Below are 46,509 nucleotides of genomic sequence, written 5' to 3' on the forward strand. Positions count from 1 at the left end.
CCTCGGCTATGATGCCAGCTACCGTTCAAGCTGGTCATCCAACCCGTCGCCGTCGATCTATACCAACGTCGATGGCTATTCGATCCACAACTTCCGCGCAGGCTTCCGCACCGATCGCTTCGATGTATTCGGCTGGGTGCGCAACGCATTCGACCAGAACTACATCGAACTCCTGCTGGCTGGCACCGGCGGCAACACCGGCCTTGTCGCGGGCCAGGTCGGCGATCCACGCACCTTCGGCGGAACGATCAAGTTCTCGTTCTAAGCCGACAGCGGGCGGCAAGTGGCATAACCTACCGCTTAGCCGCCCTTACGTGCCTGTCAGACCGTACCATTCGAACCATTCCGCATAAGGGTGGCACTGCGCTGCAACCACGGTGCGGCCAGAGGTCGGTCCGCCGTCCCACGACGTAATGCGCAGTTCCACCGCACTGCGATCCGCGCTCCATTCCATACCGATCCTTGCGAGCGGCCGCGATGGCGTGGCTGCTGCAGCGGCAAAGACAAGCGCTGCGTCAACCGCAGCGCGTTCCACGTCGGACATGTATTGCAGAACCATCGAATGCATCACCACGCGGCGTGTGCCCTCACGCTGCGGGCATGCCATCTGCCGCGCAAGCCAATGGCTGGCATGGCCGGTATCAACTTGCGGGGGATAGTCACGCGCAATGCCGATGGCAGCGCGCAGTCGTTCGCTACGGTCGCGCTCTCCTGCCCAGATATAGGCATGCAGCCGCTCACAATCGCGGTTATCGCTTATATCAAGCGGGCTCAGATCAACGCCCACGGCGCGTTCCACCACCAGCGGAGCGCATGGCGGGACCCGCCCTTGCCAACGTGGCGCAATTTGCACTGCGCTATGTTCATCGCCGCTTATCATGCTTCCAAAATGACAGCCATAGCGGGCAAGATTAAGATTAAGACCGGCGCTGGTACCAAGTTCCAGAAGTTCGCACGGGTGCGGCGCAAGAGCGTTGAGTTCAAGCAATGCCGCAACGAACCCTGCGACGCGCGCAACTTCGTTGGTTTGCGTAGGGCCTGCCATCCATTGAAGCAGATCGAAAGTATTTCGCTCCAGCACATCGATCAGCGCAGCATCTAGCCGCGCCACTTCAGGAAAGTCTCCCCCTTCGGCCGCGCGGTAGATATGTTGCAAGCCAGCGTGGCGGCCAGAGCGTGCCAATGCATGCAAGCCGGCATTGATGCGAAAGATCACGCCTGCGCCCGCAAGATCGCCCGGCCAGCCTTCAATACAGGCGCGCATGCGTGGTGCGCATGGCAGCACGCGGGCCAGGCTTTCCAGCACGGCGGCAACAATTGTTTTGCCAAAAGCCCGCGCCTTTGCCGCCTCGATCCGCAACTGCGCCTCGGCCCGGCCTTCTGCTTCAGCCGCAAGACCAAGGCCGGGAAAAGCCGGTGAACGCCCTGCTGAAGACACAGTTAAGGAAACATCGGGCGTTGTGACAGGTGAGGACACAAGCAGAGGTGCAGGCATAAACAGGGAGTGACTTTCACAGGGATAAACCGGGAACACGACCGTGAAAATCATTCGTAAGCGCACATGCCAAATAGCGCGCCAATGAAGCCTAAGGGAAATTCCCTATGATAGCGACAAGGTGATGAAAATCGCCGTAAAATTGGGTAATTTTACATATAGGTAAACAAGATGTGGGTTAAGCCCCGCGCTCTATTGGTGATGTTCGAAGCCTTAAAACAAGGTTCCGAACATGAGGACATCAATGCGTAAAACTTCACTTCTTGCCGCTACCTTGCTTGCTACTACAATGCATCACACTGCATCGGCCGCTGAAGAAGCGCCTGCACCGCAAAGCGGCACATCCGATGCCGGAGCACCAGCAACACCGGCAAAGAAGGCATTCAGCACAGGCGTGGCCAAGGGGCGCGACTTGCTTGACACCGCAATTTCGGCCAGCGTGATCGACGAGGCGGATTTGGCCAAGCTATCAGTCAGTTCGGTTGCAGGCATCATTCAGAACATCCCAGGCATCCGTGCCGAAACGTCCGATGTTGACGGCTTTTCTGCAATCACGGTTCGCGGGCTTCCGCTCTCGGCGGACGGTTCAAAATTTCTGCAATTGCAGGAAGATGGCCTTCCCGTAATGGAATTTGGCGATGTCCATTTCGCCTCGTCCGACCAGTTCCTGCGCGCTGACCTTACGCTTTCACAAGTACAAGCCATCCGTGGCGGTTCGGCATCGACTTTTGCCTCGAATTCGCCGGGAGGTGTGATCAATTTCATTTCGCGCACCGGTGAAACCGAGGCCGGGCTGGTGCAGGTTTCAAGCGGGATCGGCCACGATCTGAAACGGCTCGACTTTGCTTACGGCAGCCCGTTGGGCGATGGCTGGCGCTTTCACGTTGGCGGCTTCTACCGTCAGGGCGAAGGCCCGCGCCGGATCGGTTTCGACGGCTTCCGCGGAGGCCAGATCAAGGGCAACGTCACCAAGCAATTCGCCGATGGCTATATTCGTGTCTACGCCAAGTACATGGACGACAGGCAGCCAAACTATTCGCTGTTCCCGATTGCATTGACCGGCACAAACGATGCCCCAATCGTCAGCGATCTGCCGGGCAACGACATTCGCCGCGATGCCTATGAATCGCCATTGACCGCGCAGTATCTGGGCGTTGACCAGAACAACAACCCGACAACATTCGATGGCCGCAATGGCCTGCGCGGGATCAACCGTTCGGTCGGTCTGGAAGCGCAGTTCGATGTCGCAGGGTTTACCGTCAGCAACCGCTTCCGCTTTGCCGATATCAGCGGCGAATACAACGAAACCATCCCGATGGTGACAGCCCCGGCTCCGGTCGTCGCCGGATTGTTTGGTGGCCCCGGCGCTACCCTTTCCTATGCGGGCGGGCCATCTGCTGGCCAAGCGATCAACGATGGCCGTCTGCTGGCCTTTTCAATCCGCGTGAACGCCCGTTTGAACAAGATGGACAACGTAACCAACGACTTGCGCGCCAGCCGCGTATGGGCCGTGGGCGATGGCAAGTTGACGACGACCGCCGGACTTTACAACGCCGCACAATCAATCGACATGTATTGGAACTTTGCCAATTCGATCAACGATCTGGCAGGCGGCGGGCGCAATGCGCCGGTTAACCTGACAAGCGCTGGCGGCACGCCCCTAACCGATGGCGGGATGTATGCCTATGGCTTTGGCTTTGCCATTCCGTTGCCAACCTACCACACGCGCTATGACTTGCAGTACAACATCCTGGCACCGTACGGCTCGGTCAATTATCAGATTGGTAAACTGGCGGTGGGCGCAAGCATTCGCTGGGATCGTGGCAGCGTTTCAGGCAACCTTCTGTCCGCCAGCTATGGCGGGGGCCGCGTCGGCGAAACCGCGCTCGACCTCAACCGTGATGGCGAAACGTCTGTTGCCGAAACCAAGGTAGCAATCCTACCACTGGGCCAGCCTGCCAATGTCGACTACGATTATGACTACGTGTCCTATTCGGCAGGCGTGAATTACCGTATCGCAGAGCCACTTTCGGTCTTTGCCCGTTACAGCCGTGGCGGCCGCGCCAATGCCGAGCGCATTCTGGGTGCTGGGTCGCTTAATCCTGCAACGGGCGCGTTGGTCGATCCATCGACGGCCTTCGGGATCGTCAAGCAGGCTGAAGCCGGAGTGAAATTCCGCATGGATGGTCTGACCGCCTATGTGACCGGCTTTTGGGCATCGACGGGTGAACGCAACTTCCAGATCGGCGCCGATGCCAACGGGCAGGTCGTAGTAATCGAAATTGACCGGACCTACAGCGCCAAGGGCGTCGAGTTCGAAGGTGAACTTCGCGAAGGTCCCTTCGCCCTCACACTGGGTGCGACATGGACCAAGGCGCAAATCGACAAGGACCGCAGTGATCCGACGCTGAATGGCAACCGTCCACGCCACATTCCGACCTTCTCGTTCCAGGCACGCCCGCAAGTGGATCTTGGCCAGTTCACGCTGGGCACGGTCCTGAACGGCACGACCAGCAGCTATGCGCAGGATAGCAATATCCTGAAACAGCCGGGTTATGTGCTGGTCAGCCCGTTCTTGCAGTATCGCCCGGTTGAACGGGTGACGGTTGGCGTCAACGCCTTCAACGTGTTTGACAAGTTGGCCATCGTGCAACTCGCGTCGGCAGCAATCCCGGCGGGCGGGCTTACCAATGCGCAAGTCATGAACGGCCGCACGGTCACTGCTTCGCTGCGCTATTCTTTCTGATCCCCTTGTGGCCCGTCTCCTTCCCCCCGGGGGACGGGTCGCTCTACCCAATTCTAGGACACCCAATCTGTGTTTGATCGCATGAACATCCCACGCAGGCTTGGCCTTTCGTTCGTGGCGCTCAATGTCACCGCAGCGGTGATGATGATCGTGTTTGGCATAAGCCTCGCGATGATCTCCAGCGTCTCTTCGCGCAATTCTGAAAGCCAGGCGGTCTTGGCCGATGTGCTGACGCTGGAAACGGCCTTGTTGCGTCAAAACAGCCAGATGCGCGGGTTCCTCGTGACAGGAGATCAGAGCTATCTGAAATCCTATTATGAAGGCCGCGATGATTACGACAAAACCTCGGCTGCACTTGAAACCCGGTTAACCGACCCGGCCCTGCAGGAATTGGTGCGCGAATCGCGCGCCGAGACGCTGAAATGGCGAGAAAACTGGGGTGATAAATATATCGAAGTAGTACGTTCAGGCCAACGCGATGCCGCGCAACAGGCTATACGCGATGCCGGCAAAGCGGTGCTGGTCAGCGATGCGGTCCTGCCGCTGCGCACAGTACGCGATGCCCAGCACGAAGCCATCACCGCAGAAACCGCGCGGCAGGAAAATGCGATGATGTTCGCATGGATCGCGCTTGGTATCGGCGCGGCCCTGCTGATCGGCATGGCTTTGGTCCTGTCGCGCAAGCTTTCGCACTCCATCGCGACGCCGATTGCCGACCTTACCCGGACTATGTCCGCGCTGGCCAAAGGCCAGAACGAAACCGTCATCCCCGGCACCAACCGCAGCGACGAACTCGGCTCTATGGCGCAGGCGGTCATGGTATTCCGCGATGCTGCAATGCGATGGCCAAGATCGGTGCAAACCTGCACGCGGTTGCCAATGCCGATCTTTCGGTGCGCCTGACCGACGTTCCGCCCGCATTCCAGAGCGTGGCGCACGATTTCAACGAAGCCATGGAGCGATTGTGTCAGGCGATGGGTCTCGTGCAGGACAGCATTCTGGCCATCAACCTGACCTCTGGCGAAATCCAGCAGGCCACGACCGACCTTGCCAATCGCAGCGAGCAGCAGGCTGCCAGCCTCCAGTCATCTTCATCGGCGATGGATCATCTGACCACGCAGATCGAAGATTACGCCAAGATCGCCGCCGAAGTGAGCGGATCGATGGTTCAGGCACGCGGAGAGGCTGAAAGCGGTGGCATGGTCGTCAGCAAGGCCATTGAAGCGATGGACAATGTAGCGCGGGCCAGCGCCGAGATTTCCGATATCACCACAATGATTGACGGCATCGCCTTCCAGACCAACCTTCTGGCGCTTAACGCTGGCGTGGAAGCGGCACGCGCCGGTGAAGCGGGCAAGGGCTTTGCCGTCGTGGCATCCGAAGTGCGCGCGCTTGCCTTGCGCGCCACCGAGGCGGCCAATGCGATCAAGCAGCGCGTGGAAGCGGTGAGCAGCCATGTCCGTTCAGGCGTGTCGCTGGTCAACGAAACCGGCTCTGCGCTACAGACGATCATCAGCCGCGTGGGTACTGTGACAGCCTCGATCTCGACCATCGCCGAGACGGCAGGCGAGCAAAGCGTAGCGCTGCGCAAGATCAATCTGGCCATCGGCGCAATGGACCAGATGACCCAGCAGAACGCCGCGATGGTGGAAGAAACCAACGCTGCAACCAAGAACCTGACGCAGGAAGCTGGCCAGCTTTCCAGCGCCTTTGCCAGCTTCAGGATCGGCGGCGAACGTCCACAGGCCACGTTCAATGCGCCTGCGCGCCGTGCCCCCATTGCAACGCCCATTTCGGCAAAAAGTGCAGCACCAATACCACGCCCTGCGCCGGTTCGCGCGGCTCCGGTCAGCGGGAACCTTGCGCTTGATAATGACTGGTCAGAGTTCTGACCGGTCATTATCTGAGAAGCGGCTGCTGTTTACTGGCAATGGCCGCAATCTCTTTATGAGGGCGTAATCGCGCACGGTTACCGGCGCAAAACCGGCACAATCGGTAACCGCCCTGCTTGCCTAGCGCGGATCAAGACGGCATAGCCCGCGCATGCATGATATCCGCCTGATCCGCGAAAACCCCGAAGCCTTTGACACAGCCCTTGCCTTGCGCGGGGTTGATCCGGTGGCACAAACCATCCTCGCCATCGACGCCCAGCGCCGCGACATTGCGACGCGGATGCAAGAAGTGCAGGCACGGCGCAACGAAGCCTCAAAGGCTATCGGTGCAGCCATGGGCAAAGGTGACAAGGACGCGGCAGAGGCACTGAAGGCCGAAGTCGCAACGCTGAAAACCGAATTGCCCGCGCTTGAGGAAGACGAACGCCGCCTGACCGCTGAACAGAATGCAGCGCTGGCAGCGTGGCCGAACTTGCCCGCCGCCGGTGTGCCGCAAGGTGCCGATGAAGCTGACAACGTCGAGGTTAGCCGCTGGGGAACCCCGCGCGAGTTTGCTTTTGCCCCCAAGGAGCACGCTGATCTTGGCCCGGCACTTGGCCTTGATTTTGAAACTGGCGCCTTGATTTCAGGCGCGCGCTTCACCTTTCTGAAGGGCGGCATGGCCCGCCTGCACCGCGCGCTGGCGCAATTCATGCTCGACCGGCAGACCGGCGAAAACGGCTATCTTGAATGCATCCCGCCGCTTTTGGTGAAAGACGAAGCGGTGTTCGGCACGGGCCAATTGCCCAAATTTGCCGAGGATTTGTTCAAGACCACCGATGGCCGCTGGATGATTCCCACTGCCGAGGTAAGCCTGACCAACGCGGTGCAAGGCCAGATCCTTGCCGATGCCGCCCTGCCCTTGCGGATGACGGCGCTGACGCCGTGCTTCCGTTCCGAGGCGGGCTCTGCCGGGCGCGATACGCGTGGCTTTATCCGCCAGCACCAGTTTGAAAAGGTTGAACTTGTCTCGATCGTGCGGCCCGAGGAATCCGAGGCCGAACATGAGCGGATGACGCAATGCGCCGAAGGCGTGTTACAAGCGCTGGGCCTGCCCTATCGCAAGGTGTTGCTGTGCACGGGCGACATGGGCTTCACCGCGCGCAAGACTTATGATCTCGAAGTTTGGCTGCCCGGACAAGCAGCCTATCGCGAAATCTCATCGTGTTCCAACTGCGGTGACTTTCAGGCACGACGGATGAACACCCGCTATCGCCCGGATGGTGCCAAAAGCACCGAATTCGTTCATACTCTTAACGGTTCGGGGCTTGCCGTGGGCCGCACACTGGTGGCAGTTCTGGAAAACTACCAGCAAGAGGACGGATCGGTGGACGTACCAGAAGTGCTGCATGCCTACATGGGCGGCCTGACCCGCTTGGCCCCTCCGTCTTGACGGGGCGGCTCGTCGCAGCTTTGTTGCTTGTGTTGGCCGCGCCGCTGGCCGCAGAGCAAAGCGCGCGCGGGCCTATTGTGGCGTGGAGCTACACGGTTGAACCTGGCGATACATTTGCCTCCATCGCGCGGCGATGGGGCGTTGAAATGGCAGACCTCGGCGCAGCCAACGGCATTCCCAGCCCCTATCTCATTCGCGTCGGGCAAGTGTTGCGCCGTCCCGAACCTGTCACCCAACGTGCTGTCCCCGTGGCAAAGCCCACGCCGCGCGCTGCACCCTCCCCCCGGCCAGCGCCATCGCCCCGCCCGCCATTGGCCCCGCGTGAATCTGATGCACCGCGCATGCAATGGCCGACCGAGGGGGCTATCGTCTCACGTTTTGGTGATTTGCGCGGGGGCATCCCGTCAAACGGCATCGACCTTGCCGCGCTTTACGGCACCAAAGTGCGCGCTGCAGCGGCAGGCACGGTGATTTACGCCGGAAATGAACCAGAACGCTTTGGCCAATTGATCCTGATCGATCACGGCAACGGCTTTGTCACCGCCTATGCCTATCTAGGCTCGATGACGGTAAAGGAAGGCCAGGTGGTCACCGCGCGCGAACGCATTGCACTGGTTGGCAAAAGTGGCGAGGTCAAGCGGCCGACTGTCCACTTTGAACTGCGCCGCAACAACGTGCCGCGCAACCCGGAACTCTATTTGCCGTCGCGATTGTAATGCGGCTGGATCTGCACGGGCTGCGGCGCAAGGGCGCAAGCGGGCGTGATCCGGTAAACGTGCTGCGCCGCGCCTTGAAAGTGCCGGTCTGGGCTGACCTAAGCCTCAGACTGGGCGCGGCCTTCGCGCTCATCATGTTTGTTGTCATGGTCCATTGGTTTGATCGTGATGGCCTTAATGACACGCATGATGGCGCCATCAGCTTTCTCGACGTTGTCTATTTCACGATGATTTCGATCACCACGACAGGGTTTGGTGATATCGCCCCCGTCAGTGACCGTGCCCGCCTGATCGAAGCGGTAATCGTCACACCGATCCGCATTGCCGTTCTCTTCATCTTTGTCGGCACAGCCTACAATTTCATAATCAAGCGAAGCTGGGAAAGGTGGCGCATGGCGCAGATTCAACAGAACCTGACCGATCACATCGTTGTGCTGGGCTTTGGCGTTTCCGGCTCGGAAGCTGTCGCGGAATTGATCGCGCGTGGCACCGATCCGGGGCGGATCGTCGTGCTTGACCCGAATGAGGGCCGCCTTGCCATTGCCGCCGCATTGGGCTGCAGCGTAATGGCCGCTGATGCCACGCGCGATGCCACGCTGCTGGATGTCCGCATCGGCAGCGCTTGCGCCGTGCTCATCTCGGCCGGCCGCGATGATACATCGATCCTGATAACGCTGACCGCCCGCCATCTTGCCCCCGGCGTGCCGATCAGCACCGTGGTGCGCGCTGTCGATAACGAAGGGCTGGCACGGCAGGCAGGGGCCAGCACGGTGATCAATCCCGTGCGCTTTACCGGATTATTGATGGCAGGTTCAGCGCATGGCACGCACGTGGCGGATTATCTGACCGACCTTGCCTCTATCGAAGGGCGCGTCCAACTGGTTGAGCGCGATGTGCAGGTTGACGAAATCGGCAAGTCGCTCGCCGCACTCAGCAGCAGCGGGCGCGGTTTGCGTATCTATCGCAAGGGCAAGGCCATCGGCTTTTGGGATGATGCCGCGCGTGAATTGCAAGCTGGCGATGTCATCGTCGAAATCGTGCCGACGCAAACCTAACCAACCAGCAAAAACGCCAAGCCCATCGCGAGATAGGCCACCAGCCAATAGCCGCCATCAATCAGCGCCAACCGTGCACTGCACCGTTGCTGGGTATAACTGATCCACAAGGACGGGATCACAAAGGCCACGGCAAGGCCGCCTGACATCATGAAATAGAGCCACCACTTCACCGCAAGCGTGTCAGTCCCGACGCGGGCAAACATGTGACCCATCATCGTGGACGACACGAACAGCAATGCCGCCGTGATTACTGCTGTGCGCGCAGGCGAACGGCGAATGCCAAGATTACCCGGCCCTACTTCTTCAAGCCGCGCACGGCCAAACATCGGACCATACCACGCCGCCGATACGACCAGTGCAGCGATAACAGCAATCAAGACGGCAAGCCAGTTGACCGGACCCATAGTGTTCTTTCTTCCGCGCCCCGCAGAACAACTTGCTACGCGCGTGAACGCCGCTTGGCAATCGCCGGAGACCACACCTCAGGCTGTACGTGACGCGAGGGCAATTTTGCCTTATGGGCCGCCGGATTATGGCAACTCAACTTCCCCCGCGCGAAATCCCCGATGCCCCCAAAGTCGGCATGGTCAGCCTCGGCTGTCCCAAGGCCCTCGTTGATTCGGAACGGATTCTTACCCGGCTGCGCGCCGATGGCTATGCGATGAGTGCGGATTACGCGGGCGCCGATGTGGTGCTGGTCAACACTTGCGGTTTCCTTGATTCTGCCAAGGAAGAAAGCCTTGCCGCGATTGGTGAAGCCATCGCCGAAAACGGTCGCGTCATTGTGACCGGCTGCATGGGCAACGAAGCGGACGCCATCCGCGCGCGCTTCCCGCAAGTGCTGGCGGTGACGGGCGCGCACCAGTACGAAGCAGTCGTTGAGGCCGTGCACGAAGCCGCCCCGCCCAGCATGGGGCCATACATCGACCTGATTCCCCAGGCCGAACCCGGCGATGTGAAGCTGACCCCGCGCCATTACAGCTATCTCAAGATTTCCGAAGGCTGCAATCACGCCTGCGCGTTCTGCATCATTCCGTCACTGCGCGGCAAACTGGCCAGCCGCGATACGTCGGCCTATGGCGTCGATGTGCGGCATGAAGAGCGCATGTGGAAGGGCAATCCCGTCCGCACGCATATGACCGATCTGGCGCGCGAACTGGGCAAATTGCGCACGCCTGAAGGCGAAACACCTTGGGTCCGCTTGCACTACGTCTACCCCTACCCCCATGTAGATGCGGTGATTCCGTTGATGGCCGAAGGGCTTGTCACGCCCTATCTGGACATCCCGTTCCAGCACGCCAGCCCGAATGTGCTGCGCGCAATGAAGCGCCCCGCGAATGAGGCCAAAGTGCTTGACCGGATCAAATCATGGCGCGCCATCTGCCCCGACATCGCAATCCGCTCCAGCTTCGTCGTCGGCTTCCCCGGTGAAACGCAGGCCGATTTTGAGTATCTGCTGGAATGGCTGGAAGAAGCGCAATTGGACCGCGTCGGCGCCTTCCGGTTTGAACCTGTCGCCGGTGCCGCCGCCAACGATCTGCCCGATCAGGTGCCCGAAGCGATCAAGGAAGAGCGTTATGCCCGCCTGATGGAAAAGACCGAGGCAATCAGCGCGGCCAAACTGGCGGCAAAAATCGGACGCACCATTCCGGTCATCATCGATGAAGTGGGCGAACCTGATGAAGATGGCGACATCGGCGCAACCGCGCGGTCACAGGCCGATGCGCCCGAAATCGACGGTGCGGTTTACTTGCGCGATGTGCCGGCAAGCTTGAAAGCCGGTGACTTCGCGCAAGTGTTGATCGAAGATGCCGATGCGCATGACCTTTACGGCGTACTCGTAAACTAGGCCATTTCGCGGCAGGATGCGGCCAACAGGGATTCGCGCAACTTGTCCAACTCGGACGGGTCAAAACCGCTCATGTCCGCAACGCCTTCAATGGCATCTTCGCCAAAGCATTGCGCCAGCATGATCGTCTTGCCCTTCAAACGCTTGCCCAGTTCGATTGACCAGAATGTGCGCACGGTGGGCGATGATGGATCGGATGGATCTTCATCAACCACCATTGCCAAGCGGTTTGACCGCATCCGCACGAATGCGCCGACCGGATAGACGCCGATGGTTTCAACCAGCTTTTCAAGCAGCGCCGCATCAAACTTTTCAGGCTGGGCGCGCAAGATGCGGATGGCCTCTGCCGGATCGAGCCCTGCACCGGCCGCTGACGCCGATGCCAGCGTGTCATACGCATCGCAAATCGCGGCCATCCGGCTCAGCCTGGCAATAGCCTGACCTGACAAGCCCTGGGGATAGCCGCTGCCATCCAGTCGTTCATGGTGCTGCAATACGGCATTCACCACAGGTTCGGGAATGTCTCCGGCTGCCTTGAGGAACGAACAGCCCAGCAAAACGTGCTGGTCTTTCAGCTCTGCTGGCAATTGGGCATAGTCAGAGCCGACTGCCGAAAGATCGACCGGCAATTGCCCCACGCCAATATCCATCAATAGCCCGGTCATGCCGGCATCGCGGATATCAAGCGGATCAAACTTCATATGACGCGCCATCGCGATCATCAGCGCGCTGACGGCAAGCGAATGGCGGTAGATAAATTCGCTGCCGTTCTGGCAGCGCAGCAGGCCATTGAACGCATAAAGGTTGCGCTGCACCGACGCGTAAATCGCATCGATTACCGGTTCAACATCCTTTGCATTCACAGTCTTGCCAAGCCGTGCCTCAAGGAACGTCTTGTTCACCACCCGCAGCGCATCGCCCATGGTGCGTTTTGCCCGGCCAAATTCGCGCGCCATCGGCATCACGGTTGGCGGCCGGACAAATGTCGGGCGGGCGATGGGCGCGGGCTGCACCGCAACCGGCGCACTTGCTGCTCTGGCCAAAGTGCGTTGCTGCCGTTCCACCACGTCATTGCCGCGCGATATATCGATGATCACCCCGTCCACGTCGCTTTCGCGCAGCGACGCCAGCATATCTGGATCATCGAGAAGGAACTTGCTCTTCCAAAAGGGATGACTGAACCAGCTGCCCTCCAGTTTATGGATGAACATGCCGAGTTCGACGTCGCTGGTTGATACGCGCTTGAGCATGGCCTGCCTGTAAAAATTGTACGGCCTTACTCTTTAGTTAGCGCTGGTATCACTTGTTAAGCAAAGCCCATCCGTACAATTGCTTAGAACGCAGCCAAAGACCTGCCATTAAGAATAGGATCGAACATTCCGGCAGCAGCTCCAGAACGCACACCAGCTAGGCATGAACAGGCTTCAGCCTCCAATGGCTGACGCCCCATTCCTTGCCGCCGCTGTTGCCAAACAAGCCCGCCGTGGCGAGGTAGAACAAGCGCCACCGCCGCATCCACAGCGCCGTATCTGTGCCGTAGACAGCACGCAAAACCGGTTCAATTTCGGCCACATTGGCATCAAACAACGCCAGCCAGTCCAGCGCGGTCCGTTCATAATGCGTGCCCTCCCACCGCCATTCCTCTTCCACTTCGAAAAGGTCGGCAAATTCGCGGATCAAGGCTTGGCTGGGCATGATCCCGCCGGTAAAAAAGTACTGCGCGATCCAGCTGGATTTGTCCGCCGTATCAAAGCGGTAGGGATAGCGGGCATGGCTGAACACATGCAAAAACATGTGGCCATCAGGCCTTATCCAGCCACGCATCCGGCCCAGCAATTCGCGCCAATTGGCCATATGCTCAAACATTTCGACCGATACGACGCGATCAAACCGGCCTTGGGGTTGAAATTCGTTCATATCTGCGGTGATCACTGTCAGGTTATGCAAACCGCGCGCTGCTGCCTTGGCGCGGATATGGTCGCCTTGCGGGCGTGAATTGGACACTGCGGTAATCCGCGCGTCGGGATAACGTGCCGCCATGAACAGGCTCAGCGAACCCCAGCCGCAACCCAGTTCCAGAATGTCCTGCCCATCGGCCAGCGCGGCATGCTCTACCGTCGCCTCAAGCGCCGACAGTTCTGCCTGTTCCAGCGTTTCGGTGCCGGTGGGATAAAGACAGCACGAATACTTGGCGTTCGGCCCAAGGCTTAATTCAAAGAATCGCGGCGGCAATTCATAGTGCTGTTCGTTGGCTGCATCGGTATGTTCAGCCACGGCACGGCGCGCCATCCATGCGGCAAAACCTGCATCTGATGGCTGTTCACGCCGCAGCGCAGCCAAGCGCTGGTTGCACATAAACGTCACGCCTGCCCGCGTAAGGGCATCGGGCAGCGGCAAACGCTCAACCAGCGCTGTGGCAAGACTTAGAAAGCTCATAAATCTGATCTAGCGATAAGCCCGTGACATGTGTCAAGCTGCTCTCTCGGGAGCGGTCTACAAAGTCTATCCGAACGGTAGGAACGCACAGGCCATGTTGGCCGGGCGGAAGGGGATCGTGTGTTGATGAGCGGCGAGCGCGCGCTTGATATTGCCGTGGTGGGAAGCGGAATTTCCGGTCTTTCTGCCGCGTGGTTGCTGGCAAAGGGCCACCGCATCACGCTGTTTGAAGCCGCAGACCGGCTTGGCGGGCACAGCAACACGGTTGAGGCGCAAGGCGTTCCGGTCGATACCGGATTCATCGTATTCAACGAACGCACGTACCCCAACCTCACCGCATTACTTCGCCATCTGGACGTGCCGACGCGCGAAACGATCATGAGTTTTGCAGTTTCGCTGGATCATGGGAAACTTGAATATTCCGGCGATCTGCGCGGTCTGTTCGCGCAAAAGCGCAACCTTGTATCCCCGCGCTTCTGGTCCATGCTGCGCGATCTGGTCCGGTTCTATAAATCCGCCCCGCGCGATCTGCCGGGACTTGGCCAACAAGGCCTCGGCGCATACCTTGATGGCCTTGGCTGCGGGCCAGCGTTTCGCGATGATCACCTTTATCCGATGGCTGCTGCAATCTGGTCCACGCCGGTTGCCGATATTCCGCATCACCCCGCCGCGGCCTTCATCCGCTTCTTCGAAAACCACGGACTCCTCCAGTTCCGCGAACGTCCGGTGTGGAGCACTGTTTCTGGCGGCAGCCGAGAATACGTAAAGCGCATCAGCGCGCCTTTTGCCGATGGTATCCGCTTGTCCTCGCCCGTGCGCAAAGTCCGGCGCTTGCCCGATGGTGTCGAGCTTGACGCAGGGCGCGGGTGGGAACGGTTTGATCATGTGGTCATCGCCGCCCATGCCGATCAGGCCCTGGCAATGCTCACCGATGCCGATGCGGAGGAACGCGAATTGCTGGGCGCATTCCCTTATCGCCGCAACGAGGCCGTGCTCCATTCCGACCCTGCATTGATGCCACGCCGCCGCAAGGTGTGGTCGGCATGGAATTATGCAGCGGAACGCGCGGCCTCGCAGCATCAGCTTTCGGTAACGTACTGGATGAACCGGCTACAGCACTTACCGCCGCAGAAGGACCTGTTCGTCACGCTGAACCCGTTGGTCGCCCCCGATCCCGCGCTGGTCCATCGCCGCGAATTTTATGATCACCCCGTCTTCGATGCCGCAGCAGGCCTTGCCCAGCCGCGCTTGTGGTCCTTGCAAGGGCGGCGGCGGACGTGGTTTTGCGGCGCTTGGTTTGGCGCAGGCTTCCACGAAGATGGCTTGCAGGCAGGCCTTGCCGTGGCCGAGCAGTTGGGCGGGCTGCGCCGTCCGTGGCAAGTCGCGGAGGAATCCGGCCGCATCCATGTAACCCATCACGCGCGCACTCTGGAAATGGCGTGAACGGGGCGGGCGCGCTCTATCGGGGCCATGTGCTCCACCGGCGCTTGCGCCCGCGCGCCCACACCTTGCGTTATCGCGTGCTGCATGTGCTGGTCGACATTGACCGGCTTGATCAGTTGGCAAAGTCTTTGCGCTTGTTCGCGCACAACCGCTTCAGCCTTTTCGCCTTCCATGATCGTGATTACGGCGCGGGCGACAGCACCCCATTGCGCGCTCATGTTGAAAGCTTGTTAGAAGGTGCAGGCATTGTGCCCGATGGCGGGACGATCCACCTGCTGACGATGCCGCGCGTACTCGGCTATGCGTTCAACCCGCTCAGCACATGGTTTTGCCACAGCCGCGACGGCGCCTTGCGCGCCATCATCTATGAAGTGTCAAACACGTTCGGAGAACGGCACAACTATGTCATGGCGGTAGGGCCTGATGCACAAGAGGTCCGCCATACCAGCGCCAAACGCTTCCACGTTTCACCGTTCCTGCCGATGGACATGAACTACGCCTTCCGCGTCGTGCCACCGGGAAAGCGTTTGGCGATTGGCATCATGGTGTCCGATGGCCATGGCCCGGTCCTGTCTGCCATTCACACTGCCCGCCGCGAAGACCTGACCGATGCCACGCTGCTGCGCGCCGCCCTCGCCTTCCCGCTGGTCACGCTCAAGGTAACCGCAGGCATTCACTGGGAAGCGCTGAAATTATGGCTCAAACGCGTGCCGTTGTTCCGCAAACCACCCCCGCCCGCAGCGCATTTCACCAGCGGAGCATAGCTTTTACAGCCAACCGATACTGCGGAACCGCAACCACAACCCACCACAAATCGTCGTGATCACGCCCAACACTGCAAAGTAGCCGTAACGCCAGCGCAGTTCAGGCAAGTACTCAAAGTTCATACCATAAATCCCGGCAATCGCTGTGGGCACGGCAAGGATTGCCGCCCAGGCAGCCAAAGCTCGCGTCATCTCGCCCTGCCGGTGCTGCTCCAGCAGGCTTGCGGTTTCCACGATCGCGGCCAGCGTCTCTTTCAAACTGCGCATCCGCGCCATCGCCCGCCGGACGTGGTCCAGCACATCACGGAACCAGATGCGCGCCCCCGGATCAATGCAGGGCAGGTCCGCTATCACCAACCGCTCCACCATTTCCTCCATCGGCCCGATCACCCGTTCAAACCGGCGCAACTGGCGGCGCAGGCGGAAAATGCGGCGGATCACCGATTGTTCGGGAAACACGTCAATCGCGGCCTCTTCCATCTGTTGCGCCACGTTATCGAGGGAATCGAGCAACGGCAGATATCCATCGACGATGAAATCCAGCACCGCATGCAGCACATAATCCGGCCCTTCAGCCAGACGGTCAGCCTTTGTCTCCAAGGCTTGCCGCAAGCTGGTGTGCGCCCGCAGGCTGCCGAACCGGACGCTGATCAAGTACCCCGGCCCGACAAAGAAGGCAGTTTGCCCGTAAGCAATATCTTCGCCAAGCTTCAGGTCGGCGGTCCGCGCTACAATAAACAGCGTCTTTCCATAGACTTCGACTTTGGGCAATTGGCGCGGGTTCAACGCATCTTCCACGGCCAGCGGGTGCAAGCCATATTGCTGGCGCACCAGTTCCATCTCGGCCACGGACGGTTCGTACAGCCCGACCCAGTCATATGTGTCCAGCGGCAATTCCGGCACCGGCTTGCCATCAATGACAAGCGACGCTTGTTGGGCGGTTCCCTGGGTGTAACGGCGTGCTGCGATAAGGCTCATCATGCTCTAGTGGCAAAGACCAAACAGACTCGCAATCACGCAAAGACATGCTAACATCACTGTAAATAAAAACGGGAGAGAAGATTTGGGCGTCCAGCAGCCGGTCACCGCCACGCCAGACGTTGACGTTCTCATCGTTGGTGCCGGGATTTCCGGGATCGGCATGGCCGCGCATATGAAAATGCTCTGCCCCGATCACAGCTTTGCCATTGTCGAACGCCGGGCGCAAATTGGCGGCACGTGGGACTTGTTCCGCTACCCCGGCGTGCGTTCCGATTCCGACATGCACACGCTGGGCTTTGAATTTGAGCCATGGCGGCACGAAAAATCCATCGCCGACGGCCCTGCCATTCTCGATTACCTGAACCGCATTGTCGATGAACGCGATATCCGCCGCCACATCCGCTTTGACAGCAAGGTCATCAGCGCCGATTTCGACAGCGCATCAGCCATGTGGATCGCATCGCTTGAAAGCGCCGATGGCCAACGCTCGCGCGTCACTGCGCGCTGGCTCTACCTCGGATCGGGCTATTACGATTACGACAAGCCGTTCGAAGCCGAATTTGCCGGGCGCGAAGACTTCAAGGGCGAGGTCATCCACCCCCAGTTCTGGCCCGAAAACTTCGATTACACCGGAAAGCGCGTTGTCGTCATCGGATCGGGCGCAACGGCGGTGACTATTGTCCCATCAATGGCAGACAAGGCCGCGCATGTGACGATGCTGCAACGCACGCCCACATGGTACGGCATCCGCCCCGCCAAAGACGCCATCGCCAACTTCCTGCGCAAGATCCTGCCCGAAGAGCTGGCCTACAAAATCACGCGCTTCAAGAACGTGCGCATCCAGAACATGGTGTTCAAACGCGCGCGAACCAAACCGCAGCAGGTCAAAGATTTCCTGACCAAACGCATCAAGCAAGCGCTGGGTGACAAGTACGATGCCAAGACTTTCACCCCACCCTACGATCCGTGGGACCAGCGCTTGTGCCTCGTGCCCGATGGCGATCTGTTCACCGCCATCAACGCTGGCAAGGCCAGCATCGTCACGGACCATATCGATCGGTTCGACGCCACCGGCATAAAGCTGAGATCGGGCAAGCACCTTGATGCCGATGTGATCATCACCGCGACCGGCCTCAAAATGGTAATGGCGGGCAAGATCGCACTCAGCGCCGATGGCAGCCCGCTCGATTTCGCGGATCATTATTACTACAAGGGCGCGATGTTCTCGAACGTGCCCAATCTGGCGGCAGTGTTCGGCTATCTCAACGCTTCGTGGACCTTGCGCGCCGATATCAACGCGCGGTTTATCTGCGACATTCTGAACAAGATGAAGGCCGATGGCACGCAGATCGCCGTGCCCAAACTCGCGCCCAACCATCACCTTGATGAAGATAATATCTACGACTTTTCATCGGGTTATATCGAACGCGCGCGCCACCTCCTGCCCAAGAGCGCCACCGATATGCGCTGGCGGCTCAATCAGGACTACATCCGTGACAAGGCATGGATGCAAAGCGACCCGCTGGACGACGGCGTGCTGCAATTCGGCCAGCCGCGCACAGCCGCTCGCCCGAAGGAGCAGTTCGAAACTGCGCAATAGCGCTTTTGCCAAGGCATGCCTTGCTCTAAGCTATGCCCCATGACCGATAACACCCGCATCTGGACCGCCGCTTTGATCGTGGTTGGTGACGAAATCCTGTCCGGCCGCACGCAGGACAAAAACATCGCCCAAGTCGCCTCGTGGCTTGGCATACAGGGTATCCGCCTGCGCGAAGTGCGCGTGGTGCCCGATGTGATGGACGCTATTGTCGAGGCGGTAAACACGCTGCGCGCCCGCAATGATTACCTGTTCACCACCGGCGGCATCGGCCCCACGCATGATGACATCACGGTTGATGCGGTGGCACAAGCGCTCGGCGTAGACGTTGTCATCCACCCCAAGGCGCGGGCAATCCTTGAAAGCTATTACGAAACACGCGGCGGGTTGAACGATGCCCGCTTGCGCATGGCGCGAGTGCCGGAAGGCGCGGACTTGATCGAAAACCGGGTATCGGGCGCTCCCGGCATCAAGGCCGGCAACGTCTATCTGATGGCAGGCGTGCCCGGCATTACCGCGCAAATGCTCGATGGCTTGACCGGCCAATTGGAAGGCGGTTTGCCCCTGCTTTCCACCACGGTCGGCTGCTGGGTGGCCGAAAGCGAGATTGCCGATCTGCTGCGTGAAACCGAAAAGGCCTTCGATGAATGCCAGATCGGCAGCTACCCCTTCTTCCGCGAAGGCCGGACCGGCGCAAATTTCGTCATCCGCTCGGTCAGCGATGAATACCTGAAAGCTTGCGCTCACGCACTGGAAGAAGGCCTCACCGCAATTGGCCGCTTGCCCGTGACCGGCGGGATCTGATCCTATGCTCGCCCGTCGCCTGGTCCTGCTCGCTCCACTGGCCGTCCTGCTGATTGGTGCAGCCCCAGTAAAGAAGCGCCCGCCTGCACCTCGCGCGGCAGTGCCTGCCTATACCAAGCCGTCGACAGCGCCGCTGCCGGACAAAGTGCGGATTGCCCTGACGACAGACCTTGGCCCGATCGTGGTGGAAGTTGATGTGAAACGCGCCCCTGCCAGCGCCACCAACTTCGTGCGCTATGCCGAAACAAAGCGCTTTGACGGCACGGTGTTCTATCGCGCCATGCACCTCAAATGGGGTGAACAGCCCAACGGCCTGATACAGGCGGGCACGCGCAACGATCCCAAGCGCAATCTGCCGCCTGTGCCACATGAACCGACCAACATCACCGGTATCTCGCACAAAGCGGGCACGCTTTCGATGGCGCGCTATGCCCCCGGCACCGCAACGGGCGACTTTTCGATCATGGTATCGGACCAACCCGGCCTTGATGCCCAGCCTGATTCGGCTGATCCCGAAGCCAAGGCAGGCTATGCCGCATTCGGCCAGGTGATCGAAGGCATGGACGTGGTCAAAGCCATCTTTGCCGCACCCATTTCCGAAACCGAAGGCGAAGGCTTCATGCGGGGACAGATGCTGGCCCAGCCGGTAAAGATCATCACGGCGCGCCGCCTGCCCGACGCAGTGCCACTCCCCACCCCCTGATGCGCGGGATTATCCTTTTGGCGATGGTGGGCCTGTCAGGCTGCAGCAACACCAATTTGCCGCGCTTTGAATCTGTGCTGGCGGCCAATGACAGCGCCACTGCCGCGCTTGCCCAGTGGTGCGAAGCCCGTAACATCGCGCAACCATCGGTCATCCGCGCTCTGGCGGACCGGGCTGCAAAGTTCACCCCGACACCTGCGGTACTGGCTACCTTGGGCGTGCCCGATGCAACCCATGTCGCCTATCGCCACGTCCGCCTGGCTTGCGGCAATACGGTGCTGTCAGTTGCTCACAATTGGTACGTCCCCGCGCGGTTGACGCCGGATATGAACCACACGCTCGAAACCACGGACACACCGTTTGGCAAAGTGGTCACCTCGCTCGGCTTCCGGCGCGAAAGGCTGGCGGCGCAACGCGGGCGGACAAACGAATGTCCCAAAGGCACCGTGCTTTCCCATCGCGCCGTGCTGCGCATTGCAGATGGCAGCGCGATCAGCCTCGTTATTGAATGCTACACCCGCGCGAACCTCAAGGCCGCGGGTTAACCGTCCAGTCCATCGCCGCTTCGGCATAATGCTCAAGCTCGCGCCAGTGCCGGTCCCAGCCGGGGCCGCGTTTTTCGGGCGGAATCACCGCTTCCACTTGCAGGCGGGCAATCGTTACAGGGTTTTGCGGCGCTTCGTTTTCGGTCATGCCCTGTCCCTAGACTGCTGCAACCAATATCGGGAGCACAAAAAACAGGCCGGGAAGGTTTCCCCTCCCGGCCCGCTTTTCAAAACTCAAGTGGCTTAATCAGCCGCCCTGAACTTGCGAAACGTCAACCTTCAGGCCGGGGCCCATCGATGACGAAAGGCCGATCTTGCGCAGGTACTTGCCCTTGGCGCCAGCTGGCTTTGCCTTGACGATGGCATCAACGAACGCGTCGAAGTTGGCGCGCAGTGCATCGTCCGAGAACGAAAGCTTGCCAATGCCGCCATGAATGATGCCGGCCTTTTCAACGCGGAATTCGATCTGGCCGCTCTTGGCTGCCTTGACCGCATCGGCGACGTTTGGCGTCACGGTGCCCAGCTTCGGGTTTGGCATCAGGCCCTTAGGACCCAGAACCTTACCCAGACGGCCAACAATGCCCATCATGTCTGGCGTTGCGATCACGCGGCCGTAATCAAGGTTACCGGCCTGCATGTCTTCCAGCAGATCTTCGGCACCGACCTTGTCAGCACCGGCAGCAAGCGCTGCTTCGGCCTTGTCGCCACGGGCGAACACGGCAACCTTGACGTCCTTGCCCGTGCCCGAAGGCAGGGTCACCATGCCGCGAACCATCTGGTCAGCGTGGCGTGGATCAACACCAAGGTTCAGCGAAACTTCAAGGCTCTCGTCGAACTTGGCGCTCTTGAGGTCCTTCAACAGCTTGATCGCGTCATCAACCGCGTAAAGCTTCATGTTGTCGCCCAGCTTTTCGGTCAGCGACTTCTGCTTCTTGCTCAGGGTCATGTGATCAGCCCTCCACCACGGTGAGGCCCATCGCGCGAGCGGAGCCTTCAATGATCTTCGTTGCGGCGTCGATGTCGTTCGCGTTCAGGTCCTTCATCTTGGCCTGTGCGATGTCCGACAATTGTGCGCGCGTGATCGTGCCGGCCGAAGCCTTGCCCGGTGTCTTCGAACCCGACTGGATGCCGACGGCCTTCTTGATGAAGAACGTGGCTGGCGGGGTCTTGGTGACGAACGTGAACGAACGGTCGGCATAGACGGTGATCACGGTTGGAAGCGGCGTACCCTTCTCAACTTCTTGCGTTGCAGCGTTGAACTGCTTGCAGAATTCCATGATGTTCACGCCGCGCTGACCCAGCGCAGGACCGATTGGCGGTGCAGGCTTGGCTTCACCAGCCTTCACCTGAAGCTTGATATAGCCTTCAATTTTCTTGGCCACGAGGGGCCTCCTTTCTTCCTGTTAGCGCAAGGTTTCGCTGCGCTTCAGAGTGAGCGGTCAACGCCTTGGACTTGCATCCAAGGCTCCCGCACGGTTTTCTACAGACGAGATTCGCCGCAGAAGAGGCGCGCCGATAACGGCATCAGCGCGCAAATGCAACCGGAATGCCGTTTTTAGCGGACCAGTTCGACTTCTTCGAACGCCAATTCCACCGGAGTGGCGCGGCCAAAGATCGACACCGACACCTTCACGCGGCTCTTGTCGAAGTCCAGTTCCTCGACAATGCCGTTGAACGAAGCGAACGGTCCCGCGTTGACCTTGACCGAATCGCCGATTTCGTAATCGACCACAACGCTTTTGCGCGGTTCGGCAGCGGCCTGGTCGCGCGCACCAAAGTAGCGCGCAGCTTCCTTGTCGGAAATTGGCTGCGGCTTGCTGTTGGTGCCAAGGAAACCGGTCACCTTTGGCGTGTTCTTGACGAGGTGATAGATGTCGTCATTCATCGCCAGCTTGGCCAGAACATAGCCCGGCATGAACTTGCGTTCGACCTGAACCTTCTTGCCACGCTTGACCTCGGTGATCGTCTCGGTGGGAACTTCCACCGCTTCAACCAATTGCGAAAGGCCAATGCGTTCGGCTTCGGAAAGGATCGCGTCGCGAACCTTGTTTTCGAAGCCGGAATAAGCGTGAATGATGTACCAGCGGGCCATATGTCTCTCTTTGGTCCTGGGAATTTCTAAAAGCTGCGATCAATCCCGAAGGATGATCAAGCCAGCGACAGCAGGAACTGAACGGTCATGCCGAAAAGCGAATCGATGCCAAGGAAGAACACCGCCAGGATCAGCATCATGATGCCGACGAAAATCGCGGTGGTCGTGGTTTCCTGACGGGTGGGCCAGACGACCTTGCGCGCTTCTGCCTTCACCTGATTGAAGAACTCGCCGGGGCTGGTCTTGGCCATTGCTAAACGCCTTACAAACTGCGGCATATGCCGGATGTGAAACTCATCTGTTCCGCCTAGGGGTCATCGCCGCCCCGGACAAGTCCGGGAGGGGCTGGCGATTTTCCGATGTCGGAGTGGTCTGTATTTAGTCGCGCAGCGCCAACTTGGCAAGAGTGGCGTAAACCGGCGGATCGGAGAGCATAATTAACACCGCAAAATGCAGTTGGCATTAACCCCGTTCACGGGTTAGTTTAAGCGCGATCTCAAGCGAACCAGACGCAAGAGACGCGACTCGGGGCGGTACGCTTTACGCGCGCCGCCCCGCTTTTCATTTCTGCCTGATAACCCGCTGCTTTAGCGAGTGGCAGGAGCGGAGGGACTCGAACCCACGGCCCTCGGTTTTGGAGACCGATGCTCTACCAACTGAGCTACGCTCCTGTGCTCGGAAGGCGCCTTAGAGGGTTGACGCGGGGGATGCAACCAGCCGAAACACAAAGTTAGAGATTATGTCGCGCAACGAACCCCAAACCATTCCGCCCGATCTGCTGCTCAAAGCCTATCGCGCAGGGATTTTCCCGATGGCAGACAGCCGCGACGATCCCGAAGTCTTCTGGGTTGAGCCCAAAATGCGCGCCATTCTGCCGCTGGACGGCTTCCATATGTCCAAATCGCTGGCGCGCACATTGCGGCGCGGGCGCTTTACCGTCACGTGCAATGCCGCATTCGAAGCCGTGATCGATGCCTGCGCCGCCCCGCGTCCCGGTGCCGAGGACAGCTGGATCAGCATGCGCATTCGCGAAAGCTACATAGGCTTGTTTGAACACGGCCACGCCCATTCCATCGAATGCTGGCACGACGGCCGATTGGTTGGCGGCCTTTATGGCGTCGGTTTTGCGCGGGTGTTTTGCGGAGAATCGATGTTCAGCCGTGAAGCCGACGCGTCCAAAGTGGCCATGGCATGGCTGGTCGCATCCCTGCAAAAAGTGGGCGCAGAATTGCTCGACTGCCAGTTTACCACCAGCCACTTGTCATCGCTGGGTGCGGTCGAAATTCCGCAAAGCCAGTACCTGAAGCTGCTTTCACACGCCCAGCGGCGCTATTCGCCCGAAGAATTGGCAGCGGCCCGCGCACTGGCCGATGAACTTGGCGAAGGGCTGGCTGACGGATTTGGCGCAGGTGACGCTGCCACCGCACCGCTCGGGCTACCAGCGGGCTTTGCTGCGCTACGCTCATCGGCTTTTGGCGCTTCTTCGCCGGGGAACGTCATTGCGCAGTCCTTCACCCACACATCATAAATCGGGTGCTCCACCACGTTGAGCGAAGGGGTGTTGCGGAAAAGCCAACCGGAAAACACCTTGCGCCACGCCAGTTGCTCATCGGTCGAAGCCCGCTCCTGCACAAACAATTGCACAAACGCGCCGATCTCTTGCGGATCTTCCCACGGCGCGGTCTTCTCGCACGAGGCAAGCTTTACGATGGCATTGCCGATCTGGCGTGATTCGCCGCTTTTCAGCACCACGTCCTGCGTAATGTTGTTGCGCTTGTTCAAAAAGCCAAGCGTCGCCACGCGGTCTTTGACCGGCGTGCCATATTCGCTTTCAACTGCCGCTCCTGAAGCCATAGCCACAGCCGCGCCGGATTGCGTCGCTTCGGGTGGCGGCGGCGGACCTTCTTTTTCGCCTCCACAGCCAGCCAGCACCAATAGCCCCGCCAAAGCGAGCGCGCGGCCGGCCGACGGTGCAACAAAAAGCATCAGGCTTCCGGTGACCAGGCTTCGTAATCGCCTGTCGCAGCGGCACGTTTCCCGCCGCGTTCCAGCGCACCTTGCGGGCGATAAGCCGCAGTAGTGCCCGTGGCGTTAGGGGTGTAATCCACTTCCCAGATGCGCGCAGGCGGCAAGTTGCTTTCAGGAATGCCGTCAAAGCTGCCGTGCAGCCAGCCATGCCATTCTGCAGGCACGCGGCTGGCATCATTGGCACCGTTATAAATCACCCAGCGGCGTTCACGTCCGGCAAAGGGATGGCCCTTGGGAAAGGGCTTTTTGGCGCGATGGTACGTGTTGCCCTGCGCGTCAGTGCCGACTTGCTCGCCCCGAAGCGCGCTGTCGAGCATGGTGGTAACGGTGGCACCATTCCACCAGGTGAAGATCTTGCCGAGGATGCTCATGAGCGCAGCGCTTAGCCTTTCAAAGGGGGTGCAGGCAAGCGCAGAGATACGCTTTGCCTCACGTCTTTTTCGATCACCAGTCGACCCGGTCACCCGGCTTGATGCCAAGCTTGGCTGCCAGCCCGCCGTTAATCTCGAAAACGGCCAATGTCGGCCCCGCGGCGGGCAGCGGCGTTTCATCGTATGGCACTGCGTTTGCTGCAATGTTCATGATCTTGTGGTCACGGCCAACGAATATGATGTCCAGCGCGATCACCGTGTTGCGCATCCAGAACGCAGCGCGATCAGGCGGGTCGCGCAAAAAGATCATCGCCTCGTCATCAGCCAGTGCGGTGCGGAACATCAGGCCCTTGGCCTGCTCTGGCGCGGTGCGCGCAACTTCAGACCGGAACACCAGCTTCTTGTCACCAGCCGTGATCGTTACCGGAACAATCGGCAAACCGGACACCGGATGAACCGCCGCCGCCGCCACGCTTTCCTGCGTCGTCTTGGCACCGGCATCGGCCGCACCGGGCGAACACGCCGCGATCAGCGCAAGTGCGGCAAGACTTGCGAATCTAGTCAGTTGCTTCATCGACCCATTCTTCCAATGCCTGTTCGGAAACCGCATTCACCACCTGACGCACATGATCAAGGGGGTGTCCTGCGCGCAACATGGCCGCGACTTGCTTTTCACGCAACGTCCTGCCCTCCTTATCTCCGCCTGTTCGGTCGCCCGCTCCAAACGGTCCGAACCGCCGTTTGCGCGCCATGACAATTGCGGCGCGGCGGCGCTCTGCCTCATTCCCGCGTGATTCCTCGCGCAGCGGCTCGGCAATTCCCGCCGCGCCCAGCGCCTGATCGATCCGCCGCGCACCATATCCGCGCCGCAACAACCCTTGCGCCTTTGACCGTGCATAATTGGCATCATCAACATAGCCGACCTGAACGAAACGCTCGACCAGTGCCGCAATGTCGGGCGCTTCCTCGCCCTCCCAGCCCCGCTCGCGCAATTTGCGTTTCAGATAATCGGCCAGCTTGCCCGCACTGGTGGCAAAGCGCGCGACATAGGCCAGCGCCATTTCATCCAGACGCGCCGCATCAATCGGCTTTGGCACACGTGGTTCACGGCGCGTTGCCGGATCATAAGGGGGTTTGCGAGCCATCCGCCACATTCGTGCCACAGTCCGCGCTAAATGAGAACGTCCGTGCCGTGACATCGGTTGTTTTGTTGTCACGGACTCGTCATGGGCCGTTCACCTGCAAGCACACATAACGGCGCGGCAGGACGATTGAAGAGCAGATCGGGGTATCGCATGACTGTTTTGAACGCTGTTGCTGATAAGGCGACTCTCGTTCCCACACCCAATATCGACGTGCAGCCACGTCGTTATGCGGACTTTGACACTTTCTGCGATGCGCTCGATTATGCCGCAAAAGGTGTGCTCGGCTTCAACTTCCACGATCCGCGCGGCACGCTTGCACAGCCTTACCCTTATTCGCAACTTCGCGCCGATGCGCTGGTTGCCGCGCAAAAATTGATCGCACTGGGCGTCGGCCCGGCTGATCGCGTGGCATTGGTCGCGGAAACCGGCCCCGATTTTGCCGCGCTGTTTTGTGGCGCAATGTATGCCGGTGCATGGCCCGTACCATTGCCCCTGCCCACCAGCTTTGGCGGCAAGGAAAACTATATCGATCAGTTGACCGTGCAACTCGGCAGCTCTGATCCCAAGATGCTGATCTATCCTGACGAGATCGCCGAAATGGCGGGCGCCGCAGCTGCGCGTCAGGGTTGCCCCGGCCTTTCGTGGAGCGATTTCCACGCAGGCAGTGCATCCGACACGGCACTGCCCGCGCCCGATCCAGATGCCATCAGCTATTTGCAATACTCCAGCGGTTCCACCCGTTTCCCGCATGGCGTTGCCGTCACGCACCGCGCCCTGATGGCCAATCTGGCGGGCCATTCCCACGGCATGAGCATCGCCGATCCTGATCGCGCCGTATCTTGGCTGCCGTGGTATCACGATATGGGCCTGGTTGGCTGCTTCCTGTCGCCAATCGCCAATGGCGTGTCGGTCGATTACATCAAAACCGAAGATTTCGCGCGTCGCCCGCTGGCATGGCTCGATATGATCAGCCGCAACACCGGCACCACGCTGTCGTATTCGCCCACCTTCGGTTATGACATTTGCGCCCGCCGCATCTCCAGCCAGACCAACGTGGCTGACCGTTTCGACCTTTCGCGCTGGCGCGTGGCAGGCAACGGGGCCGATATGATCCGCCCCGACGTGATGCAGAATTTCGTCAATGCCTTTGCCCCTGCAGGCTTCCGCGCTGATGCATTCCTGCCCAGCTACGGCCTTGCCGAAGCGACGCTTGGCGTCACCATCATGCCACCGGGCGAAGGCATCCGCGTCGAACTGGTCGCCGAAGAGCGCCTTTCAGGCACACCGCGCGATCTGTCACGCCCGGCCCGCTACCGCGCAATGGTCAATTGCGGCGTCCCGATCAAGGGCATGGAACTGGCCATTCGCGGCGAAAAGGGCAACGAACTGCCCCACCACCATATCGGTAAAGTGTGGTGCCGTGGCTCATCGGTGATGCACTCCTACTTCCGCGATCCGGAATCGACTGCCGAATGCATGGTCGATGGCTGGCTGGATACTGGCGACATGGGTTATGTCGATGAACAGGGCTACTTGTTCATTGTCGGACGCGCCAAGGACATGATCATCATCAACGGCAAGAACCACTGGCCACAGGATATCGAATGGGCCGTGGAACAACTGCCCGGCTTCCATCAGGGCGATATCGCGGCCTTCTCGGTCGAAACCGAAAATGGCGAAGAAGCCCCCGCCGTGCTGGTCCATTGCCGCGTCTCCGATCCTGTAGAGCGCGTAAAACTGCGCGACCAGATCCGCGACAAGGTGCGTTCGATCACCGGCATGAACTGCGTCGTCGAACTGGTCCCCCCGCGCACCCTGCCCCGCACCAGTTCAGGCAAACTCAGCCGCGCCAAGGCCAAGAAGCAATACCTCAGTGGCGAAATCGAGCCTTACGCACTGGCGGCGTGAGGCGGGAAAGCCGGCGGCCTCGAATACCTTTTATAGCGTGATAACTTTACACCGATCCAAAACAGATCCCGCTCGTGTCGAGCCCTTCGATACACTCAGGATAAACTTCGGCCTTTCAGGCCGAAGTTGAGACACCGCTCGCTCAAACAAAAAAGGGGCCAGGTGCCAATCCGGCCACCAGCCCCTTCTGCAACCTTCAAGCCCCGATCAGGGTGTCGGCTTCTTCATATAGGCAATGACCGCAGCGCGTTCATCGGGATTGGGCACGCCCGCAAACGCCATCGACGTACCGGGAACCAATGTTGACGGCTTGGTTAGCCACTTGTCCAGCGTGGCTTCATCCCACTTCAGATTGGCCTTCTTCATCGCGGCCGAATACTTGAAGTTTGGCGCGGCACCTGCCTTGCGGCCAACAACACCTGCCAAATTCGGGCCCATCTTTGCCGCAGCGCTGGGTGTAACCGCATGGCATGCAATGCAGCGCATGAACACTTTCTTGCCCAGTACCGGATCACCCTTGGGCGGAGCAGCCATTGCCGCACTTGCCAGAGCCGAAGCCGCAAGGCCCACCACAACCAAAGCACTCGTAAACTTTGCCATCGACCAACCCTGTCTGTTTCAAACTGCCCGATCCGGCCAGAACCGAACCGGCACCAATATCTGGCAAGTGCGCTTTATCGCGGCTGAACGACATTAGGCCATACCCGAAATGGGCATTATCCGAAAAAGGGTGGCGCGCCTTGGGTGATTACGCCGGATAATCAGACGTAAAGCGGGGCCAGACTTGTCATCCAACCCCGCGTTACCTCATTCCATTTCAAGGATGATCGCATCCACCGCAAGGCTGTCACCTGCCTTGGCATTAACCGCTTTCACCTTGCCCGATTTTTCCGCGCGCAAGATGTTTTCCATCTTCATCGCTTCCACCACGGCCAGCGGCTGCCCCGCCTCTACCGCATCGCCAACGCCCACGTTCAGCGTCACCAGCAGACCCGGCATCGGGCAGATCAGGAACTTTGAAAGGTCTGGCGGGATCTTTTCGATCATGTGCTGGGTATAAGGCGCAACGTGTGCAGGCAGCACTTGCACCTTGTGAATGCTCCCACGTGTCGTCAGCTTGAAGCCTGCACGCGTCGGCTCAACCTTCACTGACAACGGCTGGTCATCAATCTCGCAATGCACGATCCGGTCACCCGGTGTATATTCCAGCGCCAGATCAATGGCTTTGCCATCCACCGTCACTTCGTCTTCGTCCAGCGTCACGGCAAAAGTGCTGTCGCCAATCTTCACCGCCCATTCGTATGGCGGATCAAGCTCGTCACCCAGTTGCTGGTCCACGCGGCGCGCGCGGTCGGACCGGGCCGTGGCAAGGAACCCTGCCAGCGCCGCCAGTGTCTGCTTCAATTCGTCAGACGTTGCCGCGCCGTGGAAACCGTCCGGATATTCCTCGGCGATAAAGCCGGTGGTCAATTCGCCCGAACGGAAACGCGGATGCTGCATGATGGCGGAAACGAAATCGATGTTGTGGCCAAGGCCTTCGATCTCGAACGCATCAAGCGCCGCAATCTGCTTGTCCGCCGCTTCATCGCGAGTCTTCCCCCATGTGATCAACTTGGCGATCATCGGGTCATAGAACATCGACACTTCGCCGCCTTCATAGACGCCGTCATCCACGCGCACACCATCCAGCCCGCGCCGTCCGTTCTCCGCGCCGTCATCCTCCCAACCGGCAACCGGCGGGTTGTAGCGGATCAGGCGGCCGGTCGAAGGCAGGAAGCCGCGATAGGGATCTTCTGCATAGACGCGGTTCTCAATCGCCCAGCCGTCAATCTTGATGTCATCCTGCGTCATTGCCAGCTTCTCGCCATAGGCAACGCGGATCATCTGTTCGACCAGATCAACGCCGGTGATCGCTTCGGTAACCGGATGCTCCACCTGCAAACGCGTGTTCATTTCAAGGAAGTAGAAGCTCTCGCCCGTAGGATCAGCGCCCGAAACGATCAGTTCAACCGTGCCTGCCGAATAATAATCCACCGCCCGCGCCAGCGCGACGCACTGCTCGCCCATCGCCTTGCGCATCTTGGGCGTCACGAACGGCGATGGCGCTTCTTCCACCACCTTCTGGTGACGGCGCTGGATCGAGCATTCACGCTCGTTCAGGTACAGGATGTTGCCGTGCTTATCGCCAAGGATCTGGATTTCGATGTGGCGCGGGTTAAGGATGAACTTCTCGATGAACACGCGGTCATCGCCGAACGAATTCAGCCCCTCACGCTTCACCGCCTCAAAGCCTTCGCGCACGTCCTGCTCGGTATAGGCAAGGCGCATGCCCTTGCCGCCGCCGCCAGCCGAGGCTTTCATCATCACCGGATAACCGATTTCCGCCGATATACGCACCGCATGTTCGGTATCGTCTATCTCGCCGACAAAGCCCGGAACGACATTGACGCCCGCCTTCATCGCCAGCTTCTTGGATTCAATCTTGTCGCCCATCGCGGCAATCGCACCAACAGGCGGGCCGACAAAGGCGATACCTTCTGCGGCCAGCGCCTCGGCAAAGCTCGTGCGTTCTGAGAGGAAGCCGTAGCCCGGATGTACCGCATCAGCGCCGGTCTGCTTGCACGCCGCGATAATCTTGTCCGCAATCAAATAGCTTTGGGCAGCAGCCGAAGGCCCGATATGCACCGCTTCATCCGCCATCTGCACAAAGGGCGCACGCGCATCAGCGTCTGAATAGACAGCGACGGTGGCGATACCCATACGGCGCGCCGTCTTGATCACACGGCAAGCAATTTCGCCACGGTTGGCAATGAGGATTTTCTTGAACACTAGCGGCTCCAGCGTCGAATGATCAGAAACAAAAGCGCGATGTAGCCAACGACACTGGCAACAATCGGCACAGCGATTGGAATGAATGGTTCGGATGAACAGGTGGCTTCAGGCCCCATGCCACAAGCTCCAACAAGCACATCAATAATGATGAGAAACGACGCGCCCCACCAGCTTATGCTCGCTAAGATAACAAATAGGATTCTGCTGGGAAGACTCATCCAACTTCCCTTCTTCGCTCGTCACCCTGCACTCGTTTCAGGGTCCATCGTGCCCCGGCCACTGAAGGCGCGTGGGGAGAGATGGATGCTGAAACAAGTTCAGCATGACGAGGTTCTAGATTCGTGAGAGATGCTTCCGTATTCGCACCATCTCCGTCACCCTGAACTTGTTTCAGGGTCCATCCCTCCGCAAACACGGCGTTATGCGAGACGAGCGGCAGCCTTGCGTCTACATCCTTGCGAGCCAGCCGCGCGGCACGCTGTACATTGGCGTTACGTCCAACCTTATCGGCAGGCTGTGGCAACACCGCGAAGGGGCGATCCCCGGATTCACCAGCCAATACGGCGTCCACCGATTGGTCTACTTCGAGCTTTTTGACGAAATGGAACCTGCCATTGCGCGCGAAAAACAGCTCAAGCGTTGGCATCGGGCGTGGAAGATCAACCTGATCGAGGGGCCAAACCCCGACTGGCATGATCTTGCGATTGGATTGGGCTTCGCCCCCGTCGCTCCGCGTATTGGGAGAGATAGGCCCTGAAACAAGTTCAGGGTGACGGGGTTTGGTGGCGAACATGGCCCTTACGCATCCACCGGCGGCATATTGTGCCCCAGAAGCCGCAGCATATCCGCCGCCGCCTCCACCACGTTGGTGCCCGGGCCGTAAATGCCCTGCACACCTGCTTCGCGCAGGAAATCATAGTCTTGCGGCGGGATCACACCGCCCGCGACAACTTTGATGTCCGAGCGACCGGCCGCGCGCAGGTGGCCGATCAGTTCGGGGATAAGCGTCTTGTGCCCTGCAGCCAGCGACGATGCTCCCACTGCATCAACGTCGTTCTCGACGGCCAGCTTGGCAGCCTCTTCGGGCGTCTGGAACAACGGTCCGCTGGTCACATCAAAACCTATGTCGGAAAAGGCTGATGCGATCACATTTGCGCCGCGATCATGGCCGTCCTGGCCCATCTTGGCGACCAGCATGCGCGGTGTGCGACCAAGGCGGCGCGACACGGCTTCAACGCCATCAACCACCTGCTGATAGCGCGCATCGCCTGCATAGGCCGCGCCGTACACGCCCTTGACCGGCGTCGGGAACGTGCCATGGCGACCGAACACGACTTCCATCGCATCCGAAATCTCGCCCAGTGTTGCGCGGTGGCGCGCAGCCTCGACGGCCAGTTCGAGCAGGTTGCCACCGGTCTTCGCGCCTTCGGTCAGTGCATTCAGCGCAGCGCGGCACTTGGTCTCGTCGCGGTTCTCGCGCACCCATTTCAGACGGGCGATCTGCCCTTGGCGGACCTTGTCGTTATCGATGTCGAGCGTTTCGAGCAGGTCTTCGGTGGCGAGGCGGTACTTGTTGACGCCCACGATCACGTCTTCAGCGCGGTCCACGCGTGCCTGCCGTCCGGCTGCTGCTTCCTCGATCATCGCCTTGGGCCAGCCCGCCGCCACGGCCTTGGCCATGCCGCCTTCGCTTTCAACGCGCTCGATGATCTCCCACGCCTTGTCGACCAGTTCCTGCGTCAGGCTTTCGATGTAGTACGACCCGCCCAGCGGATCGACCACGTTGCACATGCCCGTCTCTTCCTGGATCACGATCTGCGTGTTGCGCGCGATGCGCGCGGAAAAGTCGGTTGGCAGCGCGATAGCTTCGTCCAGCGCGTTGGTGTGCAGCGATTGCGTTCCGCCCAGCATCGCGGCCATCGCCTCGATCGTGGTGCGGATCACGTTGTTGTAAGGGTCCTGCTCCTGCAAGCTGACGCCCGAGGTCTGGCAGTGCGTGCGCAGCATCTTCGAACGCTCGTCCTGCGCGCCCAGCTTTGTCATCACGCGGTGCCACAACACGCGCGCCGCGCGCAGCTTGGCCACTTCCATGAAGAAGTTCATGCCGATGGCAAAGAAGAACGACAGGCGGCCCGCAAACTTGTCGATATCAAGGCCGCTCGCCACGCCGTACTTCACATATTCCATGCCATCGGCGATGGTGAATGCCAGTTCCTGAACCTGCGTCGCGCCCGCTTCCTGCATGTGATAGCCGGAAATCGAGATCGAGTTGAACTTGGGCATCTCGCGGCTGGTGTAACCGAAGATGTCCGAGATGATCCGCATCGAGGGTTCAGGCGGATAGATATAGGTATTGCGGACCATGAACTCCTTGAGGATGTCGTTCTGGATGGTCCCGTCGAGCAACTTGCGATCAACGCCCTGCTCTTCGCCTGCCACGATGAAGAACGCCAGGATCGGGATCACCGCGCCGTTCATGGTCATCGACACCGACATCTGATCGAGCGGAATACCGTCGAACAGGATCTTCATGTCCTCGACGGAATCGATGGCCACTCCCGCCTTGCCAACATCGCCCACCACGCGCGGATGGTCGGAATCATAGCCGCGATGCGTCGCCAGATCGAAGGCCACCGACAGCCCCTTCTGGCCCGCTGCCAGATTGCGGCGATAGAACGCGTTCGATTCCTCGGCAGTCGAAAAGCCCGCATACTGGCGCACTGTCCACGGACGCCCGGCATACATCGAAGCGCGCACGCCCCGCGTGAACGGCGCAAAACCGGGCAGGCCGGGATCGACGGTCACGTCTTCCGCTGTATAGAGCGGCTTGACCGTGATGCCTTCCGGCGTCTGCCAGTTCAAATCCTTGCCTTTGACTTCCTTTGCCGCAGCCGCTTGCCAGTCTGCCAGTGTCTTGTCGGTCATCGTTCTATCCTTAAATCGTCACCCCGGACTTGATCCAGGGTCCCGCTTTTTCGTCCACCGCCGCCAGAGAATAGCGGGACCCCGGGTCAAGCCCGGGGTGACGGAGCATTTCAATGATGCCCGCCTGCAGGCACTTCCATGATTTCCGTCAGTTGCCCGCCCATGTCCTTGGGGTGGACAAAGAAAATCAGCGTCCCGTGTGCACCAATCCGTGGCTCGCCCAGCACGCGCTTGCCTTGGGCTTCGAACCACGCCTTGGCCGCATGGATATCAGGCACTTCATAGCAAAGGTGGTGCTGCCCGCCCAAAGGATTGGCCGCAATCCACTTGCCCACCGCACTATCGGGGCTGGTCGGCTCGATCAGTTCGATCTGCGTTCCGGCAGTGCCGTTTTCACCCGGCGTGTTGACAAAGCACACGCGTACTTGCTGGCTTTCCAGCACGAACGGTTCGGTAATATCGCTCGCGCCCATCACGTCCCTGTAGAACGAGATGGAAGCGTCAATATCAGGCGTTGCGACGCCGACGTGGTTCAAACGGCCCAACTTCATGTCAGACCCTTTCAACGACCATGGCAATGCCTTGACCGCCGCCGATGCACATTGTGATCAAGCCATACTTGCCGCCGGTGCGTTGCAGTTCATAAATCGTCTTGATCGTCAGAATTGCGCCGGTGCCACCGATGGGATGTCCCAGCGAAATGCCCGAACCGTTGGGGTTCGTCTTGACCGGATCAAAACCCAGTTCCTTGGCAACGCCACAAGCCTGCGCGGCAAATGCCTCGTTCGCTTCGATCACGTCCATCTGGTCAAGCGTCAGGCCTGCGCGCTCAAGCGCGATTGGCACGGCCTTCACCGGTCCCAACCCCATCAATTCCGGCTCCAACCCGGCGTGGCCCCAGCCAAGGATCTTTGCCATCGGCTTCAGGCCGAGTTCGGCAACCGCCGCGCCACTGGCCAACACGACAGCGCCTGCACCATCGTTCAGGCCGGAAGCGTTGCCCGCAGTGACCGTGCCGTCCTTCTTGAAGACCGGCTTGAGCGCTGACATCGCTTCAAGATTGGAATCGGCGCGAACGTGCTCGTCCGTGTCGAACACAACCGTGCCCTTGCGCGTCTTGATTTCAACCGGAACAATCTGCTCCTTGAAGTAACCGTTGGCGATTGCGGCGGCGGCGCGGGTCTGGCTCAACACCGCCAGCGCATCCTGCTCCTCGCGCGAGATTGCGCAGCGCTCGGCCACGTTTTCTGCGGTGATACCCATGTGGAAGCCTTCGAACGGATCATGCAATGCACCCAGCATCGCATCTTCGAACACGAGGTTCCCCATCTTCACGCCGCTGCGCCCTGCGCTGGTCATGTGCGGAGCATTCGACATGGATTCCGCACCGGCACCAATGGCAATGTTGTATTCGCCCAATGCAATGCCCTGCGCAGCCGAAACAATTGCCTGCAGGCCCGAACCGCAAAGGCGGTTGACGTTCATTGCAGGCGCGCTGATCGGGATGCCCGCGTTTACCGCAGCAACGCGGCTGACATAAGCGTCCTTGGGCTGTGTCGCTACGACCGTACCGACGACCACGTTCTGGACCTTGTCCGCCGAAATACCGGCGCGCTCGATCGCGGCCTTCATCACAATAGTGCCAAGTTCGGCCGGTCGGAGCGAGGCAAGGCCACCACCAAACGAACCGATGGCCGTACGGGCACCCGAGACGATGTAGATGTCGTTCATATCAAACTTCCCAAATTTTCAGCGCGTCACAGTGGAATGTTGTCGTGCTTCTTCCACGGATTTTCGAGGCTCTTGTTCTTGAGTTTGCGCAGGCCCAGCGCCACGCGGCGGCGGGTGGAATGCGGGTGGATCACTTCGTCGACAAAGCCCTTGCTGGCCGCCACGAACGGGTTGGCAAAACGGTCTTCGTATTCTTTAGTCTTCTCGGCGATTTCTTCAGCAGAAAGTCCGCGGAAGATAATCTCGACCGCGCCCTTGGCACCCATCACCGCGATTTCGGCAGTGGGCCAAGCGTAATTAAGATCACCGCGAAGGTGCTTTGAAGCCATCACATCATACGCGCCACCATAGGCCTTGCGGGTAATGACGGTGATCTTGGGCACGGTTGCCTCGGCATAGGCAAACAACAGCTTGGCGCCGTGCTTGATGATGCCGTTGTGTTCCTGCGCAGTGCCCGGAAGGAAGCCCGGAACGTCGACGAAGGTCAAGATCGGGATATTGAACGCATCGCAGAACCGCACGAACCGCGCGGCCTTCTTGGATGAATTGATATCCAGCACGCCTGCCAGCACCATCGGCTGGTTGGCGACGATGCCTACAGTGCGACCTTCGATCCGGCCAAACCCGACAATGATGTTCCCGGCGTGCTTGGGCTGCACTTCAAAGAACTCACCCTCATCCACCGTCTTGGCGATCACTTCGTGCATATCGTAGGGCTGTGCCGCCGATGCCGGAACGATGGTGTCAAGGCTGTGCTCGGCACGGTCATAAGGATCGGACGTTGGCCGTTCAGGCACATCATGACGGTTCGACAGCGGCAGGTAATCGAAGAAATCGCGCGCCGCCAGCAGCGCCTCAATGTCGTTTTCCAGCGCCAGATCGGCCACCGAAGTCTTGGTCGTATGCGTAACCGCGCCGCCCAGTTCTTCCTGTGTCACAATCTCGTTCGTCACCGTCTTGACCACGTCGGGTCCGGTGACAAACATGTAAGAACTGTCCTTCACCATAAAGATGAAGTCGGTCATGGCAGGCGAATAGACAGCACCGCCGGCACAAGGCCCCATGATCAGCGAAAGCTGCGGCACCACGCCCGATGCCAGCACATTGCGCTGGAACACTTCGGCATAACCACCCAGTGAAGCCACGCCTTCCTGAATGCGCGCACCGCCAGAGTCATTAAGGCCGATGACCGGAGCGCCAACTTTCAGCGCCATGTCCATGACCTTGCAGATTTTCTGCGCATGACGTTCGGACAGCGATCCGCCAAACACGGTAAAGTCCTGGCTGAACACATAGACCAGACGGCCATTGATCGTGCCCGATCCGGTCACCACGCCATCGCCCGGAATGACCGTGTCCGGCATGCCGAAATCGACACAATTGTGCTCGACGTACATATCAACTTCTTCGAAGCTGCCTTCGTCCAGCAGAACCTTCAAACGCTCGCGCGCAGTCAGCTTCCCCTTGGCGTGCTGCGCATCAATGCGCTTTTGCCCGCCACCCATGCGCGCCGCCTGACGCCGCTTTTCCATTTCTGCAATATTGGCAGACATTCCTCAAAACCTCGCATGAATGGCTTCTTCGAAAGCGTCCGATGCGCCAGTCCGCTTGCCAAGTCCAATGTTATTCTGCAAACTTGCGAATATGAACTTTGCAAATCGGGCAGTCTGAAATGGTAAGACGGCGTCTCTTCGCGGGCCAACAGCTGCGCGCTTTGCGTACCGTCCGTAAGCTTCGGCAGGGCGAAATGGCCGCGTTGATGGGGATCAGTGCGTCCTATCTTTCACAACTTGAAAACGATGAACGCCCGTTGACTCCAACACTGACCGACCGGTTGCGCGCAAGCTTCCCGGTCGATTGGGAAGACCTGGCATCTGACCGCGTTGAGCCGGTGTTGAGCGCCTTGCGCGAAGCCGCCGCCGACCCGTTGATCGCGGGAAACCTGCCAAGCGAGTTGGTAGAACGCGTGGCCGAACAATATCCCGCCTTCGCACAAGCTTTCGCCCGCCTGCACGACCAGCATCGCCGGTCAATGCAGCGGCTCGAAATCATCGACGAGGCATTGGGCGCGGATAACATATCGGGCGGACGCCTGCCGTGGGAAGAGGTGCGCGACTGGTTCCACCACGCCAATAATTATGTCGACACAATTGACCGCGCGGCAGAACGCCTGGCCCTGCGCCTGTCGGGCACCGGGGTTTCACCGTCGCTGGTGCAAATGGCGGGCTGGCTTGAACAACACGGGGTAAGCGTCGAATACACCGCCGGCGGAGCGATGCGACAGTTTGATCCGCATGCCCGGCGGTTGACGCTTGATCCCAATCAACCGATTGAAAGCGGGCGCTTCCAGATGGCGTATCAACTGGCAGCGCTGGCCCTGCGCGATGAAATTGCCGGATTGGTGCAAGAGGCAACCTTGCAATCTCCCGCCGCACGCCAACTGCTGACGGTGGGCCTTGGCAATTATGCCGCAGGGGCGTTGCTCATGCCTTATGAATGGTATCGTGCCCGCGCACGCGAATTGCGCCATGATATTGATCAATTGCGCCAGACGTTCGGCACCAGTTTTGAACAGGCCTGCCACCGACTGTCCACTTTGCAGCGCCCCCAAGCGCGCGGAATTCCGATGTTCTTCTGCCGTGTGGACATGGCAGGAAATATCACCAAACGCCATTCGGCCACGCGGCTGCAATTTGCCCGATTTGGCGGTGCCTGCCCTTTATGGGTGGTGCACGAAGCCGTGGCGATCCCGGACCGCATCCACGTGCAGGCCGCAGAAATGCCCGATGGTGTGCGCTATGTGTCCATCGCCAAGGGACTGGTGAAGCCCAGCGGCAGTTATCACCGCCCGCCACGCCGCTATGCCGTGGCACTGGGGTGTGAAGCAGCATTGGCGGATGAATTCATCTATGCCGACGGGCTCAACCTTGGCCGCCCCGAAACAATCACGCGCATCGGCATTTCTTGCCGCATCTGCCCACGCAACAAATGCGACCAGCGCGCCTTTCCCCCCAGCGACCGCGCGATCGTGGTCGATCCCCACACCCGCGATCTCGTGCCATACGGCATCACAAACATATGAAGGGGGCAAACCGTAAGTAATTATGTCTTTTGCAAACACATTGAACTTCGTCCTTTTCGTTCGTCATTGCGAGGAGGCGAAGCCGACGACGCAATCCAGATCGGTAATAAAACAACTCTGGATTGCTTCGCCACGCTCCGCGCGGCTCGCAATGACGAAGCGATGTTTGCAATAGATACCGTAAGCCTTGCCCCCTTCGGGCTATTTATGCACCGGGGTTGGGTGCAAAGGCGCAAATCTTGTTGCCGTCCGGATCGCGCAAGTAGGCGCCGTACTGTTGGCCGGGGGCATTCACGCGGACGCCCGGAGCGCCTTCACATGTGCCGCCATTTGCAATACCGGCTGCGTGCCAGGCATCAACCACAGCGGAATTTTCAGCCTTGAAGCCGAGTGTGTGGCCGTTGGAAACGGTGTGCGGTTCGCCATTGGCAGGCTTGCCAACAACCAACGATCCGGCTTCTGACGGGAACGCCGTGCCAACCGGAAACGGAACCACGGTGTTATGGCCAAGCGTGGCCATTACCGCTGTGTAGAACCCGCGCGATTTATCGATATCGTTGGTGCCAAGGAATGTGTGCGTAAACATTTATACTCTCCGTCCAGGCCAGTTTGGGCCAGTGGTTCATCCATGGCCCAGCATTGTGAAGCACTCAAGTCTTGCCCTGCATCTTAAAACGATGTTTCATTTTCAAGCGCCGGATCATTTTTATGCGTATCGGCAAAGGCCTCGGCCGCCTTCATCACCCGCAACATGTTACGGCTGGATAGCTTTTCCAGATCAGCCTGACTCCACCCGCGCCGGGCAAGTTCGACGAACAGCGCGGGGTACGTCGATGCGTCCTCCAGTCCGGCAACCGTCGCATCAACGCCATCCAGATCGCCGCCAAGGCCAACGTGATCTGCACCAATCAACTTGGCGATGTGATCCAGATGATCGGCCACGTCCTTCACACTTCCCCGCGGCATCGGATTGGCTTTGCCCCAAGCAGCCAAGGCGGCATCACTTGCAGCCGGATCACCCCGATGCAACGCCTTGAACCGTACCAGTTCTGCCTCGCGTGCGGCTCCCCACACCCGCGCCGCTTCCACCACATAGGGCGGGTAGAAGTTTACCATCACGATCCCGCCATTCGCACTGATCCGTTTCAGTGTGGCATCCGAAATATTGCGCGCATGATTGTTGATCGCCCGCGCGTTTGAATGACTGACAATCACCGGCGGGCCATTTGTCGCCAGCGCATCGGCCATCGTCGCCTCGCTCACGTGGGCAAGGTCTACCAATATGCCCAGACGCTGCATCTCGCGCACCACTTTGACACCAAACGCCGTCAAACCGCCATGTGTTGGCGCATCCGTCCCGCTTTCTGCCCAGGCGGTATTCTTGAAATGGGTCAGCGTCATGTACCGCGCGCCAAGCGTATGCATCTGACGCAAAACGGAAAGTGATCCGCCAATCGAATGCCCGCCTTCCATCCCGATCAACGAAGCAATGCGCCCCGCCTTCTGCGCCGAAGCAACACATGCACTGTCCAAACACAGCTGTAAGTCATTGGGATATTTGGCAATCAACCGGCGCGTAACGTCTATCTGCTCCAACGTCGCCAGCACCGCCTGCGGCTCTGTCAAATTGGCCGAAACATAAACCGACCAGAACTGCGCCCCGACCTTCCCCGCCCGCATCCGCGTCAGATCGGTCATCATCGCCGCAACACCGGCCTTGGCATCGCCGGTGCCGCGTGTATCGCGAAAGTCAAAGTTTTCAAGAACATCCTTGCGTCGCTCGCGCAATTGTTCGGGCACATCATTGTGGCCATCAAACACCGGCGCGGCTTTCAGCGCCGCCTCAGCGACCGCCTCGGGACTGCGCGGGGGTGCCGCGCCCATCAACAGCGCGGCAAAGCCAAGAAGAGCAAGCGGCTTTGTCATCGAATATCCCCGGATCATGTCCACACCACCTTCGAACGAAATCACGCCGCACTCAAGCGTGCAAACAGGCATTGACGAACGCGAAAAATGCAGCAATAGCGCCACTTCCGCGAGAGCGGGCGCTTAGCTCAGTTGGTAGAGCATCTCGTTTACACGGTGATGTCCAGAGCTCCAAAAACCCAGAATTCTCTAAACTTTTGGTGCGTTGCTGTCAGGTACTTCGGGACTATTTCGGGACTCTCCAGCATCAAGTGCTTTTCGCGTGTCATCATCTAAAACATGAGCATAGCGCTGAGTAGTTGTCACGTTGCTGTGACCGAGTGCCGATTTGGCTAAAAGCAAAGATCCCGTGTTTCGAACAATCCTCGTCGCGCGTGTATGACGAAGGTCATGTAATCGGAACTGATCAATAAGCGCCGATCATGTCTGGGCCGTATCAGCTTGCTCACGTTCGAAGCCATGGTGACATATTGAGATAGATGACCGGCACGAAGCCAATACAAATCCAGCATGCCCTAGCCGTGATCCCACAGTGAGTGGAGGATTGAAACACATGCCATCCTCACTCCGCGGTCGGATACCTCACCGCGGCCAGCTTCGCGGAAGTGATTTTAGCAATGGGGCCAAGCATGCCTCGCCCCATTGCCATCAAGATACCAAAAACTATAACCACAAATTCTGCGGCTCTAATCAGAGTTGATTGTAGTTTTTTAGCAGGTCACCGCGGCTTGCGCGTCGTTATGAACGTGTCAGGCAGTCTGAAAGACTGCCAAGCGCTCTGGCGGACATCCTCGAACAGATCTGACAATGGAATTGCCAGTCTGCCAAACATCAAACCTTGGCCGGTCATAATGTAGACGACCATCGAGAAGGTTACTGCCATGTCCGACTTGCGCACCGGTCTGCTTAAAGTTGAACACCTTTCGCATTTCCCGGCTTTGTTCGCGCAAGTTACGCGCCCAGTTGAGATCCATGGGTCTCGCTCCCCGGCCGCTCTCACCTCCAACGATCACCCAATCCGGCGCGGTCATCGTATCGAGCTCGATTGGCCCAAGCAGCGGCTCAAAGCTGCCGAACGTGAACAGTGGCTTCAATGTTTTCGCGGCATCGCAGAGCTTTGATGCATCCCGATCATACTCGGCTTGGTTAGCCATGGTCGCGCCGAGAGCAACGTTACGCGGTAGGATCTCGACCATCTTGGTTACATTGCCGATCCGCTTGGTGAGCAAGAGCCATACCAGTTGCGGTGTTTGCTCGATCAATTCGAACAGGTCATCACGCCATGCTGGATCAACTTCGTTGTCGAACACATCGGCGAGGGAAGAGCAGAACACGAACGGCATGGTGCCGTCGATCATTGCCTGTTTGTTCCAAGCCTTCGGCTTGTTCCAGTTTGCAGCTGACGTGTGAGATCTCGGCTGTCCTGCTCCCCATTTTACCCTGCCGAAGCGCTGACCTTGTTGGACCTCAGCGTAGCAGTTATCGCACGCAGGACTGATCTTCGTGCAGCCTATCCTTGGGTTAAATGTGTGATCAGCCCATTCGATTTTGGTGTCTTGCATATCGTCACCTTTCTAACATCCGTTCGGTGATTCGAATCGGTGACTAGGCAATTTATGCATATTTTTTCTGCTGTCGCATGGCAAATTTCGTTCTCATTTTGATCACGCAAAAGCTTGGACTGACTTCCACAATTTCACCATAATATCAGATATATGCTTGAGGCATCTTTCAGCCTAATTGGAGTGATTGGTTTACGTTTATGGCAACATTCAGTGTCTATATCCCATGGTATCCCAAACCTAGAGGCAGATGCGTTGCCTACCTGAGAAAATCGGAGCGACCGCATACGAAGCTCGATTTTGCAGGCCAGCGCGAAGCGATTTCTGCATTGGTGTCCAAAAGTCGGGCTCGGCTGATCGACACAGTTGTCGAACTAGAGCCACTGATAAATGGACAACGCCCAGCTTTGGAGGTAGCTGTTGAACTTTGCAAAGCCCAGAACGCAACGCTAATCTTCGGCAGAATTAGTCGCATGCGCGGCTGCCATCGCTGGCTCCAATTCGTTCGCGATGAGCGAGTCAGATTCATTGGTGCTGACATACCAACGATCAATAGTTTGGGTTGGTGGGAAATTGGCCGTGACTTGCAGAGGGAGCAAGCCAACAGGAACCGCAAAATCAAGGAGGCGCTTGCAAAAACTAAAGCACTTGGTGTCAGCTTAGGTGGTAAGCGCGACAATGCCGAAGGTCTAAAACTGGGTCCCGCTGCAAGTACAATCTCGCGTAACTGGCGAGCAAGAAGCCGGGATTCCTACACAATGTCGAAGATCGAGCTGCTTCAACACCGCGGAATTACAACGCTCAGTGCCATTGCAACGCGGCTTAACCAAATGGGACATCCAGCTCCACGGGGTGGAACATGGAGCCCCTCACAAGTTCGTGCCGTAATCAAGAAGTTCGAGAGCTAAGCGCAGCAGTCCAAACTTGAAATGCTATACTTCATAACAAACGCAACATCAATATTCACCGAGTAAGCTTGGGATTGCATGCCGGACCATTTCCCACCCGCTTCCATCGAATGATCATGTCATAACACTCGCATCAACAACGAAGCGAGTAAAACCATGAAACTGTTCAAAATTTCTGACATCAATCTTGTCGAGCCGTACACGGTTCTGGCAGAAAGCCGTGACCGTGCGGCAGACTATTTCATTGCATGCTTGAACCGTGGCTTTGGCCACGTGCCTGAGATCGAATATGCTGTCACGCGATGGAACCCTCGGAACATTGAAACCTTGAAGGGGCTTGGTGAGATTGTTCAGCAAGACCAGAAAGGCTGGACCGTGGAGAACAACGGTCGCTGGGCATTCTACGATCCGTTCGCGATGCCGGGGTGAGCATGAGGTTTGGCGACTAGTTCCGAAGCAAGGAAGTCCTAGGTCGCCGAACCACCATGCATCCGGGTGCTGCCTATACGCCGAGATCGGAATCCGCAGACTTAACCGAGGGTGCGGCAGGGTTACGGAAGTAAGCAATCGAATTCAAAATGAGCTGGGAGGGCCGCATCAGCCAACCAAGCGGTAGCTCCCAGCGCAATCAAAAGTCGAAATCCATTGATAACCACATGGGTGCTCCGCCATGACTTGGGTTGGGACAAAGCCGCCAATCGCCACCACTACGGGGAACGACCGGTTACGCTGAAACCTGCGTTCGTCCAATGGTGGCCGCCACGACGAGAGAGGTTGACTGTTAGCGGAAGCCGAAATCAAAGACAGATTTTTTGGGATCGCATTTTATGTCACGTGTGGCGGTACTGGAAGCAGGCTTCCTTCGGTTTTTCATGATTTCAGTCCAGATAATTGTCTAATTATTTCAAGCTACATTGAAGGAGCTGGACGCTTGCGGCTGCTTTTCCGGTAAGGCAGAATGCAGAAGCGCGGCGTACGCATGAAATTGACGCCTTAGATTGACCGTTCAGCCAATCACCAGAGAATTCTGGAGACCACGAAAATGCAGAAGCCCCAATCGAAACGCAGTTTCTTCAGGCCCGTCGCGCTGCTGCTATGCTCATTGCCAACTGCTGCATCGGCGGTAACGCTGACTTCGTTAAAAGGTCAGAACCTGGAAAACATCTATGGAAGATACGCACCACGAGGCGATTGTTCGCGAGATGTGAAGCTAATGATCAATGAAAGTGGCTTCATTTTTCAAGCATTGGGGCGAACTGTAAAGAGCTCTCGGTTGGAATATGCTGTTAGTTATATGGGGCCGAGCTACGAAGGCATAAGCTCTGTTTTCTTCCCATTTCCGATCAACGATGACAATTTTGGCCCTGTAACGATGATAGTCAACGATGGCGAAAAAGCAGGCGTGATCCGCATTGACGTAGATCTTCCCCGTGGCCAGCGTTCCGACCCGCTTCATACAGCGCTTGCTGCCGCCTCTCCAATACTTCCCTGCAAAAGCGCGGCGCCGTCGTCCGCTGCAGTAGCGCCCAAGACCTTGGTGGCAACCAACCTGACAAGCGGGAAGCCAACGCCCGCAAATTGGACGAATTTGCCCACGCTGGTGGGCCGCTATCCCGGCAGCAGAGATCGAAACAATATTGACCTTATCGGCACCGGCCCAATTGCCGACGCGATACGCGCACGTCTGGGAACTAAAGTTCTTGCCCTTGGCAGGAGCCTTTCCCCTGTCTCTCCACTTCAACGCCAAGGCTCACTGTACTGGGTAACCGGAAATGCGCCTCATCAAGGTGGCGTCGAACAGGCTTATGTCTTACTCGATGCTTCGCGTCGATCGGTGCAAGTAGGCCTTTGGGAAAAAGGCAAGTTGACCGTTTATGCGCCAACAAGCGGACGACTCTCTATTCCGCAGGATATCGCAACGCTATTATCTGAAAGTCCTCCAGAAGACGCGGTACCGTTGCCCGGTACGCCATGGGAGTTGGTGCCTGTGCAGGGACGTCCGCCCATTGCTTATATCCAGGCAGCCGCATCGACGAACATCAAGTCCTTCAGTTTGTTCTGTGAGGGCAACAGGCCAATGATGGCGGTGCTTCTAAACAAGCCTGCGACTTCACCTCGGGTCACCGTTACCTGGAACTTTGCCGGAGGTTTGGTTGACTTGCCAACCGGTCGTGCGAATGCGCAGGGCACATTCTGGCAAGCCAACCTGACAGGCTCGCAATTGATTCCGATGTTGTTGCGGCAAACCGGATCAGCAATGCTGCGCATCAACGCTCGACTCGAAGGCGAGGCATTGCTGACCGGAGCCCCGACTGTGATCCGGTCAGCAATGAGAGCCTGCCTCAAGTTTTGAGGCGATTACCTGCAAGAGCTTTAAGTGGTTCTACCCCGCCCGCGCCATTTGCAAAGGCAAGCAATGCAAGACTTACGTAAGAGGCACGCCACTGTACTTTGACAGCCGCCATTTGAGCATTCCGGGCGCTGTCCGGTTGGAGCTTGCGCTGCGCGTAGCAATCATGCGTGGCTAAGCTGAGTGGGCATGCGAGATCCGAGCAACACCCCACAATACGGCAATCTCGGACAACTGCTTCGAACCAAAGGCTATTGATTCCCAACACATAGTCCGAAGCACTTCCGTGTTTAGTCAATTTCGCTAATCCATGGGGTAAGGCATCGCACCTACGCTGGCCTTAAGTCATTAGCCTGAGAAACATTCTAGACATGTTTCATAGGCCAAAGTTTGCATTGCTGTGCAGAGCTAGATTGTTGAGATTTGCCCGACGTAAATTGCACAAGCCCTGACACTTGCCGGTCTAATCCGACCAGATCGTTTGATGGTGTTTTTGCAATATGTTTACATGGTTCGAAACAATCGCGCCTATCCGCCAGAAATTTGGCTTCCTGCTCAAGACGCTAGTGTTTGCGGCATCTTTGAACTTCGTGGGGATAGGCCTCTCCAGGGCATTTCCCGAAGCGGGACTGGCGGTTTCATTAGGCTTTGCCACGCTGTCGTTCGCGCTGGTCATTACCATCATGACCATCGCCGCCGAACGCATTTGCACGCCCTATGTCAACACGGTGGTGCGAATGGAGGCATTGGCCGCTGGTGATACCCGCAGCCCGATCCAGTACACCCACCATACCGATTGCGTTGGCCGGATGACCAAGGCCATGACCAAATTCAGTGAAACCATTGAAAAGACGACAGACCTTGATACGCAGCAGCGCATCATCGCAAAGATGAACCACGCGCTTTCGCGTCTGGCCGAAAACGATCTGACCGCCGAAATTCGCGAGCCCTTCCCCGGCGATTACGAAGACATGCGGGTCAACTTCAATCGCGGCCTTGGCACAGTATCGGCCACCATGTCCAAAATCCGCGAACTGGCCGAACACGTCCTGCGCGGCAGTGATGAAATCAACGCAGCTTCGGCCGACTTGGCCCAGCGCAATGAGCGCCAGGCCGCCAATCTGCAGGTCGCCTCAAACGCGATGGGCGGCGTTACCGCAGCGCTGACCAATACGGCAGCGCAAGCGC

General features: G+C 58.7%; 46 protein-coding genes, 1 tRNA gene and 2 pseudogenes. 23 read left to right on the forward strand and 26 right to left on the reverse strand.

Annotated elements, in window-relative coordinates:
- Nucleotides 1-265, forward strand: a pseudogene (locus B7Y89_RS15295) (TonB-dependent receptor); the annotation flags it as partial.
- 45 nt (nt 266-310) lie between these two features.
- Here the strand turns inward: B7Y89_RS15295 and B7Y89_RS15300 are convergent.
- A complete protein-coding gene (locus B7Y89_RS15300; RefSeq protein WP_292939384.1) occupies nt 311-1,477 on the reverse strand; it encodes a DUF2332 family protein in 1,167 nt (388 codons plus the stop codon).
- A 307-nt stretch (nt 1,478-1,784) separates the two neighbouring features.
- On the opposite strand from B7Y89_RS15300, the gene B7Y89_RS15305 reads away from it, so the two are divergent.
- The 6 genes from B7Y89_RS15305 (at nt 1,785) to B7Y89_RS15330 (ending at nt 9,336) form a co-directional block, all read left to right on the forward strand.
- The gene (locus B7Y89_RS15305) at nt 1,785-4,241 is read left to right on the forward strand and encodes a TonB-dependent receptor (RefSeq protein ID WP_292939386.1); all 2,457 of its coding nucleotides are present in this window, start codon (nt 1,785-1,787) and stop codon (nt 4,239-4,241) included.
- Between the two features lie 81 nt (nt 4,242-4,322).
- Complete coding sequence (locus B7Y89_RS15310) at nt 4,323-5,144, forward strand: CHASE3 domain-containing protein (RefSeq protein WP_292939388.1); 822 nt, start codon at nt 4,323-4,325, stop codon at nt 5,142-5,144.
- Nucleotides 5,084-6,133 carry a methyl-accepting chemotaxis protein gene (locus B7Y89_RS15315; RefSeq protein WP_292939390.1) on the forward strand — a complete coding sequence of 350 codons (1,050 nt, stop codon included), beginning with the start codon at nt 5,084-5,086 and terminating at the stop codon, nt 6,131-6,133. Before B7Y89_RS15310 ends, B7Y89_RS15315 begins: the two co-directional genes overlap by 61 nt.
- A gap of 151 nt (nt 6,134-6,284) precedes the next feature.
- Entirely contained in the window at nt 6,285-7,565 is a 1,281-nt protein-coding gene (serS, locus tag B7Y89_RS15320) for a serine--tRNA ligase (RefSeq protein WP_292939392.1), read from the forward strand.
- A gap of 29 nt (nt 7,566-7,594) precedes the next feature.
- On the forward strand, nt 7,595-8,281 hold the full coding sequence (locus B7Y89_RS15325) for a M23 family metallopeptidase (protein ID WP_292939462.1): 687 nt from the start codon (nt 7,595-7,597) through the stop codon (nt 8,279-8,281).
- The gene (locus B7Y89_RS15330) at nt 8,281-9,336 is read left to right on the forward strand and encodes a potassium channel family protein (protein ID WP_292939394.1); all 1,056 of its coding nucleotides are present in this window, start codon (nt 8,281-8,283) and stop codon (nt 9,334-9,336) included. The genes B7Y89_RS15325 and B7Y89_RS15330 overlap by 1 nt, the downstream gene beginning before the upstream one ends.
- Here the strand turns inward: B7Y89_RS15330 and B7Y89_RS15335 are convergent.
- Nucleotides 9,333-9,743 carry a DUF1761 domain-containing protein gene (locus tag B7Y89_RS15335; RefSeq protein ID WP_292939396.1) on the reverse strand — a complete coding sequence of 137 codons (411 nt, stop codon included), beginning with the start codon at nt 9,741-9,743 and terminating at the stop codon, nt 9,333-9,335. The genes B7Y89_RS15330 and B7Y89_RS15335 overlap by 4 nt on opposite strands.
- A gap of 113 nt (nt 9,744-9,856) precedes the next feature.
- Between B7Y89_RS15335 and B7Y89_RS15340 the strand changes: the two genes are divergently transcribed.
- Entirely contained in the window at nt 9,857-11,188 is a 1,332-nt protein-coding gene (locus B7Y89_RS15340) for a radical SAM protein (protein WP_292939398.1), read from the forward strand.
- On the opposite strand, the gene B7Y89_RS15345 is transcribed toward B7Y89_RS15340, so the two are convergent.
- Both B7Y89_RS15345 and B7Y89_RS15350 read right to left on the reverse strand, forming a co-directional pair.
- Nucleotides 11,185-12,438 (reverse strand): DUF3391 domain-containing protein, encoded by a 1,254-nt coding sequence (locus B7Y89_RS15345; RefSeq protein WP_292939400.1) that lies wholly within the window; start codon nt 12,436-12,438, stop codon nt 11,185-11,187. The two genes, B7Y89_RS15340 and B7Y89_RS15345, sit on opposite strands and share 4 nt — an antisense overlap.
- Before the next feature lie 157 nt (nt 12,439-12,595).
- A complete protein-coding gene (locus B7Y89_RS15350; RefSeq protein WP_292939402.1) occupies nt 12,596-13,624 on the reverse strand; it encodes a cyclopropane-fatty-acyl-phospholipid synthase family protein in 1,029 nt (342 codons plus the stop codon).
- A gap of 126 nt (nt 13,625-13,750) precedes the next feature.
- Between B7Y89_RS15350 and B7Y89_RS15355 the strand changes: the two genes are divergently transcribed.
- Both B7Y89_RS15355 and B7Y89_RS15360 read left to right on the forward strand, forming a co-directional pair.
- Complete coding sequence (locus B7Y89_RS15355) at nt 13,751-15,067, forward strand: NAD(P)/FAD-dependent oxidoreductase (protein ID WP_292939404.1); 1,317 nt, start codon at nt 13,751-13,753, stop codon at nt 15,065-15,067.
- Entirely contained in the window at nt 15,064-15,831 is a 768-nt protein-coding gene (locus B7Y89_RS15360; protein WP_292939406.1) for a DUF1365 domain-containing protein, read from the forward strand. The genes B7Y89_RS15355 and B7Y89_RS15360 overlap by 4 nt, the downstream gene beginning before the upstream one ends.
- A 3-nt stretch (nt 15,832-15,834) precedes the next feature.
- On the opposite strand, the gene B7Y89_RS15365 is transcribed toward B7Y89_RS15360, so the two are convergent.
- Nucleotides 15,835-16,812, reverse strand: coding sequence for a magnesium and cobalt transport protein CorA (locus B7Y89_RS15365; RefSeq protein WP_366416325.1), 978 nt, complete (start codon nt 16,810-16,812; stop codon nt 15,835-15,837).
- Nucleotides 16,813-16,894: 82 nt separating this feature from the next.
- Here B7Y89_RS15365 and B7Y89_RS15370 point away from each other — a divergent pair, with 82 nt between their 5' ends.
- From B7Y89_RS15370 to B7Y89_RS15385, 4 genes are read left to right on the forward strand one after another with little or no spacing between them, the layout of a single operon-like run.
- The gene (locus tag B7Y89_RS15370; protein ID WP_292939408.1) at nt 16,895-18,412 is read left to right on the forward strand and encodes an NAD(P)/FAD-dependent oxidoreductase; all 1,518 of its coding nucleotides are present in this window, start codon (nt 16,895-16,897) and stop codon (nt 18,410-18,412) included.
- A 39-nt stretch (nt 18,413-18,451) separates the two neighbouring features.
- Nucleotides 18,452-19,213 (forward strand): molybdopterin-binding protein, encoded by a 762-nt coding sequence (locus B7Y89_RS15375; RefSeq protein ID WP_292939410.1) that lies wholly within the window; start codon nt 18,452-18,454, stop codon nt 19,211-19,213.
- A 4-nt stretch (nt 19,214-19,217) separates the two neighbouring features.
- Nucleotides 19,218-19,916 carry a peptidylprolyl isomerase gene (locus B7Y89_RS15380; protein ID WP_292939412.1) on the forward strand — a complete coding sequence of 233 codons (699 nt, stop codon included), beginning with the start codon at nt 19,218-19,220 and terminating at the stop codon, nt 19,914-19,916.
- A complete protein-coding gene (locus B7Y89_RS15385; RefSeq protein ID WP_292939414.1) occupies nt 19,916-20,461 on the forward strand; it encodes a hypothetical protein in 546 nt (181 codons plus the stop codon). The genes B7Y89_RS15380 and B7Y89_RS15385 overlap by 1 nt, the downstream gene beginning before the upstream one ends.
- On the opposite strand, the gene B7Y89_RS15390 is transcribed toward B7Y89_RS15385, so the two are convergent.
- The 6 genes from B7Y89_RS15390 to B7Y89_RS15415 all read right to left on the reverse strand — a co-directional run bounded on the left by B7Y89_RS15390 (nt 20,445) and on the right by B7Y89_RS15415 (nt 23,224).
- Complete coding sequence (locus tag B7Y89_RS15390) at nt 20,445-20,609, reverse strand: hypothetical protein (RefSeq protein WP_292939416.1); 165 nt, start codon at nt 20,607-20,609, stop codon at nt 20,445-20,447. The two genes, B7Y89_RS15385 and B7Y89_RS15390, sit on opposite strands and share 17 nt — an antisense overlap.
- Nucleotides 20,610-20,708: 99 nt before the next feature.
- Nucleotides 20,709-21,407 carry a 50S ribosomal protein L1 gene (gene rplA / locus B7Y89_RS15395; protein ID WP_292939418.1) on the reverse strand — a complete coding sequence of 233 codons (699 nt, stop codon included), beginning with the start codon at nt 21,405-21,407 and terminating at the stop codon, nt 20,709-20,711.
- Between the two features lie 4 nt (nt 21,408-21,411).
- Nucleotides 21,412-21,843, reverse strand: coding sequence for a 50S ribosomal protein L11 (rplK, locus tag B7Y89_RS15400; RefSeq protein ID WP_054107820.1), 432 nt, complete (start codon nt 21,841-21,843; stop codon nt 21,412-21,414).
- Nucleotides 21,844-22,016: 173 nt separating this feature from the next.
- Nucleotides 22,017-22,553 (reverse strand): transcription termination/antitermination protein NusG, encoded by a 537-nt coding sequence (gene nusG, locus B7Y89_RS15405; protein ID WP_054107821.1) that lies wholly within the window; start codon nt 22,551-22,553, stop codon nt 22,017-22,019.
- A 56-nt stretch (nt 22,554-22,609) separates the two neighbouring features.
- Nucleotides 22,610-22,804 carry a preprotein translocase subunit SecE gene (gene secE / locus B7Y89_RS15410; RefSeq protein WP_292939423.1) on the reverse strand — a complete coding sequence of 65 codons (195 nt, stop codon included), beginning with the start codon at nt 22,802-22,804 and terminating at the stop codon, nt 22,610-22,612.
- Nucleotides 22,805-23,148: 344 nt separating this feature from the next.
- A tRNA-Trp gene (locus B7Y89_RS15415) sits at nt 23,149-23,224 on the reverse strand.
- A 68-nt stretch (nt 23,225-23,292) separates the two neighbouring features.
- Between B7Y89_RS15415 and aat the strand changes: the two genes are divergently transcribed.
- On the forward strand, nt 23,293-24,081 hold the full coding sequence (aat, locus tag B7Y89_RS15420; protein WP_292939425.1) for a leucyl/phenylalanyl-tRNA--protein transferase: 789 nt from the start codon (nt 23,293-23,295) through the stop codon (nt 24,079-24,081).
- Between the two features lie 35 nt (nt 24,082-24,116).
- Here aat and B7Y89_RS15425 read toward each other — a convergent pair.
- From B7Y89_RS15425 to B7Y89_RS15440, 4 genes and pseudogenes are all read right to left on the reverse strand, one after another.
- A pseudogene (locus B7Y89_RS15425) lies at nt 24,117-24,539 on the reverse strand (DUF2155 domain-containing protein); the annotation flags it as partial.
- Nucleotides 24,539-24,952, reverse strand: coding sequence for an NADH:ubiquinone oxidoreductase subunit NDUFA12 (locus B7Y89_RS15430; RefSeq protein ID WP_292939427.1), 414 nt, complete (start codon nt 24,950-24,952; stop codon nt 24,539-24,541). The pseudogene B7Y89_RS15425 and the gene B7Y89_RS15430, both read right to left, overlap by 1 nt.
- Before the next feature lie 73 nt (nt 24,953-25,025).
- Nucleotides 25,026-25,526, reverse strand: coding sequence for a DUF192 domain-containing protein (locus B7Y89_RS15435; protein WP_292939429.1), 501 nt, complete (start codon nt 25,524-25,526; stop codon nt 25,026-25,028).
- Complete coding sequence (locus tag B7Y89_RS15440; protein WP_292939431.1) at nt 25,510-26,097, reverse strand: RecX family transcriptional regulator; 588 nt, start codon at nt 26,095-26,097, stop codon at nt 25,510-25,512. Before B7Y89_RS15440 ends, B7Y89_RS15435 begins: the two co-directional genes overlap by 17 nt.
- Before the next feature lie 150 nt (nt 26,098-26,247).
- Here B7Y89_RS15440 and B7Y89_RS15445 point away from each other — a divergent pair, with 150 nt between their 5' ends.
- Nucleotides 26,248-28,005 carry a fatty acyl-AMP ligase gene (locus B7Y89_RS15445; RefSeq protein ID WP_292939433.1) on the forward strand — a complete coding sequence of 586 codons (1,758 nt, stop codon included), beginning with the start codon at nt 26,248-26,250 and terminating at the stop codon, nt 28,003-28,005.
- A 207-nt stretch (nt 28,006-28,212) separates the two neighbouring features.
- Here the strand turns inward: B7Y89_RS15445 and B7Y89_RS15450 are convergent, their stop codons facing one another.
- The 3 genes from B7Y89_RS15450 to B7Y89_RS15460 form a co-directional block, all read right to left on the reverse strand.
- Nucleotides 28,213-28,605, reverse strand: coding sequence for a cytochrome c family protein (locus B7Y89_RS15450; RefSeq protein WP_292939435.1), 393 nt, complete (start codon nt 28,603-28,605; stop codon nt 28,213-28,215).
- A gap of 207 nt (nt 28,606-28,812) precedes the next feature.
- Complete coding sequence (locus B7Y89_RS15455) at nt 28,813-30,834, reverse strand: acetyl/propionyl/methylcrotonyl-CoA carboxylase subunit alpha (protein ID WP_292939437.1); 2,022 nt, start codon at nt 30,832-30,834, stop codon at nt 28,813-28,815.
- Entirely contained in the window at nt 30,834-31,055 is a 222-nt protein-coding gene (locus tag B7Y89_RS15460; RefSeq protein ID WP_292939439.1) for a hypothetical protein, read from the reverse strand. Before B7Y89_RS15460 ends, B7Y89_RS15455 begins: the two co-directional genes overlap by 1 nt.
- Nucleotides 31,056-31,258: 203 nt before the next feature.
- On the opposite strand from B7Y89_RS15460, the gene B7Y89_RS15465 reads away from it, so the two are divergent.
- Nucleotides 31,259-31,594, forward strand: a complete 336-nt coding sequence (locus tag B7Y89_RS15465; protein WP_292939440.1) for a GIY-YIG nuclease family protein — start codon at nt 31,259-31,261, stop codon at nt 31,592-31,594.
- Between the two features lie 41 nt (nt 31,595-31,635).
- Here the strand turns inward: B7Y89_RS15465 and scpA are convergent, their stop codons facing one another.
- From scpA to B7Y89_RS15485, 4 genes are all read right to left on the reverse strand, one after another.
- A complete protein-coding gene (scpA, locus tag B7Y89_RS15470) occupies nt 31,636-33,762 on the reverse strand; it encodes a methylmalonyl-CoA mutase (protein WP_292939442.1) in 2,127 nt (708 codons plus the stop codon).
- Between the two features lie 110 nt (nt 33,763-33,872).
- Nucleotides 33,873-34,313, reverse strand: a complete 441-nt coding sequence (gene mce, locus B7Y89_RS15475; RefSeq protein WP_292939443.1) for a methylmalonyl-CoA epimerase — start codon at nt 34,311-34,313, stop codon at nt 33,873-33,875.
- Nucleotide 34,314: 1 nt separating this feature from the next.
- Complete coding sequence (bktB, locus tag B7Y89_RS15480; protein WP_292939444.1) at nt 34,315-35,493, reverse strand: beta-ketothiolase BktB; 1,179 nt, start codon at nt 35,491-35,493, stop codon at nt 34,315-34,317.
- Between the two features lie 26 nt (nt 35,494-35,519).
- The gene (locus B7Y89_RS15485) at nt 35,520-37,046 is read right to left on the reverse strand and encodes an acyl-CoA carboxylase subunit beta (RefSeq protein ID WP_292939446.1); all 1,527 of its coding nucleotides are present in this window, start codon (nt 37,044-37,046) and stop codon (nt 35,520-35,522) included.
- 119 nt (nt 37,047-37,165) lie between these two features.
- Between B7Y89_RS15485 and B7Y89_RS15490 the strand changes: the two genes are divergently transcribed.
- Entirely contained in the window at nt 37,166-38,575 is a 1,410-nt protein-coding gene (locus B7Y89_RS15490) for a helix-turn-helix transcriptional regulator (RefSeq protein ID WP_292939448.1), read from the forward strand.
- A 205-nt stretch (nt 38,576-38,780) separates the two neighbouring features.
- On the opposite strand, the gene B7Y89_RS15495 is transcribed toward B7Y89_RS15490, so the two are convergent.
- From B7Y89_RS15495 to B7Y89_RS15510, 4 genes are all read right to left on the reverse strand, one after another.
- A complete protein-coding gene (locus B7Y89_RS15495) occupies nt 38,781-39,161 on the reverse strand; it encodes a VOC family protein (protein WP_292939450.1) in 381 nt (126 codons plus the stop codon).
- Nucleotides 39,162-39,244: 83 nt separating this feature from the next.
- Entirely contained in the window at nt 39,245-40,519 is a 1,275-nt protein-coding gene (locus B7Y89_RS15500) for a dipeptidase (RefSeq protein WP_292939452.1), read from the reverse strand.
- Between the two features lie 171 nt (nt 40,520-40,690).
- Nucleotides 40,691-40,912: a tyrosine-type recombinase/integrase gene (locus B7Y89_RS15505; RefSeq protein WP_292939466.1), complete on the reverse strand. Its 222-nt coding sequence runs from the start codon at nt 40,910-40,912 to the stop codon at nt 40,691-40,693.
- A 338-nt stretch (nt 40,913-41,250) separates the two neighbouring features.
- Nucleotides 41,251-42,063 (reverse strand): DUF5131 family protein, encoded by an 813-nt coding sequence (locus B7Y89_RS15510; protein ID WP_292939454.1) that lies wholly within the window; start codon nt 42,061-42,063, stop codon nt 41,251-41,253.
- 200 nt (nt 42,064-42,263) lie between these two features.
- On the opposite strand from B7Y89_RS15510, the gene B7Y89_RS15515 reads away from it, so the two are divergent.
- From B7Y89_RS15515 to B7Y89_RS15530, 5 genes are all read left to right on the forward strand, one after another.
- On the forward strand, nt 42,264-42,971 hold the full coding sequence (locus B7Y89_RS15515) for a hypothetical protein (protein WP_292939456.1): 708 nt from the start codon (nt 42,264-42,266) through the stop codon (nt 42,969-42,971).
- Between the two features lie 156 nt (nt 42,972-43,127).
- Nucleotides 43,128-43,400, forward strand: a complete 273-nt coding sequence (locus B7Y89_RS15520) for a hypothetical protein (protein ID WP_292939457.1) — start codon at nt 43,128-43,130, stop codon at nt 43,398-43,400.
- A gap of 613 nt (nt 43,401-44,013) precedes the next feature.
- Entirely contained in the window at nt 44,014-45,324 is a 1,311-nt protein-coding gene (locus tag B7Y89_RS15525; RefSeq protein WP_292939459.1) for a hypothetical protein, read from the forward strand.
- A 4-nt stretch (nt 45,325-45,328) separates the two neighbouring features.
- Nucleotides 45,329-45,499 carry an SGNH hydrolase domain-containing protein gene (locus B7Y89_RS18315; protein WP_366416328.1) on the forward strand — a complete coding sequence of 57 codons (171 nt, stop codon included), beginning with the start codon at nt 45,329-45,331 and terminating at the stop codon, nt 45,497-45,499.
- Nucleotides 45,500-45,821: 322 nt separating this feature from the next.
- Nucleotides 45,822-46,509: methyl-accepting chemotaxis protein (locus B7Y89_RS15530; protein WP_292939461.1), on the forward strand; the 688-nt coding region annotated here is incomplete at its 3' end.

Source organism: Novosphingobium sp. 32-60-15 (genome assembly GCF_002280675.1).
Classification (GTDB): domain Bacteria; phylum Pseudomonadota; class Alphaproteobacteria; order Sphingomonadales; family Sphingomonadaceae; genus Novosphingobium.

Excerpts from the sequence above, each read along its gene's own strand:
- secE (WP_292939423.1), bottom strand. The coding sequence starts at position 22,804 with ATGGCCAAGACCAGCCCCGGCGAGTTCTTCAATCAGGTGAAGGCAGAA.
- B7Y89_RS15340 (WP_292939398.1), top strand. The coding sequence starts at position 9,857 with ATGGGCCGCCGGATTATGGCAACTCAACTTCCCCCGCGCGAAATCCCC.
- B7Y89_RS15520 (WP_292939457.1), top strand. The coding sequence starts at position 43,128 with ATGAAACTGTTCAAAATTTCTGACATCAATCTTGTCGAGCCGTACACG.
- B7Y89_RS15350 (WP_292939402.1), bottom strand. The coding sequence starts at position 13,624 with ATGAGCTTTCTAAGTCTTGCCACAGCGCTGGTTGAGCGTTTGCCGCTG.
- B7Y89_RS15440 (WP_292939431.1), bottom strand. The coding sequence starts at position 26,097 with ATGGCTCGCAAACCCCCTTATGATCCGGCAACGCGCCGTGAACCACGT.
- aat (WP_292939425.1), top strand. The coding sequence starts at position 23,293 with ATGTCGCGCAACGAACCCCAAACCATTCCGCCCGATCTGCTGCTCAAA.
- B7Y89_RS15445 (WP_292939433.1), top strand. The coding sequence starts at position 26,248 with ATGACTGTTTTGAACGCTGTTGCTGATAAGGCGACTCTCGTTCCCACA.
- serS (WP_292939392.1), top strand. The coding sequence starts at position 6,285 with ATGCATGATATCCGCCTGATCCGCGAAAACCCCGAAGCCTTTGACACA.
- B7Y89_RS15390 (WP_292939416.1), bottom strand. The coding sequence starts at position 20,609 with ATGACCGAAAACGAAGCGCCGCAAAACCCTGTAACGATTGCCCGCCTG.
- B7Y89_RS15525 (WP_292939459.1), top strand. The coding sequence starts at position 44,014 with ATGCAGAAGCCCCAATCGAAACGCAGTTTCTTCAGGCCCGTCGCGCTG.
- B7Y89_RS15465 (WP_292939440.1), top strand. The coding sequence starts at position 31,259 with ATGCGAGACGAGCGGCAGCCTTGCGTCTACATCCTTGCGAGCCAGCCG.
- B7Y89_RS15485 (WP_292939446.1), bottom strand. The coding sequence starts at position 37,046 with ATGTCTGCCAATATTGCAGAAATGGAAAAGCGGCGTCAGGCGGCGCGC.
- B7Y89_RS15500 (WP_292939452.1), bottom strand. The coding sequence starts at position 40,519 with ATGATCCGGGGATATTCGATGACAAAGCCGCTTGCTCTTCTTGGCTTT.
- mce (WP_292939443.1), bottom strand. The coding sequence starts at position 34,313 with ATGAAGTTGGGCCGTTTGAACCACGTCGGCGTCGCAACGCCTGATATT.
- B7Y89_RS15460 (WP_292939439.1), bottom strand. The coding sequence starts at position 31,055 with ATGAGTCTTCCCAGCAGAATCCTATTTGTTATCTTAGCGAGCATAAGC.
- B7Y89_RS15450 (WP_292939435.1), bottom strand. The coding sequence starts at position 28,605 with ATGGCAAAGTTTACGAGTGCTTTGGTTGTGGTGGGCCTTGCGGCTTCG.
- B7Y89_RS15385 (WP_292939414.1), top strand. The coding sequence starts at position 19,916 with ATGCGCGGGATTATCCTTTTGGCGATGGTGGGCCTGTCAGGCTGCAGC.
- B7Y89_RS15355 (WP_292939404.1), top strand. The coding sequence starts at position 13,751 with ATGAGCGGCGAGCGCGCGCTTGATATTGCCGTGGTGGGAAGCGGAATT.
- B7Y89_RS15330 (WP_292939394.1), top strand. The coding sequence starts at position 8,281 with ATGCGGCTGGATCTGCACGGGCTGCGGCGCAAGGGCGCAAGCGGGCGT.
- B7Y89_RS15510 (WP_292939454.1), bottom strand. The coding sequence starts at position 42,063 with ATGCAAGACACCAAAATCGAATGGGCTGATCACACATTTAACCCAAGG.
- B7Y89_RS15375 (WP_292939410.1), top strand. The coding sequence starts at position 18,452 with ATGACCGATAACACCCGCATCTGGACCGCCGCTTTGATCGTGGTTGGT.
- B7Y89_RS15365 (WP_366416325.1), bottom strand. The coding sequence starts at position 16,812 with ATGATGAGCCTTATCGCAGCACGCCGTTACACCCAGGGAACCGCCCAA.
- B7Y89_RS15435 (WP_292939429.1), bottom strand. The coding sequence starts at position 25,526 with ATGAAGCAACTGACTAGATTCGCAAGTCTTGCCGCACTTGCGCTGATC.
- B7Y89_RS15315 (WP_292939390.1), top strand. The coding sequence starts at position 5,084 with ATGGCCAAGATCGGTGCAAACCTGCACGCGGTTGCCAATGCCGATCTT.
- scpA (WP_292939442.1), bottom strand. The coding sequence starts at position 33,762 with ATGACCGACAAGACACTGGCAGACTGGCAAGCGGCTGCGGCAAAGGAA.
- B7Y89_RS15430 (WP_292939427.1), bottom strand. The coding sequence starts at position 24,952 with ATGAGCATCCTCGGCAAGATCTTCACCTGGTGGAATGGTGCCACCGTT.
- B7Y89_RS15515 (WP_292939456.1), top strand. The coding sequence starts at position 42,264 with ATGGCAACATTCAGTGTCTATATCCCATGGTATCCCAAACCTAGAGGC.
- B7Y89_RS15490 (WP_292939448.1), top strand. The coding sequence starts at position 37,166 with ATGGTAAGACGGCGTCTCTTCGCGGGCCAACAGCTGCGCGCTTTGCGT.
- B7Y89_RS15380 (WP_292939412.1), top strand. The coding sequence starts at position 19,218 with ATGCTCGCCCGTCGCCTGGTCCTGCTCGCTCCACTGGCCGTCCTGCTG.
- B7Y89_RS15335 (WP_292939396.1), bottom strand. The coding sequence starts at position 9,743 with ATGGGTCCGGTCAACTGGCTTGCCGTCTTGATTGCTGTTATCGCTGCA.
- B7Y89_RS15495 (WP_292939450.1), bottom strand. The coding sequence starts at position 39,161 with ATGTTTACGCACACATTCCTTGGCACCAACGATATCGATAAATCGCGC.
- bktB (WP_292939444.1), bottom strand. The coding sequence starts at position 35,493 with ATGAACGACATCTACATCGTCTCGGGTGCCCGTACGGCCATCGGTTCG.
- nusG (WP_054107821.1), bottom strand. The coding sequence starts at position 22,553 with ATGGCCCGCTGGTACATCATTCACGCTTATTCCGGCTTCGAAAACAAG.
- B7Y89_RS15310 (WP_292939388.1), top strand. The coding sequence starts at position 4,323 with ATGAACATCCCACGCAGGCTTGGCCTTTCGTTCGTGGCGCTCAATGTC.
- B7Y89_RS15305 (WP_292939386.1), top strand. The coding sequence starts at position 1,785 with ATGCATCACACTGCATCGGCCGCTGAAGAAGCGCCTGCACCGCAAAGC.
- rplA (WP_292939418.1), bottom strand. The coding sequence starts at position 21,407 with ATGACCCTGAGCAAGAAGCAGAAGTCGCTGACCGAAAAGCTGGGCGAC.
- B7Y89_RS15345 (WP_292939400.1), bottom strand. The coding sequence starts at position 12,438 with ATGCTCAAGCGCGTATCAACCAGCGACGTCGAACTCGGCATGTTCATC.